The organism is Brevibacillus sp. NRRL NRS-603, assembly GCF_003013445.1.
GTDB classification, from domain to species: Bacteria; Bacillota; Bacilli; order Brevibacillales; family Brevibacillaceae; genus Brevibacillus; species Brevibacillus formosus.
Genome location: NZ_PXZN01000002.1, coordinates 57,672 through 110,490, shown reverse-complemented (window position 1 = coordinate 110,490; position 52,819 = coordinate 57,672). Strand labels below are relative to the sequence as shown.

Below are 52,819 nucleotides of genomic sequence, written 5' to 3'. Positions count from 1 at the left end.
TTTAAAAGAATGAAGGAATGTCCTCAGTAACGACAGAGAAGAATATTCCAGACGTAGCGACTTGTGGAGTCCTACCGAGTGGAGAAGGGATTCGCGGGCAACAGAAACGCAACCGTGCCCATACGGCGTAGCGGCTACCACTTTTGCGTTTCCCCGCGAATCCCTTCGGAGCGGACAGTCTTAACCCTCAGATGGACGGAGCCTGGAGCCTAGACTGGAAATATTCTTCTCTTCACTGCAGCCCCATTTCAAACGATCACTGGCACCAAGTCTGTAAAAAAAGACGCCCGTTACCGGGCGCCTCGTGATGTTTAGTGGTTTCTTATTTGTAAGTATCGTAAGCGTTGGTCAACAGGCCAGCGATTGTCGCCAGTTCGTTGTTCTCGATCTGATGACGCTCGATCATGGTCATGATTTTGCCATCTTTCATGATCGCGAAGGATGGGGAAGACGGCGCATAGCCTTCGAAATACTCACGTGCTTTTGCAGTTGCTTCCTTGTCTTGACCTGCGAATACGGTGAAGATGTTATCCGGCTTAGTAGCGTGATTCAAGGAATGTACAACTGCTGGACGAGCGAGTCCTGCTGCGCAGCCACAAACCGAGTTCACGACAACAAGTGTCAGGCCTTTTGCGTTTGGCAGTGCTTGCTCTACTTCTTCAGCAGTGCGAAGTTCTTGAAAACCGTTGCGAGTCAACTCATCGCGCATCGGTTGAATTACTTGGCTCATATATGCTTCATAAGACATCATTGGGCAACTCTCCTTTTTATCACGAAGTTCAACTTACTTATTATTATACCCCGACTGCCTCTACCCGAGAAAGCAGGAGCTACACTTCCATCAAAATGGTAAGAATCATTGGGTTACGGCCTGTTTTTTCATAAATGAACGGCTTGATCACTTCATTGATCTGTGACTTCAGCTCAGACCATTCCTTGATTTTCTTATCCAATGCTTCCTGTAGACGCCCACGAACGAGCTGTGTCGCTTCCTGAATCAAGGATTCTGAACCGCGTACATATACGAAGCCGCGGCTCACGATATCTGGGCCCGTCAAAATTTTGAAGTTCTTCATATCCAGGCTGACAACCACGACCATCAAGCCATCCTCAGCCAAATGCTTGCGGTCGCGCAGGACGATATTGCCGACATCGCCGATACCACTGCCATCAATGAGGACAATCCCTGCTTGTACTTTGCTGAGCCACGCTTTTTCGCGGTTGCAATTCAGCACTTCGCCGTTGTCCATAATAAAGATGTTGCTCTCCTCGATCCCAACCTGTTGGGCCAGCTTGGAGTGAGTCTTGAGCATCCGGTATTCCCCGTGGATCGGGATGAAATATTTCGGACGAATGAAGTTGAGCATGAGCTTCAGCTCTTCGCTGCTGCCATGACCTGATGCGTGAATATCAAATTCGTGACTCAATACTACGTTGGCACCTGCACGGTACAGCTTGTCTATCGTGCGGCTTACGTTGATTGTATTTCCTGGAATCGGGGATGCAGAAATGATCACCGTATCTTCTGGATAAATGGAAACGGTACGATGGGAACCGGATGCAATCCGAGTCAACGCTGCCATCGGCTCACCTTGACTGCCTGTGCAAATAATCAGCACTTGGTTGTCCGCGTAGTTGTCGATGTGCTTAATATCAATCAGCATGCCCTCTGGCATCTGGATATAGCCCAGCTCTTGTCCAATCAAGAAAACCTTTTCCATACTGCGGCCAATAACCGCCACTTTGCGATTGCACTGCTCCGCAGCATCTACCACCTGTTGCAGGCGATGCACGTTGGAAGCGAAGGTAGCCAGAATGATGCGTCCACGCGCTTTGCGTACCACATCAAGAATCCCTTCTCCTACCGATCTCTCTGACATCGTAAACCCAGGACGCTCACTGTTCGTACTATCGGACAAAAGCGCCAAAACGTCCCCGCTCGCACCAATGCGTGCAATTTTTCCGTACTCCGTTGTTTGCCCGACTGGTGTCATGTCAAACTTGAAGTCACCCGTGTGAATGACCATTCCCTCTGGTGTATGAAGCACAATTCCCAAAGAATCAGGAATACTGTGGTTCGTCCGGAAGAATGTCGCCTTCAGCTTCGCAAAAGGAATTTCCGTATCTTCCGAAATCGGAATCAGCTTCACTTCATTTTGCAAACGGTGCTCTTCCAGCTTCGCCTTGACCAAGCCCAGGGTCAGACGACCACCGTAAATAGGCACCTTGATTTGCCGTAAAATATAAGGAATCGCACCAATGTGATCCTCATGTCCGTGCGTTAACAAAAGTGCTTTGATCTTGTGCTGGTTGTCCACTAAATAGGAAACATCCGGGATAACCAGATCAATACCGAACATTTCATTCTCGGGGAATTTCACCCCGCAGTCAATGATGATGATTTCGTCCTCATACTCGACGCAGTACATATTTTTTCCGATCTCGCCGAGGCCGCCCATCGCGAAAATCTTAACGTCGCTCAAACTCTTTCCTCCTAACATCGTCGTGCATGATTATGGGAATCCGAACCAAGCATGCCATTCTTATTATATCACAACGTAAGACGTTCGTTTCATCCAGTCTTGTCTATTCCACACATTCATCTTCGGTCAATAATCGAATACTGATACTCCAAATCGGCAACTCGTTCATCGGTAACGACACTAGCTCTCGCCCAGAAGTCGTGCTTCGCATAAGAATCGCCCGTCCATACCTCCGTAATTTCTCCTGAAGAGAGCTTTAATGGTACGGCCTCGACTTCTTTTAATACCGTCCCGCTTTTGTTTTTCAATCGCAGCTTCAAATTGATCTCCAACGGCTGGTCAGACTGATTTCGCACCAGGATGAGACTTGAATACGGATACCCGGCACAATTTTTAGTACACTCTTGTCTGCTGTATACGAGAGCGAGATCAATGGGCTTCTCGTTATCCATCTTCGCCTCTTTCCACTGTTCTTTTGCTTTTTGTACGACGATGACGTACTCCGCTTTCTTCAAAAAGGGACCCATCCCTAAAAAAGCAGCGGCAAAAAAGCTAAACAAACCAAAGGCTGTGCACAGAAAAACGAGGTTCATTTTCCAAAACTGTTTTCTCATGGTGATCAAAAAGCCAATATACAGGAGGATACAAACAAACACCAACAGGATACAAAAGTATAAAAAGACCTCCAAATCAGACTCCGTGGGTAACACCGGAATGCCGTACTTCATTTGCCAATATACATTCGCGGCGAAGCAGCCTCCGTAAATCAGTACGGCTAAAGCAATCGTGAGCCCCCATTTTTTCCAAAGAGGAGGCTTTTGAAAAATCGCCGCAAGAACCCCTACCAAAACAGGAACGCCAAATAAGGGAATGAGCAAGTAATGCATCGAATACCTCCCGCACTTCATTGTCATTATTTTCTACGAATGATATTCCGAAAAGTCTTCAAAATACATGGCAAGCCATTTCGAAAAGGAGGCGGATAAGCAAGTGCAAGCCGCTCGTCGCCTATTTCGCTATCGGAACATGATGCCCCTTCTCTCTATCGTACTTTTCCTGCTCATCTTTCAGCCGTTTCCTACCTATGCCCAGCCTCCCTATGCAAAATGGGGCAGACTCGCGGTGCAGGAAACGATGAAGCGATATCCAAACGCTCAAATTGTGGACTACCTGCATGTCGGACGAAAACAAAAAACGCCCACCACGTCGGAAGAGACGTTTAAGCTCTTGCTTCAAGAAAGCAATCGCAGGTGGGCGTTACTCGTTCATATTGAATTCGTGAATCAATCAGAAGAAGTCGTAAACATCTCCTATGAGGAGACCCGCTAGTCAGCGAGCTGTACCATCTCTTTCATCATGACTTCCAGCTCCATGTTGGCTGCCATCCCGTACGCGCGGCGCATGTTTCCCTCTCCATCCACAAGGAACATGCGAGCCGTGTGGGAATAAGAACCATCTGGCTCCTTAATGACCATCAGACCAAAATCCTTCGTCACTTTCTCTACAGCCTGAGCATCCCCGCGCAGGAACTTCCAGCCACTCTGATCTGCCTTGAACTTGGCTGCATAGTCCTGCAAGACTTCCGGCGTATCGTTATCAGGGTCAAAAGAAATGGAAACAAACTCCACCTTGTCTCCGAACAGTCCCTTTTCTTTCAACTGATCTTGCAGCTTGGCCATGTTGAACGTAGTCGCCGGACAAATATCCGGGCACTTGGTAAACATAAACTCTACCAGTCGTACCTTGCCAGCACTTGAATTAAATGTATAGGTTGTTCCGTCACTGTTGTCTAAGGTGAAGTCCGCGATCGGCTTCAACACCTCGATCTTCTCTTTTGTCATGTAATTATAACCAAATACTCCGACGATAGCCAAAATGATAATACCAGCTAGCACAGGAAACCAATGCTTCTTCATTGCAGATTCCTGCTGCAATTGTGTTCCTTCACTCACGGGTTGCTACCTCCCTGCTTGTCCCATGCGTGATGCCTCCTGTTTAAACACGGGAGGCATTCACACTGTTTCTATCACAACAACGTCTTACTGTTCCACTTCACCTGGCCATGCGAGCATGCCGCCAACCATATTCGCCACGTCATACCCTTGTGCACTCAAATACTCTGTAGCTGTATTGCTTCTGGCACCACTGCGGCAAACCATCACAATCGGAATGTTCTTATCCAGTTCATCAATACGATGCGGCAAAAAGCCGAGTGGGATCAGCTTTGCCTCTTTAATGTGACCCGCATTCCACTCATCGACTTCGCGTACATCAATGACTTGCAGCTCCTCTTTGGCTTCCAGCTTTTCCAACAGCTCTTGTGGTGTAATTTCCTTTACTCCATGGCTCATCGTTATTTATCCTCCTATATGTACGATCAGATCAGTTGTAACCACCTCCATGATATCATACGCTATTTTACTTTTCTAACGCGAAGAGCACTTGGCTTCACCATGCATCTATGCTCCCCATTTTCTACCATTATCTCCTATTTCGATGCGGCAATAGCCACACGGGATGTGAACAGGTTGAGACAAAACCGTTACAAATTAATGGCATGAGTGAACACCTTTCATCCATATATACATAAAAACCTCCCCGATAACTGTATATTCCTCATTGACAGCAAGGTTTTATTTTCATACAATTACGACAACAATTATTTTCATCAAGAGCGGTGGAGGGACAGGCCCTACGAAACCCGGCAACCAGCAGACTAGCTGCATGGTGCCAATTCCTGCAGAATCCAGTGATTCTGAGAGATGAACAAAAGCCCGTGCATGTTCGGAGCCTTCTTCTTCTCAGGAGAATGCTCCGTTTTTTATTAGCCGATTCCCCATTAGCAAAAGGAGAGATGGACATGTCCGATCAACAACAATGGAAGCCAGAAACACTTGCGGTACACGGTGGGCAGGAGGTTGACCCTGTAACAGGCTCACGTGCTGTTCCGATCTATCAGACAACCTCCTATGTTTTCCGCGATACGGAGCATGCAGCCAACCTGTTTGGCTTAAAAGAGTTTGGGAACATCTATACACGCATCATGAATCCCACGCAGGATGTGTTTGAGAAGCGTGTTGCCCTGCTCGAAGGTGGTGTTGGTGCACTCGCGACCGCATCCGGGCAAGCTGCCATTACATTCGCCATCTTAAATATTGCGCATGCAGGAGACGAGATCGTCGCTTCCAGCAGCCTCTACGGCGGTACCTACAACCTGTTCGCCCACACTCTTCCCCGCCTCGGAATCAAGGTTCATTTTGCAGATCAATCCAATCCAGAAAACTTCCGTGCCTATATCAATGAAAAGACAAGAGCCGTGTTTTGCGAGACAATCGGCAACCCGCGCATTGATGTCGCTGATATCGAGGCGATCGCCCATATTGCACATGAAAATGGCGTGCCTTTGATCGTGGATAACACCTTCGCAACGCCGATTTTGTGCCGTCCTTTTGAGCACGGGGCTGATATCGTCGTGCACTCCACCACCAAATTCATCGGCGGCCACGGAACAGCAATTGGCGGTATCATCGTAGACTCTGGAAAATTCGACTGGAACAACGGAAAATTCCCAGGTCTGACTACACCAGACCCAAGCTACCATGGCGTCGTTTATACAGAGGCAGTCGGTCCGCTGGCCTATATTATCAAGGCACGTGTTCAGCTCCAGCGCGATATCGGAGCAGCAGTCGCTCCAATCAATTCCTTCTTGTTCCTGCAAGGATTAGAAACACTGCATCTGCGGATCGAGCGGCATAGCCAGAACGCCTTGGCAGTAGCCCAGTTCCTCGCCAATCACTCTGCGGTAGAGTGGGTGAGTTATCCGGGATTGGAGTCAGACTCCCAGCGTGAATTGGCCCGAAAATATTTGCCAAAAGGTGCTGGCGCGATCCTGACCTTTGGAATTCGCGGTGGCGTTGAGGCAGGAAAAACATTGATCGAGTCAGTGAAGCTGTTCTCCCATCTCGCAAATGTCGGGGACTCCAAGTCACTCATCATTCATCCAGCGAGCACAACACATCAGCAGATGACAGAAGAAGAGCAGGCAGCAGCCGGAGTGACCCCGGGACTTATCCGCCTCTCCGTCGGCACAGAATCGATCGACGATATCATCTCTGATTTGGAGCAAGCACTACAGCGTGCCTCGCAATTATCCACGGTAGGTTAACCCTACCTTTTCAGGAAGAAGAATCACGTCATCTCTTTGGACAGAGATCTGTGATTCTTCTTTTCCTTTTCTATTTCTGTTCGAAAAATATTGAATTTAAGATTCGGTATCTATAAAATACATAATTATGTACAAATTTTGGAAGGATGATCACATGAAGATTTTAAACATTGGCAGTGAACGAACGACCTATCGGGTTGAGCTCTCATATTCTCCTTTATTCGAAGCTGCCTTGGGAATCGCTGCCGCTACCTACGATCAATTGCATCACACGATGGAACACCCTCCTGCCTACTGGCGTCAACTGTTGGACGAGCTATCACCTCCTGTACGGCAAGAGGTCGACTATGCCAAGGAGCACAACACGTGGAAGACGCTTTTGCAACTGCTCGATCTTTGCCCTTTCGCTGATCTAGATTCCTTTCTCTCGTATGTCAGAGAGCTTTCAACCGAACAGCTCCGATACGAGGCCCTCCCTTATCTCGGTGAAAATATGCAGGAAGCACGACGGAAGGCTGCACTAGGAAGCAAGGATGATTGCGCCGCTTTGCAGAAAGCCTGCCGTACGCACCTCTTTTTTGAATCGTACATCGGACATATTGCTTCCGTTGATGCAGAAGAGCTGCGGGGCCATATTCTCCGATTGATGGAAGGCTGGTATACCACTCATATCAAGCCGCGTGAGCAAGAAATCGTTCGCATGCTAGAACGGGATTGGTCGCAAAAGCAAAACAAGCTAGGAAAGCTCCCCCCAGAAGCCTTGGTAGAGTATGCGACGGGATCGAGCTACCTCCCAGAGCCTGCCGTGACACGTGTACTGCTGATCCCGCAAGCGATCTATCGCCCGTGGACGGTACAGGCCGATGCTGTTGGGACGAAAATTTTTTATTACCCTGTGGCTGACGAAAATTTGCACGATGCTGTAGATCCTAATCAGCCACCGCCTTCACTGGTGCAGGCCTTGAAAGCACTCGGAGATGAGCACAGGCTGCGCATGGTCAAAATGCTGGCGGAAAAGGATCTGAGCCTGCAAGAGATAACAGATCAACTCTCCATGGCGAAATCGACAGTACATCATCATCTGTCCATGCTGCGGTCTGCCCATCTCGTTGAAACAGCAGGCTCCCGTTACAGACTCCGCCGTCATACGCTGGACAAGCTCCCCTTGTTATGGGATGAATTCCTGGACAGGAGCACCCCATGAACCAAACCGCTGTACAAGCCTCTGTCTGGCAGCAGCGTTCTTATCGTTGGATTCTTTTCGGTCAGCTCATTTCAGAACTCGGCGCCTCACTCGGTACCCTCGCCAATAGCTGGTTAATCTATCAGGCAACAGGCTCACAAGGTGCGGTCGGACAGATGTTGCTCTTGTATTTCTTGCCGTCGCTCGCTATTCAGCTGGTAGCCGGACCGTACATCGACCGATTCGATAAGAAGCGTGTCATGATTTTTTCTCAATGGATGCGAGCTGCTGCGTTTTGTTTGTCCTTTGCGGTCATTACTTCCGGGACTGAATCACTCTGGCCGCTGTATTTCACTGCCTTGATCAACGGTCTCGTTCAACCGCTGTATGTGCCAGCCAGTCAGTCGCTCCTCCCTGCTCTGGTCAAAAGAGAGCAGCTCCTCCAAGCCAATGCCTATTTGGATAGCGTCTTGCGGATTGCCTTGATTACAGGTCCGCCTTTGGCTGGGATTCTCGTGGCGAGTATCGGCGGAGAGTCCGTATTCGCATTGGTCGCGATCAGCTATGCGCTCAGCGGTTTCTTTCTGGTTCTTTGCCCAATCGCCTCAGCGGATACCGCCAACAAGAAGCAATCGTGGTTCGTCATGTTTAAGGCTGGTCTTGCGATTTTTTGGCAGAAACCCCTTCTGCTCTGGCTTGGCCTGTATTCAGCTCTCGTCCAATTTGCTGTCGGAGTCACACTCGTACTAAACCTGCCTTTTGTAGCTGGCGAGCTGCAAGGCACCTCGTTTCATGTAGGCTTGTTTTTAGCTGGCTACCCGTTGGGATATTTCTTCGGTTCCTTGCTCGTGCCTCGCTTCCGCAGCAGCTTCGGACAGCCCCTGATCATGTTAGGATCACTGGCACTAGGTGGCTTGAGCTTTGTTGCGATAGGCTTTACTCATGACATCTGGCTCGCTATCACCATCGAACTACTGGCTGGTCTGTTTGCTCCCTTTTTCCAGGTACACAGCACAAGCCTGTATCAGCTTCACGTTCCTTCCGAGCTAATGGGGCGTGTACTTTCTGTCCGCTTGCTCATCGTGCGTGCGACGATGCCCGTCGGTATTTGGCTTGGTGGACAACTGAGCGATCAGGTAGGGATTCGCCCTCTTTACATCTCTGTAGGTGCCGTCATCGTGTTCGCCGCGCTGGCAGGAATATTATTTCGAAAATTTGTAACTAACAGGATATTCCATATATAATAAAAACCGTATGACTCCTCAATTTTGAATGGGAAAAGGAGAATTTTCATGACTCATCCGACATTGGATAACCTTCAGCATGCTATCAGCAGCGTCATCGTGGGCAAGGAAAGTCAGATCCGCCTATTAGTCACAGCCTTGCTTGCCCGTGGTCATGTATTGCTGGAGGACTTGCCCGGAATGGGAAAAACCGTGCTTGCCAAAACATTGGCGCAAGCGATTGGCGGTTCTTACAACCGCCTGCAATTCACCGCAGATCTACTGCCATCTGATGTCGTCGGTCTACACGTATTCAATCAACGAACAAGTGAATTCGAACTGCGAAAGGGACCTGTTTTTGCGGATGTCTTGCTCGCAGATGAAATAAACCGGGCCACTCCCAGGACTCAATCCGGCTTGCTGGAATGCATGGAGGAACGCCAGGTTACGATTGAAGGTGTCACCCTGCCACTCCCATCGACCATGCTGGTTATTGCTACCCAAAATCCGATTGAATCGGAAGGGACCTATCCGCTGCCGGAAGCCCAGTTGGACCGCTTCCTTTTCAAGCTGTCTCTTGGCTACGGTACGCGAGAGGATGCCAAAGAAATTTTGCGTAGGTTCCGCAGCGGCTCCCCATTAGAAGCGGTCGAGCCAGTCATCACTGTCGAACAAATTGCGGCTCTGCAACGCGAGGTCACGACCGTTCACGTCAGCCAACCGGTGGAAGACTATATCATCGACCTGACGGAAGCGACTCGCCAGCATCGCTCGGTTGAAGTGGGCATCAGTCCGCGTGCCATGCTCTCCCTGTTGCGATCGGCCCAGGCTTACGCGTTCATTTCTGGACGTAGTTTTGTTTTGCCGGATGATGTAAAAGTGGTGTTTCCAAGCCTGGCAGCTCACCGCATCCGCCTCTCCATGGAAGCAGAGCTGCATGTGACGGAGCAGGAAGTCGTGGAGCAAATTTTGACCAGTGTCCCCGCTCCCGTCGAAGAAAGCGTGTAGCGCTATGATCACCAAGCAAACCTTTCACGTAATCGGTTTTGTCTTACTGCTCTTCGCCGTTTTTTCCGGTCACTGGTTTTTCTTTCTGTTTGGGGGCTTTTTCTTTTTTCTCCCCGCTGCACAAGACTGGTGGGCCAAGTCCATGTCCAAATGGGTATCGCTCGAATGGTCCAGTGATCAAACACGCGTCCTGTCAGGGACACCCGTGCACATTACAGTTCGCTTGCACAATCGTTCATGGCTGCCTTTGCCTGCTACCTGGCTTCGCTTCACACTGCCAGAGCATGTCGCGGTGGAAGGCGCAGACGAGGTGCGAAGCCTCAATCATCGGACGAGCGTTCGCCTGCGATTTGATCTGCCGATGCGGCAAATTGCCTCACGCACCTTGATTCTCATCCCGAACAAGCGAGGCACGGTCTGGCTGACGGATGTTCAATCGGAGACATTGCCATTATTGGGCGAGGAGCCTACTGCCATGACACTGTCGATTTCCTTTTCCTTGCTGGTCTATCCGTTGCCTCTTGCTCTTTCTCCCGTCGTACTCGCTGAATCGGAACCGGACGGGAATCGGCTTTCTCGTCAGCGCCAACAGGACGATCCCACTTTTCAGCGAGGTGTTCGGTCGTACATGCCAGGCGACCGTTTCAAGCATATCCATTGGAAGGCAACCGCCAAAACAGGCTCACTGGAGACGCGTCTTTTCGAGTATACAGCCCATCCGAACTGGCGAATCGTCGGGCATATCCTGCCCTCCTATGAACCGTTGATGCAAAAGTATAACGATACCGCCAATGAACGGACGATCTCCTGTCTTGCGGCTTTGGCTGGCCTGTGCAGGAGAAAATCGGTCGGATACGAGCTGTACCTTACCGTGAAGCAACGAGGACGTGAGCATTTTCATTTGCCTGCGGGAAGTGGCAAGGCACACCACCTGCACGTCATGACCCAACTGGCGCAAATTCACCATTTTGTGACGACGCCACTGGCACCTGTTCTTCGCCGGTTAGAGGGAGCTCATGGGAAGGAAGCCATTCTCATTGTGACACCACGAATGGACCCATCCGTACAAGCCTCAGCGGAGCGCCTTATTCAATGCGGTCATCAGGTTGCGGTGCTGGATGTTTCTTCTGACCCTGTCACCATCCAGCGCTTTGATCATGCTCGCTTGAAAAAAAGGAGCGTGATGATGGGATGACACTCTCGTTGATGGGCCGCTGGACGCTCGCGTTTTGGCTAGAGGCCATGCTGACAGGCATTGCCCTGATCTTGTTTGGGTATATGACGGCAGGCTTCGGTCAACTGCTCTCGTTTTGCCTAGTCGCAGCAATCCTGCTCATGGCTGGGAGCTGGTTGTACTATGGTGGTGGCGGTCGATTTACGCTCCATCTGTTGCTGTATCCCCTTGTGTTTTTCATAGGAATGGGCTGCTTCTATCTCTACGATTCGTGGCTGATCGCGCTTATACTGGCTGCTATTTATTTTTGGAGAGTGCAAAGCGCTGCATCGGAAGGTTATCGACATGACAGTCTGCAACGCAGATTTGTTCTGGCGCTGATGGTGGGCCTGATACAGCTCGTGATAGCTGTACTTTACACCTCCATCGTTGACCCAGGCTCCTATTCGCTTGCAGCCTCTTTTTCCATGCTTGTCCTCATTACTCTCAGCTATATGTTGGTGGCGATTATGGCGTTCGTACTGCGGGAAGGACCACTTTCTACGAGTCTGCCTGCTCGCATTAGCTTGCTACTCGGCAGTCAAGTGTTGGGCACTCGTTTTCTTTTGATCGCGGGTTATTTGGCTGTCGGTTCCATGGTATTTGGTCTCATCTATTGGATCTGGAGCTGGATAAAAGGACCTGTCAGCGCTGGACTGTATACCCTCTTTGAGCCTGTGCTTATTTTCATTGTGGAATGGTTTGAACATTTGTATGAGAGGGCGAACCAAAAACAGGCAAACATGCAGATACTCATGGAAAGTACAGGGCAAACAGCAGATCATCCTGTGGAACAGATACAGCTCGGAGAATCACTCTTTTCTGTTCTGCAGCCATACTTAATCATTGCCTTCATCCTCGCCTGTGTAATCCTGCTCAGCCGATACATATGGAAAAAGCGCTTCAAGGGGACGATTATGCTGGAAAAAGAAGTGGCGGCTGCACAAAACACCGTATTGACCACTGTTCCCTCCTCTTCCAGTGAAGAAAGCGCAGAAGATGGCTCTGCCAAATGGTTCAAACAGCCCGTTGGTCCAGAGGATGATCCCACCAGGTACGCCTACTATCAATTCCTCGTCCTCATGGAGAAGCAAGGAGTGCCAATCGAGCTGCATGAGACACCCCAAGAATTTTTCAATCGTCTGCGCGAACTGCCCTTGCTAGATGCAGGTCAGCTGGATGCAGTCGCTCGCATCACACGTTACTATCAGCAATATCGTTATCAGGAAAAGCCTCTTCCCGAAGCGGATTTGACAGCAATGCAGCAAGCCGTGCAGACGCTCGGCTCTCGTTTCTCTGAGACGTAATATCGTTCACAACCACGTGCTATACGTTAGACGTGGTTGTTTTCTTTTTCTCTTGACATCGAGATGCCCCTCCGGCATAATTTCTTCAATTTTGCCCGCTCCCAAAATGAATTCACCAAATGGTTAATTGAACAAGAAAGGAGGATGCTTGGTGCAAGATTTGCCTGACTGGCTGCGTAAGCATCTTCATGTCGCGTACATACCCGGCTATGAGTTTTTCTTAAGTCTTCATGTGCTTGCAAAGCCGGAGCATCACACCTCCCGCTTGCATTGGGCGGAGGAGTTGCTCACTGCTTTACCTGCCCCGCTCTTGAAACAGCTTCACTATTTTAGTTCCATGTCCAATCAGTTTCTCGATGCCATGGATTTCCTTGCGCCTTGGGAGGAGTGCTTTGAGCATTCTGTTGAGGCCGCATTGGAGCGTGTACAGGCGATGGATGCTGGCGAGTTTGCCCAACTCATGATCGGTCCCGTCTATCATCCCAGACAGCTTCAAGCTTGGATGCAAGGACGCACGGACGAGATTTTTGATGAGCTGAAACCGGAGCATCGGGAGCTTTTGCGCCATCCGCTATCGACCAAGCGAAGCTTTCTGGAGTTTTGCTACGACTACCTGCCTTTTTTCCAGACAGAAGAACGGCGGATTGAACCGTGGCTCGTCCGCGCAGTACATGAAGCACAAGAGCAGATCAAGCTTGATCCGCTTCCGTTTTTGTCGCAGGTACACCCGCGCTTGAAGGTGCACGAGGACTTCTTGCAATTTCATAAAGCAAAAACGTACACATTTGGCTATTCGGAGCTGGCGCGTATCCATTTGCGTGTCTCTACTTTTGTCTCGCCGCATTTGTTGCTCGGCGTTTACGACGACCATATCTCCGTGTGCTTATCCGTTGAAGTTCCTGGCACCAGAGCCACCTCGGTGATTCCCACCGACTTCATCAACAAAATGAAGGTATTCAGTGATCCGACGCGGACAGCGATTCTCAAATCGTTATTGAATCATCCTTACTGCACGCAGCAGTTGGCTGACCTGCATAACATCAGTGAACCTGCTGTCAACAAGCATTTGAATCTGTTGGTAGACACCGGCTTTATCTGGAGTGAACGACGGGGACGGTATGTATTTTACCGCGCGATTGCATCACGGCTGGAACAGCTCGCCGTCGATCTGCATGAGTTCATCGATATGCCTGTTCCCGGACTTGTCTCCCCACCTGCTTCATCACATCCCCCAGAACGGAGGAAATAACGTGTTTCATGTCGCTAAAGCTACCTTTATCCGCAATACCCGCGTAATGATTCGTGCCTATCCGTGGTCGTTTGTCATCGGCCACATTTTTTCCGGGGTGTATACGGTGCTGTTTGCCTTTTTCGCCTATCACTATGTATTTGCCGGGCAGTTGGACGAGAATTTCGCACATCTCACCGGCTCGTCCGATTACTTGTCGTACGCCATCCTCGGCGGAGCTTTTTATGCGTTTGCCGTCTCGACCTTGATGAATGTCAGCCGCTCACTGATTACAGAACTACGGGAAGGAACCTTGGAGGCGGTTTTGCTTACCCCTTCCTTGCGCAGAGGGTACTTTTTGGGGAATGTCGCTCAACAGCTCATGCGTACTTTGTTCGAATTTTCGGTAATTGTGCTTGTTGGGGCGGTGCTTGGACCCACGCTCTCTCATACAAACGTATGGAGCGCCGTCCTTGTCTGGATATTGTCTACAGGGGCTTTCTTTTGCCAGGCACTCGTTTTGGGTAGTCTCATGCTTTGGTTCCGCGATACGTACATCACACAAAACACGCTGTTTGCCGTGATGGCCTTTGTCAGTGGGGTGACGTTCCCGATTCCGTATTTGCCTGAATGGGTGCAGCCACTTGGTCTCATCATGCCGCTTGCGCCTGCGTTGGATGCTTTTCGGCAATGCGTGATTCAAGGAGCGCCGCTGTACGCCGTTTCACCACAGCTGTTTCATATGGCAGCTCTGTCCCTCGTCTATCTCGCCATTGGCGTGTGGGGCATTCGTCGGATGGAAAAACGCGTCATGGAATCGATTTTTGGATAATGAGGAGGTCAACAATCATGCTGATTGCAGAAAATGTACGGAAGGTATACCGGGTGAAGGAGAAAAAGGGATGGCTTCGCCAGCAATGGACAGAGGTAGAGGCAGTTGCTGATCTGTCCTTTCGCATGGTACCCGGCAAAATTATTGGATTGTTAGGCATTAACGGTGCAGGCAAAACAACAACGATCAAAATGTGCTCCACACTGCTCACCCCGACCAGCGGCACGATCACGGTAGACGGATATGACGCGGTAAAGGACGATCGGTTCGTCAAAGCCAAGGTTAACATGATCGCAGGTGGCGAGCGCATGTTGTACTGGCGTCTGACAGGGCGGGAAAACCTGCAATATTTCGGCAGTCTGTACGGTTTGCAAGGGCAGGCCTTGCGCAATCGGATCGATTCGTTGCTCTTGCAGGTTGGTCTGTATGAGGCTGCCAACACCCCTGTCGAGCGTTATTCCAAAGGCATGAAGCAACGACTGCAAATCGCCCGCGGCCTGATCAATGACCCGCGTTACCTGTTCCTTGACGAACCGACTCTCGGCTTGGATGCTCCTATCGCCCGGCAGCTTCGCAAGCATGTGAGTGAGCTCGCTACTCAGCATGGAAAAGCCATTCTGTTGACCAGCCACTACATTCATGAGGTAGAAGAGCTTTGCGACGAGGTATACATCATCGATAAAGGAAGGCTCGTGGTGCATGATACACCGGAGCACCTGACCAAATCGCTCCACCTAGATACAGCCTTGCAGGTAGTGATCCCCTCTCTTTCCGACTCGCTCGATCACGATCTGCGCCAGCTGGCTCAAGCTTACGGCGGCTCGCGTGAAATCGCAGAAACAGATGAGCAGACCTGGGAAGTGACATTACGGGGAAAAACGGATATGACGACTCCGCTGCTTTCCCTCTTGGCTGCTCACCAGTCCCCTGTCTTGCGTCTCTCTACCCAACAGCCATCACTGGAGGACGTCATCCTGCACATGGCAGATCGGAGGGGCGCATGAAACAGCTGGGCAGCCTGCTTTTGGCGGAAATCATCAAGGAGCATCGCCATTCGTTTCACAGCAAAATGATCTACTTCTCGCTCTTGGTCTGGCCCCTCATCAATTTCGTGACCGCGTATTATTCGTTTGCCCCGTTCCGGATGGGAGCTGATTCCCCTCTTGCCCGGTTCATCAGCTACGAGCAGCTGCCGCTGTTCCTGTTGACTGGCTATTTAGGCTACATCTTTTATTGGTGCCTGGTGCAGTCATCCTGGCAAATGAGCTTTGAACGGCAAGCAGGAACCATGGAGATGATCTTCATCAGCCCGGTCAACCGGCTCGCTTTTCTGTATGGGCGTTCGCTTTCCTCGCTGATCGAGGGGGTCTGGCTGTTCTTTTGCTTTGTCCTGTTAGCCTTATTTTTTGTGGATGGCATTCAGCTGAGCGGCTGGTGGGCGCCTCCACTTGCCTTCCTCATTTTGCTGGTATCGGCCATCGTCTGGGGCGGCTTTCTCTGTGTGCTCTTTCTGTTTTCACGCGACGCGAGCTTTCTGTACACCGTTTTGGATGAGCCGATGCTGATCTTTTCCGGTGTCCGTCTGCCCCCGATGGCCTTTCCGGTTTGGGCCAAGGTCATTTCCTTTTGCTTTCCCCTGACCTACGCGCTTCAGTTGATTCGCGAGCTGCTGATGGAGGGAGCGTCGTTGCAAACCATGCTGCCGAGTATAGGACTTCTCGCCGCTGTTCTGCTGGTGCTCGTGACAGCGACTGTCGTGTTGTTGAAGCAAGCGGAGAAGCATATGAAAAAGACCGGGAACATGGTGATGTATTAAATGCTAGCAGGGTTTCGGGTAGAAATAGGAGAGAATTCCTCGGGACGCAAAGTCGCCGAAACATTCGACAAAGTCAGGGGCAGCCAAAGCTGTGCATACCCGCGGGATTGACGAGGTAGCCTTGTGGAGCCAATTCTTTTGCCTTGGCTCCTCCTTGCTGCCATTCTCGGATGTCATTTCAGGTCATGGTAGACGGAGGTAATTGTATGGCCTAATCCAGATTGACTTGGGTGTCCAACCACTGCTTACCTTAAATTCAGCAGTCTTCCCAATCTTTGTTCCACCTGCACCTACAAGACCGTAAGCCTCCAGCTGGATTGAATTTTGATAATGCGTTGGTGTTCCTTTCTGCACGTAAGTTGTCAGGTCTGCTCTGAAATTATTTTCCCATAAGTTCAAGCCAACATATACAGTCCCCGACATAAAAGTAAAAGCATTAAAAGCTGTGTTTGAATTACTTCCAGTTACTGTCCAGTTATCTGGTTGAGCTTCTGCTAAGGTTTTAACCTGATTTCGTTGAAAGGCATATTTTTTAACTAACTCTGCATCTTTATCGCTAAGAACTTCTCCAACCTGATATTTATCCCCAATTAGTCTCATTATTTGTTGAGGGCTCTGTTGTACGGACGTTGCAAATACAGGACTCATGCCACCCCCAGTAACCGAAACACCCAGTAGAAGAGCAGTAGCTACAGCAGATAGTAAAGATTTTTTAGCAAACATCACAATACCTCCTACAAACAGCGGATGTCATACCCGTGAAAATAAAAAAGAGAATCCGACGAACAAATCGGAATCTCCAGTAATTCACCAAGGGCAAGGAATATACCCTACTCCACCGTCAACAGCTTCTCCACAAATCCCCCAATTTCCCGTTCCCGATCAATAAAATGAACCTCCAAGATCCAGTCGCGCGGCTGACCGTGCTGATCCGGTTCCCTCATCGGCTTGTGGTTGTCTGGGTGAATGTAGTTATCGATGTCATCCCCTTGAATTTTTTCATGCGGGAATTCGCCGATGAGATGCCCTGCGTGCGGACCACCGTACTCCCAGCCGTATGCTTTGGCGAGCTCGCACATGTAGGCAAACAGCTCGCTGCTTGTAATATCCGGCTTGGACAAAAAGTAAACCTTGCCCTCGTCCCACGCTTTTTCAATATCGTCGCGCAGCTTTTGTTTTACCGGATCATTTCCAAGCACATACGTCCGCCCGAGATCAGCTTCCCAGTCCTTAAAAATGGGCCCGAAATCAAGAAAGACAATATCTTCGGGAGCGACAGTCAAATTCGGTGGATTTTCTCGGTATGGATACAGCGTGTTTCTGCCCGCTCGCACAATTCGCTTATGCCAATATTTTTTGATCCCGAACAATTGAAAGGCCAGCTCGTAAATCTCCTTGTTGATCTCTTTTTCCGTCACACCGCTGCGAATGATGCCCTTCTCTTCGATGGTAGCAAATAAAAACTCGGCTTTGGTCTCTGCTTCACGCAGTGCCTGATGTCTCTTCTCCACTAATGGATTCATATTTAACGGCCTCCTTTTCCGTTTACGAAAGAGCTAACTCATACTTCTCGCCCAGCTCTCGCAATTTTGCGATAATAGATTGCTCTACATAATCATCCATGGCGATTTTTTCCTTCGCTAATGCAAGCAGCGGTTCATACTCGCCAATCAATACGGAATGATGCGCTTTTTCAAACAGCGGCAAATCATTCATGTCATTGCCAAAGCAGATGAACGGCTCCCCTGCCACATCGAACCGATTCAGGGCAGCCCATTTATTCACTCCCCGATACGTGAGGTCGAGAATGCCTTCTGCGGAATGATAATGCAGCGTAACGTCGAGTTCCTTGATTCTCGCCATCACTTCTTCATAACGGTCACACGATAAAATCAGGATTTTCAGCACGGCATTCAGTTGATCCACGTCCACGCGACTGGCAGTCCGATTGGGATCGATATAGCTCAAAAAAGGATGAGTCGACACACAATTATGTGCATAATTCCACGAGTCATCGATGAAATACTGCGCGCGATAATCCTCGAGAATGCTAATGATTTCATGCGCCAAACGATCCGGGATCGGCACGCAGCCCTGCAAGCTCCCTTGGTGATGTGTCATCGCTCCATTCGCGCCAATGAGGAGATGGTTGCCAAACCGCTCATCGAGGACAGGAAGCATGTCACGGCACGGTCTTGCGGAGGCGAAACCCACGGTATGTCCCGCTTGTTCGAGTGCAAGCAGGGTATCCAAAATGTTCGTTGAGATCGGTTGACCCTTGAAGCAGATCGTCCCGTCCAGATCAAAAATGAATTTCATTTTTCCCACCCTTTCTAATCGCTGTCCTGTCCATCTTAATGGATGGCTGACCGAGGCCAAAGGGACAGATTGTTCAAGATGAGTGGGACAGAAAGCTGATCTGTTACTCGAACCAGGCGCTAGCCAACAAGTGAATGCCCTCCTGAATATCCTCTGGAGTCAATGCTCCGTACCCTAGCAGTACCGTCGGGTGCTCCCTTGTATCATGGAGCCAGTATCGGGCAGTTCCATAGACTTTTACACCCTTTTGATAGGCACGCTCCATCAGTTCGGCTTCCGTGCGCTGACTTTTTACGGTCAAAAATACATGCAGTCCCGTATCCTTCCCTTCCATTTCCACACGTCCGTCCATGAAACGTGCGATTGCCTGAAGAAACACCTCTCGCTTTTCCACGTAGTTTTTTCGCATGTGCTGCAAGTGTCTATGCCAATAGCCATCGGACAAATACGCCGCTAGCGTCAACTGATCCAAACGGGAAACAGGTTGGTCGTATTCAGGCAAGCGCTGGTGAAAACGCGATAATAGCTCGTAAGGAAGGACGACGTAGCTGACGTTTACAAGCGGCAGCAATGCTTTGGAGAGCCGCCCAATGTAGACAACCTTTTGGGGAGACAGACTCTGGATCGAAGGGATGTAGCTCTCTTGATATTTGAACTCCCATTCGTAGTCATCCTCTACCAGATAAGAATGCGATAAGGACTCCGACCACACGATCAATTGGTTTCGCTTCTCCAGAGGCATCGTCATTTTGTTGATGAATTGCTGGGAAGGACTCACGTACATAATGCTTGCCCCGCTTTGCCTCAGCTCTTCGATAGATACACCGTCTGCCTCCAAGGAAATGCCGTGTACCCGGTAGCCACCGTTGAGAAACGTATTTCTCGCACCATCATAGCCCGGATTTTCTACGCCAATCGCATGCTTCTCTCTGTCCAGAAGCTGAACGACAATCGACACCAACTGTTGCGGGGTGGCTCCAATAATAATCTGCTCCGGCGTGGCGAGGACTCCTCTCGTTTCATGCAGCAATTTCGAGAGTTCCTTTCGCAAGACGTATTCGCCTTGAGCCAGCCCCTCCACCATATACGTGCGCTGATGTTTGGAAATGAGCTTGTTGCGCAGCTTATTCCACGGATGAAAAGGGAATGCCCCCAGCTCGATGTTGCCGTAGCGAAAATCATAGCGAATCGGCGGTATACGAGAGTCTTCTCGTACCGCTGCGTGCTGCCCGGAAGGAGGCCCTGCCTTGTACGTCACCTGATACCCTTTTTTCGGAATGCTAGTGACATACCCTTCCGATACCAGTAGCTGATATGCAACTTCCACCGTGTTTTTGCTGACAGCAAGCGATTGGGCACAGCTTCTTATCGAGGGGAGAAATTCTTCATACGCAATTTGGTTACGCAATATTTCGGCTTTGATAAAGTGATAGATTTGGATGAACAATGGCTCTCCCTCTGTAAAACGAATGGCAGATAGCTCTCGCAACGAACAGGAACCCCCTTCCTTTTTTGTTTTAGTCTACCACATATTATATTAAGCCTGAGTGAACAAAAGATCAGATATCCGCCAGAAGGTTTTGTTTCTTTGCCCTACCGAACTGAAAGTAGTAGAAGACCATAAGACACACATGCATCAGGGCCATCATCCAATAAATATTGCTGTAAATAATGCCGCTCGTATAAGGATTCACCGGGTTCCAATTGGTAGTCGCGCCAACATCGATCACCTTGCTATATACCGCAGACGCGATCCCCATGGAAATGAAGCTCAGCATCGAAAAGATTCCCATGCCTACTCCCGCCTGCTCCTTCGTCAACGTCCTCGAGATCGAGTTCGCCATCGAGATTTGCATAAAAGACTGCCCCACGTTGCCCAGGATCAGGAAGAGTGCAATGCCTAAAACCGCGGCGCTTGTAAAAGTAGACAGCAACCCAAAGCAGCCAATCAGTAAGCTAGACGCAACGAAATACAGAAAAGCATTCCCCCGCCTGTCCGCGAGCCTTCCTCCCACACGACCAAGCAATGCCGAAGCGATCGCCGCTGGAACCATCACAAAGCCGATCCAGCTCGTCGATAGCTGCTGCACCTGGGCCAAGAGCAGCGGACTGAGATAGTAAAGCGATATCCCCATTCCATTTATGAGAAATGCCATCAGAATCCCGATTGTATACTGCTTGTTGGCAAAAACCTTCGGCTGTACAAACGGATCAGCTACCGAACGAATTCGTACGACGAACAGGAGCAATGTAACCAAACTGCCCAATGCAAACCACCACGATCCATTCGTAACTCCCAAAAGCAGTGACGTCACGCTGATCGCAAGTAAGGAGCCACCCACCCAATCAAACTTCCCACTAGCCGCGATCTCTTCATCCTCCAAATATTTGCGGTAGAACGGCAGCGTAAGCAAGATCAGGAGCGGTATGGAAAACAGCCAGCGCCAATGGGCAAAGCTGACGATTAACGCCGCGATCACAGGACCGAGTGCACCGCCAAGAGCCAATCCTACTGCCGTTCTTCCTAAAACAGAACCCCTGCTCTCCGGCGGGAAGTATCGCAAAGGAATAAGCATCGCAGTAGCCGGAATGACAGCCGCCCCTACTGCCTGCAAGCACCTTCCGAAAAGGGCCATCCCAAAGGAATCGGAGACCAACCCGAAAAACGAACCAGCCGTAAATACCAAGAGTCCAAACGTCAACAAATTCTTGAGCTTGTATCGATCCGCCAGCTTGCCATACGTCACGGTTCCAATCGCGTATAACAATCCATATGCAGTCGATAGCCAGCTCACCTGCGCTATGCTCAAACCAAACTCCTTGCTAATTTCGGGGAGTGCAATGTTAAACACCAAAGCACTCATGGAGGATATAACCAAGGTAAACATCAAGATTCGGATTAGTATTTCACTGTTTTGCTGCGTTTTTGTCGCTTCCATGCCGTATCTTCCCCTTCACTTTGTTATTCGCACCTTGACTGTCAGTACTGACTGACATAGGAGTGATAAAAAAACTAGGGAGTCAAACCCCTAGCGAAAACCTCTACACTCTCTTTGATAAATGCATCTAGGGATATCCCTGAAAAATTGCTAGTGCCATCCAGATCGTTCAAAAACGCCCCGAAATTCATAACCATAAAGGCAGTCGCCTGTGCCTCCGGGTTCGTTTGGATCATCTTTCCCTTTTTGCCCATCTCTTTGAAGTAATCTGTAAAAAGTACCATCAACTGTCGCGGGTGCTTTTGTGTCCGTTCGCGGAATCCGGGTAAATGGGCCTCATCCTTAATGCTAATCAAAACCATTTTCCGATTGCGGTTCATCATTTCGTGATACGTTCGGCTGATTAAAAGCAAATCCTCGCGCAAATCCCACGTAAGCTTCTCCGTGAAAAGCTTTGTCAGTCCTTCCGTGTAATGAAAACGGTCAAAGGCGCTCTCCAGCAAATTCCGCTTGCTGCCGAAGTGACGAAACAACGTCTTCTCGCTCAATCCTGCCGCATTGGCAATTTCTTGCGTGGTTACGCCGTTGTAGCCTCTTTCCGCGATGAGATCGATTGCGGCTATCATCAGTTTTTCGCTGCTTGTAAGACTTTTGCTGCTACTCATTGCTATCCTCATTCCCGGAAGTGATTGTCAGTACTGACTGACATTTATCTTAAATCTACTGCCAAAAAGTGTCAAGGGGCTCAAAGTAAAAAAGGCTCTCCCCCGACCATTCAGTCGAGAGGAAAGCCCATCGCTCTTTTACCTGATTAAAACGCTCTTGAATATTGCTTCGGTGGCTGCAGATCATCCGCCGACAGCTCATGAATTGCATGCAGGGCCCAATAAGGATCACGCAGCATGCCGCGCCCGACTGCTACCAAATCCGTATCACCATTGCCAATGGATGCTTCCGCCACTTTTGGATCATCGAGGTTGCCGACTGCAATAACCGGAACATCCAGTGCCTGCTTGATCGCTCGTGCCAATGGTACTTGATAGCCAGGATGAACACCTGGACGGCCTGCTGAACCAATCGGTCCTTCCCCACCGCTGGATATATGGAAAATATCCACGCCAGCTTCCTTGTAACGGCGGCACAGCTCCGTGCTGTAATCCAGCCCATATCCACCATCCACATACTCTACAGCTGAGACGCGCATGATCAGCGGCATGTCAGCTGGAATGACCTCTTTGATCGCCTGAATAATTTCCACGCCAAACAGCGCTTTATCCCGCCCGTACTCATCGTCTCGCTGATTCGTCAAAGGGGAGTGGAACTGGTGAATCAAGTATCCGTGTGCACCATGGATTTCAATGGTATCAAACCCTGCTTCCACCGCACGTCTCGCTGAGTCCTGGAACTTGACGACCATTTGCTTGACCTCTTCTGTCGTCAACGCCCGTGGCGTTTTGTATCGCGCCCCTGGGAAAGCAATCGCGGATGCGGATACAGGCACTTCTGCGTCTTCCGCTTTGCGGCCCGCATGAGCAATCTGTATGCCGATTTTGGCCCCATACTTATGAACCTCGGAGACGATCCGCGCATACGCCGGAATCTGTTCGTCAGACCACAAGCCCAAATCGCCGTTGGAAATTCTGCCATCTGGCTCGACATCGGTCATTTCCACGATGATCAGACCGGTTCCGCCTACTGCACGAGAAACGTAATGAACAAAATGCCAATCCGTTGGTGTTCCATCGTGTGCATCCACAGAGTACTGGCACATCGGCGGCATGACAATCCGATTTTTCAAGCTAAGTCCTTTAAACTGAAACGGGGTAGACAACAACGCCATTTGATCCACTCCTTACTTTTTTTTATTATCATGCCAAAAGTAAGCATCTTCTGCAATCCCAAGTTGCACTTTTGTCCAGCTGCTGTGGTGGGGAGGAAACAGGAGAAAACGCTCAGCTTCTAGGCCCACCCGCTGAGGAATTCACTGCCCGCCTCCATTCAAAAAGCGAAACCGCGTCCAAAGTAGTTCTTTCAAGATGTTTTTCAGAGGTGGACGCTTAAGTGCGTGTTTCGCTTTTTGCATTCCGTCTTGGTCGGTGTAACAAAGATCTTCGCTTTTTTCTCCTGTTTGCTCTACGAGCTTTCCGTGCTTAAACGGGTTTTTAAAGACTTAAAGATTGAAGAACATCATCAGTTACGCCAGAGAAGAATATTTCCAGACGTAGCGACTTGTGGAGTCCTACCAAGCGGAGAAGGGATTCGCGGGCAAAAGAAACGCAACCGTGCCCTCGCGACGAAGCGGCTACCACTTTTGCGTTTCCCCGCGAATCCCTTCGGAGCGGACAGTCTCAGCCCTCAGCGGGACGGAGCCTGGAGCGTAGACTGGAAATATTCTTCTCTTCACCACAGCGATTTTCTATGTAAAAAAGCCATCCGCATAACGGATAGCTTTTATAATTAACGTCTTTATTATTCTGGCATCGTGCCAATGTAATTGGATTGCGGGCGAATAATGCGGTTTTTGCCTGCCTGCTCCAGAATGTGCGCACTCCAACCGACCACACGGCTCACGGCAAATGTCGGCGTAAACAAATTGTCGTCCAAACCAACTGCGCGCATGACAGCTGCGGCAAAAAACTCTACGTTTGTATTCAGCTTGCGGCCTGGTTTGTACTCTTCCAGCAGCTGCAAGCCTACTTTTTCTACATGTGTCGCCAGATCGAACCACGGATCGTTGGACGACAGCTCGGATGCAACGACGCGCAGAGCAGTTGCACGCGGATCAATCGTTTTATAGACACGGTGTCCGAAGCCCATCAAACGTCCGCCGCTCTCCAGCTTGTTGCGCAACCACGGCTCTGCATTTTCCTTCGTGCCGATCGCCTCGATCATCTCCGTCACTTCAGATGGTGCTCCACCATGCAATGGCCCTTTCAAGGTTCCAATTGCTGCCGTAATGGAAGAAATCAGATCGGATTCAGTCGAGCTGACGACACGACCGGAGAATGTGGATGCATTCATGCCATGCTCCTGCGTCAAAATCAGGTACGCATCCAGTGCACGTACGTGTGCCGCTTTCGGCTTTTCGCCCTTGAGCATATACAGATAGTTCGCTGTATGATCCAACTCCGGATTTGGTGCCAGAGGCTCGCGGCCCTCCAGACAAGCGAAGCGATACGCAACGATTGTCGGCATCTTGGCAGCCAGCGCAATCACCTCATCGATGGTTGGCGGGAAGCCGTGCGAGGAACTGCCCAGCGCCGAAACACCTGTACGCAGGACACTCATCATATCTACATCTGCCGGGATCAGCTTCAGGATTCCTTTTACGTGCTCCGGCAGCTCACGGTTTGCTTTGAGCTTATCTTTTAAATCCGTCAACTCCTGCTCGCTTGGCAAATGTCCGAACCAGAGCAGGTGTGCCACTTCCTCAAATGTGTGGTGAATAGCCAAATCACGCGCCCAATGACCGCGGTACACCAGCAGTCCATTAATCCCATCCACCAAACTGAGGTCTGTTTCTGCTACGGCGATACCATCCAAGCCGATAGCCAAAGGATGTTGTTTTGTCATGAACACCACTCCCTTTTCATCTCTTTTCTCTTCAGTATATCGATTCATAATCGTGAAGGGAAATAGAAGAAAAACGGGGTTTTGATCACATTTTACAATCAGTTAGCAGGAGCTGGAACTGCCTTTTTTTTACGTCCGTACGTCAGGAAGCGCCACAGCTTTTCCATCGGCCCTCGATTAAATCGCTTCAGCCACAGCCAGCTTGCGAGTAATTGAAACGCATAGATCGGCAGCGCGAGCAAAAACCAAGAAGAGAGCGGCATGGCTGTAATACCGAACAAAGGAATCAAAATGGTCATGATGACTGTCTGACCCAAATAAGTCGATAACCCCATTTGTCCCGTGTAGGCAAATGGCTGGAGAACTTTCCGTACCGGCTCACGATCCAGCAACAGAAACAAGCTGGCAATCAAGCACAGCGCCATAGGCAGCGTACTCAGATCAACCAGTATTTTATTCACCTGTTCAAGCTTTGAACCAAAGACGACACCGCTAGCCCACACAATCCCTGCTGCGATCGGAAGACTGATTGCCAGAGTAGTAACAGCGACTCGTTTCAACAACGGTTTATGCTCGCGAATTTGAGCAATCAAACCGCGTTTTCCCGCATACAAACCAAACAGGAACATCACAAAGATCGGTATCAATGTCGTCTGGAGTGATGCTACAAACGGATAGACTTCTTGACCATTGATCGTCTGTACAAGTGCCACGCCTTGAGTGAGCATGTACACTCCTCCCAGACTGGCTGCCCATGCTAGAATCGTAGATGACTTTCTTCGATAAAATGGCATCAGTAAAAAGCCGAGAAGCGCGTACACTGTCAAAATATCACCAAACCAAAGAACCACGTGAATGACACCAATAGCAAACATCGCGAACAACCGTCTGCTGAAGAGACGAAATACTTTTTGTCCACGCTGTTCAGCACGTGACATAAAAATGTAAAAACCTAAGCCAAACAGAAACGAAAAGATCCCGAAAAATTTCGTCTGAATGAATAAATCATAGCTCAAGCGAATCCACGCATCGATCCCGGCCTCTATTGGCATAGAAACGTCTTCCGAATACATGATAAAGCTTGGCAAGTTCACCAGCAAAATCCCGAACAATGCCAATCCCCTTACAATATCAATAGAATAAATCCGATCCTTCTGTGTGATTGGTTCAGCCTGCATATTCGTCATTCCCTCCTGCTGTCTTTAAGCAGGGTTCAGTGTAGCATACATATACTCATCAAAACTATCGATCCACCTTACCTCTACCTTACAGGCTTGTTATCTTTTATGTCCGACCACCCGACTGAACAAGCGGCATCGGTGGGTACAAGGAATGCAAGATTTCCATAAAATGCTGCGCTGGCTCGCTAATCCCTGCTTTCGGTACGAGCAAATAAGAAGCAACCTTCGGTAACACGAGGCCAGGTGTGGGCAGTTCAATAAAGCGGTTTTCAAACAAATCCCGATCGACAGCCGTCCGAGGCAAAAAAGAAACGCCCAACCCATCCTCGATGAATCGCTTTGTAATGTCTACCTGCGAAACAGCCATCGTACGCAAGGAAAGCCCCCTCTGACGCAAAAGCAACAGCAACTCATCCCAGTAGCCCGGGTGATTATGGGTCAGCAGACGATTCGATTGCACCTCTTGCTCCCAATCAGGCAAGGGTGCCTCCATATCTCCGCCGCTATGAGGAACGGCAAAAACAATAGGATCTTCGTACAAAAGATAAGTAGACAACTGGAATTCTCCCGGCACCATCCGGGTTAAGCCCAGATCAGCCTGTCCATTTTGAACCAGCGGGCCAATTTCCACGGAGTCAACAATTTTAATCGAGATATCTACATCGGGATAGAGCTTGGTGTAACGGTGCAGCAAATGGGAAAAACGAGCACGGGCGATAATCGGGGAAACAGCCAGTTGAAGCTTTTCCCGATATCCTTGTCTCCAAGCCTGCAAGTCCTCCATACTGTTATGCCACTGTTGGAGGAGTCCTTTTGCATGTGGCAAGTAGCGTTTACCCGCAGCCGTTAACCGAACGCGCTTGCCGACCCGTTCAAACAGCTTGATCCCCAATTCCTTTTCCAATTGTCGTATATGTTGGCTGACAGTAGGCTGCGCAATGAACAACGCTTCTGCTGTCTGGTGAAAATTTTCTGTCGTGGCCGCCACCATAAACGTTTGCAGCACGCGAAAATCCACATGATCTCCCCCCTGCTGTCGCTTTTTCTTTGTTCTATATGCATACAAAAGGAGGAAGAATGCAACTTTTTGGGTCTTTCTTCCTCATTTTTGAAGAAATTTACTGGAAACCGTTCCCCTTCTTACTCCTTATGGTACAATACAAAATCGAGTGCGCAAAATCATTACGCACATTGGATTCAGCGAAGAGAGAGAGCAAAAGGGGAGAGAAAAGATGGAAACTGCAACAAACGTGAACCCACCGCGCAAGAGCAAGAAAAAAGCATGGCTGATCGCGGGGGCAGCGGCTGTCGTTGTGCTGGGTGGTTTAGGAACCGCTTATGCCAAGTACGATTTGTTTAAGAGTGCAAAAACGATTTACCTGCAAGCGGAAGCGGAGAGCATGATGAAGTTTTCTAGCGACGCATCCAAAGCTTACGGGGAATACCAAGACTACATGAAGCCGTACCTGGAAAAACCAGTTCACTCCACCACTGAGTTGAGTGAAATTGCCCTAGACGCAACTATCCCAGACCCGCAAGCACAAAAAATTCTCGACATGCTGGGCAAAGCGAAGTTCGTGATGCAAAGCAACATCGATGAACAGAAAAATCAACAATCGGGGAACCTGGAAGTTCACCTGCAAGATAAAAAGCTGGCAACTCTTGAGTACTTCATGAATGATTCTGTTATGGGCTTCAAGCTGCCAGAGTTTTACTCTAAATACGCTTATATGGACCTGAAAGATCGCGATGCACTTAAGGAAAAGCTGGGCGGCGAGGAACTGCCGAAGCGCTTCGTAAGCTATAGCGATTTAAATGAAGCGATCAATTTTAACCAAGATGAACTCAAAACGGTCATGACTCCGTATGCCTTGCTGTATGCTGACAGCATCAAAGACAGCCAGGTAAGCATCAAAAAAGACGTTTCCTTCTCTGAAGAAGGACTCAAGGCTGATGCACGAGAGATCACCGTTACTTTCAGCGATCAAGAAGGCGCGGCTCTGGCGAAGCAAATTGCAGAAAAAGCAAAAGCAGACCAGAAGCTGTTTGACCTGATTTACAGCCGCTACCACAATGTAGCTACCCTGATGCTCGACAGCGGCTACAAAGTAGAAGAAATCAGCAAAGAAGAATTCAAGAAAAATTACGAGCAAGCCTTCGATGATATCATCAAGGATACAGAAGATACTGACGCCAAATCAACTGATCAATTGAGAATGGTCGTGCTCGTGGATGGCGATCATCAAATCTTGTCCCGCAAGCTCTTGCTCGATGAGAAAGAGCAAAAAGATCAACTGGTCTACAGCAGTGTTTCTTACGATAAAGGCGCTGAAACGTACTACCGTTACTCCCTGCACAACCCGTCTGATCAGCAAAGTGGTGAAATGTCCTTCACTTACAGAGCGACAGAAGAAAAAGACAAGACAAAGGGCAAGTTCAGCATCCTGATGAAAGAGACCGACCAGCCAATTCTGGACCTCTCGACTACTTTCGAGACAACCAAGCAAGACAAGAAAACAACCGGAAACTATGACTTTGCACTCGTCGTGGCAGACGAATACTCCTCCGACCCTGTTGCTCTTACCGGTAATGTTACCGTGAACGAGACGAAGACGGACAATGGTGTAGATTCTGATGGCACGGTAAAAGTGAACTTCTCGAACCCTACTCCAGATATGCCAAAAGGCTTTAGCTTCAAGCTGAAGTCTAAAGCAGAATTCGGCAAGGCACTGGAAATTCCAGCTATGACTGCTGACAACTCCATCAATTTCGCTAAGGCAACCGACCAGCAAATGATGGAAGCGCAACAAGAAGTCATGCAAAACGCAGACAAATTCATGAATGAAAACGCTGAGCTCGTACAACAGTTCATGATGCCTTAATTGTTTCGCGATAAGAAAAATCTGCTCATAATAGCTACTAGCAAGCTGGCATCGGTTCTAAATCGATGTCAGCTTTTTTATTTAAATTACGGTTTGATCTAAATATTCTGACTGCATTTAATAGAGAGACCTCCTGAGGGAGGTCCATTCTGCTTACTGATAACCTTTGATCACAATATACACAATCGCTACATAAAACACGATTCGATCCACAGTCCGATACATCGACTTGGACACCGGAATGCCGAGCCAGCCCACTCGCAACGGCCACAATAACTGAATACGTCCCACCAGCATATCGCTGATCAGATGGGACAAAATTCCCCAAAGTCCTGCCATGGCAGCCAAAGAATCGCCGAACAGCAGGAACGGAAGGAATAAAATCACCCAGGAATGTGTAACCGTACGATGGCCGAATCCTTTTTGCAGCATTTTGGACAAAGGTCCCATCAAGTTTCCGAGCTTGCTATTTGCTTGATCGATATCGGGTACAAGTGCCATCGTTGCACCAATGACACTGCCCTTCCACGAAGGATAGGCGCAGTAGCCTGCAATGGCACCGAGTACCATATGTGTTTTCCATGTCATTTGCCTTTCACACCGTCTTTCTTGGGTAATCTGGGGAGCTTATGTACGGTTGGTGGAATGGCAAACCAATACCATCATACATACAGGCGTTACGTCTCCAACAAGGACATGAAGCTCTCCGGATCGAGCCCATCTCCTTCGATTACAATGGCTGTCATTCCGGTTTCACTGCCTGATTCGTGCCCTTCACCCGTGATCCAGAATGCCGCCTGACCACTCTGGATCGGGATACGCTCTGTACCTTCACCGCGTACCCAGCCCTCACCGTTCACGACAAGAAAAAGCTGAGAGCAAGTGGCCGGATGATAACCGACAATCCCGCCTGCTTCCAAATGGATACATCCTATCGAAACGGAATCAGGTGTGCGGATAACACGAGAAATCGTCGCCTGGACGGAATGATAGCGATCAATCGTTTTGCCTACTTGCTGATCAAATCGAAATCGTTTCATACTTTCCCCTCCACCTTTTGACGCGTAAGCCTTATCATAGCGCAACTAGAGAGGCTGTGACAGACTCATCTTCCACGATTACTGCCGAAACCAAATATTTTTGTAGTCGACAAATACCAAGCGCATTCAACGAAACACCAGTCAGAAACGAATGGTGCATCGGCGAGGTTTGGGAGGGAGGATTGACATGGCGATTCACCTCCCCACAGGAAGAGTTTACCACAACAGGAACGTATGTTCTATAAATTATTGAGAAATTTAACAGCGGAAGTGGGGAATCTCGTAAAAACACCCCTCAGAATCATTGTATCGATTCTAAGGGGTGTTTCCTGTGACGAAGCTTTATACCTTGAAATGACCTATCAGCTTTTCCAAATCATCCGCGAGACTCGCCAGCGAAGCAGCGGAGGAGTAAATTTCCTCCATCGAGGCAAGCTGTTCTTCTGTAGCAGACGAGACTCCCACCGACAGAGAGACAGCCGATTGCGCGACAGTGGCGATCATCTGCATCGATTGTCCGACCTTGCCTGTACTTTCCGTAAGGGTATGTGCAGAAGTCGATACTTCTTGAATCTCATTCGTCACGCCCACTACAGCATCACGAATCTGAGAGAACGCTTCTCCTGCTCTTGCGACGCCCCCCATCCCGTCTGCTACTTCTTGAGAGCCTTTTTCCATCGTGAGAACCGCTTCGTTTGTCTCCATCTGGATCGACGCTACCAATTGGGAAATTTCTTGTGCCGATGCAGATGCCTGCTCTGCCAGCTTTCGCACTTCATCCGCCACGACAGCAAAGCCTCTGCCATGCTCGCCCGCCCTCGCCGCTTCGATGGCGGCATTCAATGCCAAGAGATTCGTCTGACTTGAAATTTGCGTAATGACTTCAACGATTTGACCGATTTGCTCGGAGCGTTTTCCCAAGCCACCTACCAGTGCAGTCAAATGCTCCATCGTTTCTCCAATCCCGTTCATCTGGGATACCGACTGCTGGATGGTTCGATCCCCCTCTGTCGCCAGCTCTGAGGTACTGGCAGCCGCAGCAGACACGCTTTGCGCACGTGCCGCAATTTTTTCAATGCCTGCGGATATTTCTTCGACTTCCTGCTGACTCTCCTCTACGTTTTGGGATTGCCTATCCGTTCCTTCCGTCATTTCCTGGATCGTGATGGCGATCTGTTCCGTAGCTTGGCTCGTTTGCTTCGAGCTCGCTGTCAGTTGTTCAGCCGCGGCTGCAACCTGCTGGGCATGCCCGCGAACCTGAGAAATCAGCTCTCGTAAATTGGCTAGCATCCGGTTGAATGAGCCTGCCAACTGTCCAATCTCGTCTTTGGTAAAGACGGTCAACTCTTGCGTCAAATCTCCTTTTCCGTCAGCGATATCATGAAACTGTTTGTTCACCCGATGCAGGGGTACCACAATGGAGCGAATCAGAAGACCGCCAACCACAATCGCGACGAGAATCCCCACTACATTAAAAAACAACTGGATCATGGCCGTAATTTCTTCGTTCTTCGCCATCTCCTGTTGATCTGCTTCAATTTCATTACGCACCTCTTCGACCAATCGACTCACAACCGAATCCAGTTCTTTTCTCGATTGCCGCTCCTGGCCGAAATGCTGAGCGATGGCTTCTTCACGCAGTCCATTATCCTGTGCCTCTACCACTTTATGACTCGACTCCAGAAAGGACTTGTATAGTCTCTTTGCCTCCTCCATTTCTTCACGATGGTGAGAAGACTCAAGAGAACTGTTCATTTTGGCAAACAGGCTGTCCACCTTCGCTGCCTTTTCCTTCAATTCCATCCGAAATTCTTCATCGCCCGTTAACAAGTAGGCTCGTTCGTCATTATTTCGACCTGTCATGATAAACTGCATTTCACGCAGGTCCGTCAATAATTTTTCCTCTTCGATGATTTCTTTGTAGGATGCCTTCATTGCTAGCATTTGCAGGTGCATATACGTACCTGAACCGAACATGACTGCCAATATGACACCAAAAGCCAGGATGATTTTTGTTCTGATTTTCACAAGATGTGCCTCCCGTCATCTGATACTTTTGTTCATACCCGGCTCCTCCTTCATTCAAACAATTTGATGTGCAAACAAAAACCCGCCAGATTAAATTGAAGTTATTTTTGTATTTTTCAAAAAATCTTGAACAAACAATCAAGTAATAGTAGAATACAAAACGATGTATATACCATAATTAGGGAGGTGAGTTAATGTTAGGTAATTTATCTAAAATAATTACACCTCTTGCACTTTCAATGTCATTGCTCACTGTTCCAAGTATGGCTTTTGCTGAAAAAGTTGATGCAAAATACGAGAAAGCAGTAAAACAAGAAAAACTTGAAAAACTTAACGAAAAATTAGATTACTTACGAGAGCAAGTAAGAAAAACGAAAGATTTTGATAAGGCAAGGCAATGAAAATAACAATAGAAAAATACAATAATTTGAAGGTAGTAAATTCAGATGGTGAAGATGGAACACCGATCAATGCATTATCTAACGAGGAAGGATGGATAACATTTACTGATAGAATTGTTTACGATGATGAAAGTGATCAATATGTGTTTGTTGGATATTGGGAGTGGGATGAAAATGAAGGTTTTGTCGGACGTGAACCATACGATTTCGTAGGTGTTTATACAGATAATAAAAGAAGTATGCCAATCGACGTTGATGGGGTTGTCATCCAAGGGTGGAATGGTTTGGGTGATGAAGAAGCTTTCTTCGATACAAGAACTGATAAAAAACGTGGTAAGGTGGCGTTAGCAAAACGCGCTACGGACGCAGGTGTTGGCTTTTGGATTAATGATCGATATGTTACAAATGGCACGATAACCGCTGTACTTGAAAAAGTTACAACAAACAAAAAAGAGCGAGTCTATTTACAATATGACCATTCTTGGACAAGCACTTCAATTACTGGGATAGGTGGTAACGTATCAGGTGGCGGTGGAGGTTTTAATATAACATGGAACACGGGTGTGAAGTATTTAAATACACTCACCTCTACAGGTGAATATTGGAAAGGGTAATGTTAAAATTTGGGTGTCCCCCTTTATGGTGGACACCTGTTTTCTTAATTAAGTAGGAAGATTCAGTCTTTAATATATAATTAAATAAAGGGGCGGTAATAATGAAAAAGATACTAATCATGCTATCCTTGATGCTAGTGTTGGTGACCTCCGGATGCAATAAAGGTGCAGCCGACATCAGTGAAGATGAAATCCGAATGGTTGCATACACCTACTCAGAAAATGTATTCAATAACTATAGATACGTAGGATCTATCAGTGATTTTTTAGGTAATGCCAATGGAGAAGAAATCACATTGGAATCACTTCAAATGTATGTTAGTGGATATAAACAAGGAAATGGCAGGAAAAAAATTTATGAAAGTGTAGAAAATATCATCTCGCTCTACTTTGCAAAACACTACAATGAACAAACCATCGCAAAATTATTTGACACGAATCGCAAATTAACCCAACTAACAAGGCAGCTTAATGATTTATTGACAGAAGAACATATAGCAACTGAACTTACCGCAAATGAAATCATTGAGCTAAGAGAGCGAATTGACGATCTACTCATCTATGTATACCCTGAGCAAGAGCAAGATGAGACAGGTATAAATCTATACACATTAATTACGAAACCTGAAACATTACTTGAAAAGCATACCGTTGCGGATATAGATATCTTTTTTATGAATGTTAACAACGCTATGGAGCAATTGAACAATTCCATAGAACAAATAGATAAAACTTAATCCACTAAACACGTTCGTGTGCAGAAAAAACCGCCAGGCAAATTCCTGACGGTTCAAACATTCGGTACGCTAAACTCCGAGCTTCGCAGCCACTTTATCCTCAATGCTGTATTCAATTCCTTGCAAAACGTTCTCAGGAGGATGATCAATCTCCCATGCAATCGTACGTCGCATAGACTCCTCTGCGGTTGTTTGTTCTGTATACCCCAGCTCTCGCCTGATTTTTGCAGTATCCAGTTGAACATGCTGCCTCGTTTCGATTTGTGGGACCCACTCATTTGGCAACTCAGTAGAAAGCGCTGTAACCACTTTGCCATTCCAACCATAAACGCTGCCGATTCGTTCAATCCACTCTCGCATCGACAAGCATGGCTCTTCTGCTACGTGGTAAATCTGATTCCTCGCTCGTTCGTCAGTAGCCACCAGGCAAATGGCATGCGCGATGTCTTCTACGTAGCTGCGTGCACAGCGCCAAGAAGCAAAGCCTTCTTCGAGCAAAATAAACGGACGTCCGTCACGCATCTGCTGAAGGTACGGATGGACGCGATGCTGGTAATCATGTGGGCCATACACCATCGGCAGGCGCAAAATCGTGCCTGGCAGACTCTGCTGCCCCATCACGACTCGCTCCACGAGTACCTTGTCATAAAATTCGCGGTCTGGTCTGGCCCCTCGGAACGGATAGCGCCTCTCGCAAAGCGGAGACTGCTCCGTAAGCGGCTCAGTCGTAATCGGACCGGATTCGATCTTGTTCACCCGCCCGAACGCCTGATACACATCACAGCTGCTGATCGCTACGACACGGCCTGCTATATCCTGAAACGTTTCTATCAGCAGACGGGCATCTGCTTCTGAGTAAGGAAACAGATCAATGACGGCATCGGGAGCAAAAGAACGAAAGGCCTCCCGGTATTCACCGAGCCGGGCACGATCTCCCGTGATAGAAACGACACCCTGTGGAAGAGAGGCTGCGCCGAGGGTAATCCCCCTATTAAATACAGCAACCTCATGACCTGCTTCTGCCAAGCGCTTCACTGCATGTGGACCGATAAAACGCGTTCCCCCCAAAAATAGGATCTTCACCCCGGCACCCCCATCTCTACAATTTTTCGATCACTTTATCAATCAAGCCGTATTCAAGCGCCTCTGTGGCTGTAAGGAAATAGTCGCGGTCTGCATCTTTTTCGATTTGCTCGACTGTCTTTCCCGTACGCTCTGCGATGATCGTATACAGCATGTTACGATGTCGTATAATACGGTCTGCTGCAATCTTGATATCGCTCGCCTGTCCTTGACTGCCTCCCCACGGCTGGTGGAGCATGACTTCTGCATTGGGCAGCGCGTACCTTTTGCCCGGCGCTCCTGCTACGAGAAGCATCGCGCCCATGGACGCTGCCATCCCTGTGCAGATCGTGGACACATCAGGCGCAATGAAACTCATTGTATCAATAATCGCCATCCCTGCTGTGACAGAGCCTCCGGGCGAATTGATATAAAGGTGAATGTCTTTTTTCGGGTCTTCTGCTGCCAGAAACAGCAACTGAGCTACAACTGCATTGGCTACCTGATCATCGATGGCACTCCCGAGAAAAATGATGCGATCCTTCAACAACCGGGAGTAAATGTCATAGGACCTCTCTCCATAACTCGTTTGCTCGACTACTACCGGAATGAGATTCATGAAAAACCCTCCTTCGCTTGTTTACGCTCCGTTTTTTACGCGGCCATCCGCATGCTGATTGCTTGTGGAACTGCCACTGATTTTTTGTTAAATCCAGATGAAACCTGCGTCACCACTGTCGGATTACTCTCCGGACCCACTGACCATGTCTGAACAGCCGCTTCTCTTTCGACAGCAACCCCATTTCCGTTTCGGACAGGCATGGCAATGACCTGATCGGTTTGAGGCTGGACTCGACTTTCCCAAACGATTACAGGTTTGGACTTGGTTGACTCCATAGCTTGTGCCTTCATGCCTCGTCTCCTCCTTGTTTTGGATATACAGCGAGAACCACCTGATACGTCTCTTGTCCCTTTTCTTTTGGCTGATACTTCGCCACAAGCTGATTCACCAGTTGGACGTATTCCTCTACAAAAGCACTGCGCTGTTCCGCACTGGCTAGCTGAATGCTCGCATTCAATGAGGCGCTCGGAACCTCCACCTCTTGATCGGAGCGCTCCAGCAAGAGCATGGCATCTCGCTTGATTCGTTCTGCTGTCTGGACCAGATGAGACAACGACCCTTGATCCTTCATTTGCTGAACGGTATCATTGCCCCAGTTCAGTCCTTCCGAGAGCACATATGTCCGCGCAATCGCCAAATAAAGCACCTCGACGAGATTGCGCACCTGTCGACTCCCTACCCGCCGGACCAATCCGACTTTTTCCAAGGCCTTCAAGTGATAATTGACACGCTGCGGGATTTCATTGATACCACGTGCGACTTCTGCTGCCGAAGCAGGCTCTGCCAAACGGCTTAAAATCTCGGCACGGAGCGGGTTCAATAGCGCCATCGCCTGTTCCGGCTTCTCGACTACATATGTTTCCAGTTGTTCGTGCGCCACAACAACACCTCATGACATTAATCATTTACGTAAAAATAGTTTATTACGTTCGTTTTTGTTTGTCAAATGATGGTTAAGCCTATTTTTCGACAACGTCAAAAGCCCCGCTATGACTGCGGAGCTTTGTTTTTCATTACTATTCGGTTCGCTCAATGAAAAGAGATGATTTCGCCATCCTGCGGAGCATGTACGCGGCCTGACAGCTGTTTTTCCTGCAAGCATTCATTCAATTCCTGGCGGCTGAGCAAGCAATGGTTCCACGTCTCCATGTGGGCAACGAGGATACGGCTGTCGGGCGCGGCATTTGCGACATGGACGATATCCTCCTTCGTCATCGTGATCGTGTCTCCCGTCAAGAACTGGGCTGCACCTGCGAAAACAACGATCGCATCCGGACGATACTCAACAATGGCCTGCTCTACTTCCTCACACCAAATCGTATCCCCCGCCACATACAGCGTCGGCTCACCACCCCGCTCCAAGACAAAGCCAGATACTGGCCCCATCTGCTGTCCAATTTCCCCTGTTCCGTGTTGACCACCTGTTCGATGCAAGTGAACACCTTGCCATGTATACTCCTCTTCGATGGCAATGACTTGTTCGAAGCCATGCTGCACCAGCTTATCCAGATCTGGTGGCTGGCAAAATACAGGCAAATGCTTCGGGAGAAGGCGGATGGCCGCCTCATCGAGATGATCGAAATGGGTATGCGTCACCAAGAGGGCGTCCACCCCAGCGAGTACCTCCTTCACGGATATGGGCAATTCTACTCCTGGATTTGGGCGCTGATTCGGCGTATTTGGTACTGCTGGCATTTCGCCCTTGGAGCTAAACATCGGATCGACCAAAAATGTCAGCCCTGCATATTCCAAGCGCAAGGTAGCATGTCGTATAAGCTGAATCTGCATGTCATTTCTTCCTTTCCTCGCTATCGTTATAATGGATGTACGTTTATTGTATAGGACCGTAAACAGTTGCCGCGAAACGATTGCTGGCTACCCACTTTCGCCGTGAAAGGAGATACGCATGCTAGATCAAATTGATCTCTCCATCCTTGCCTTGCTACGAAAAAACAGCCGCTTGCAGTGGAAGGACATCGGTGAACAGGTCCATCTAAGCGGTCAAGCCGTCGGCAACCGCATTAGACGAATGGAGGAGCAAGGGATTATTCAAGGCTACACAACGCTCATTGATGAAGCCAAAATCGCCCCTTTCCTCACTGCTCTGGTCACTATGTTCATGACCACTACCGATCATTCTCTCTTTACTCGTTTTATCAAAAGTCGCAGCGAGATCGTCGAAGCGCATCGCATTAGCGGAGAAGGCTGCTATACCTTGGTGGTGCATGTCCCAGATCAAGAGGCCCTCAATCATTTTTTAGATGCCCTGCTTCCTTTTGGGAACTACCGTGTCAATCTATCGATTAACAAATTGAAATAGTTGGTAGTTTGACACTTTATCCGCTCTCATGATTTTTCAAGATTGCACGATTTTGTGAACAAGAGTAGAATGATGAATACGAAAGGAGGAGAATCGCCATGGAAGATATGCTGTTGCTGCTGCTTTCGCTGGAAGAATTCTTCGCCTTGGTCGCGCTTTTTGTAGGATGCTTCACTTCTGCTTTTTGTCTCAGACAGTGTTGCCTGCAAAACCGGGCCCTACCTCAGAACGTCACGGATATGTACCGACCTTCCATTAACACGTTGTTGGTTGAGACTTATCCAATGGCGGCAAGGCAACCGCAGCGCCTTCGCTTATTCAGGCGCATACAGCATACAGACAGCGAAATGGATACATATGGTTCCTTCGTTTTGGATCGCGTAGCGTAACGAACATCCAAAAGGAGGTTGATCATATGATCGCCAAATATATCGGAGAAGCTTTGTTGTTTGTAGTAGGTCTGCCAATTTTCGCTTATCAGACATTCGAAGGAATACACGCATTGGCAGATTTCTTCGCGCAAGTTTCCGATTTTACCAATTTCAAATAAGCATGACGCATAGAAAAGCCTGACCGCTTCCTTTGACGGTCAGGCTTTCTTTAATCTGCCTGGATGCGGTCTCCTCTTGTGGTCGGCTGCGAGATCACAAGAAATTCCACATCCTCTGCTCCCTCGTTTTTCATCTGGTGTTTGACTCCCGGAGGCACTTCTACCCCTTCCTTCCTGCCTGCCCAGCACATGCCGAACGCCATCCACTTCCAGCATAGCCTGTCCTGCCAGCACGAAGAAAAACTGTCGCGACCGCTCGTGATAATGACGCACTTCTGCTGTATTTCCGGGCATTCGCTCATGTATGACGCTGAGCTCTTGGCCTTTGACCAGATGCCAGCCATCGCATTGATCTCCCCAATGATAGTGCTCTGCATTCTCCTTGCTGATTTTCGCCATGCCTGCTCCTCCTCCAGTTTTTGCTCTATCTTCACACGCTGAGGAGCATTTGTCACCAAGTGTTTACTTTTTCTGCTGGCTATGTTAAAATATTTGTGTATTGCAAGTGAATATTTGATTCGTTACTGGAGGAGCCTGTCATCATAGGGTTCTTTTTGTCTTTTTTAGCTGACAAAAAGAAAGCTGTGATTGCGGGCTCTTTTTTATTTCGTAAAAAGGGGGAAACCAGATGCTTATTTTTCAGCTGGCTGTCATTTTGATCGCCTCCAAAATCGCCGGTGACATCAGTGTGAGGCTGGGACAGCCATCCGTTTTGGGGAAACTGCTCATCGGTATCGTTCTAGGTCCTACCGTTCTCGGGCTGGTCACGGACACAGAAATCCTCAAGGAAATTAGCCAAATCGGGGTTATCCTGCTCATGTTTATCGCGGGCTTGGAGACCGATATTGATGAGTTCAAACGAACCGCCAAGTCTTCAACCAGCGTAGGTGTCGCAGGGATTGTCGTGCCTCTTGCACTCGGTTATGGTGCCGGGATTGCGATTGGTCTCTCCAACATTGAAGCGATCTTCCTGGGCCTGTTGCTCTCTGCTACCAGTGTGAGTATTTCCGTACAAACATTGAAGGAATTGGGCAAGCTAAAATCAAGAGAAGGCGCAACGATCATGGGAGCTGCTGTGATTGATGACGTTTTGGTCATCCTGGCACTCGCTTTCTTGATGAGCTTTGCTGGCGGGGACGTAAATCTCGGCATGGTGATTTTGAAAAAGGTCGCGTTTTTTGCCATCGTCATCGTTCTTTCCTGGAAGGTTGTCCCTTGGGTTTTGAAAAAATTTGCTCCGTTGCAGGTTACAGAATCGGTCATTTCCGCAGCTCTCATCATCTGTTTCCTGTTCGCTTATTTTGCTGAATATACAGGGGTTGCCGCCATCATCGGTTCCTACATCGCCGGTGTTGCCATCAGCTTGACCAATTACAAGCAAGAAGTAACGCACAAGGTCGAAACCATCAGCTACGCGGTTTTCGTACCAGTGTTCTTCACCTCGATCGGGGTAACGGCACAGTTCTCTGGCATCTTGGAAAATCTCGGACTGATTGTGCTCCTGAGTGTCATCGCGATTGTTTCCAAGCTCATCGGTGGTGCTTTTGGCGCAAAAATCACAGGCTTCCCGTGGAAAAACTCGATGGCCATTGGTGCTGCCATGGTATCGCGTGGAGAAGTGGCACTCATTATCGCCGCCATTGGTTTGGAGAACAATTTGCTCACGCAAGACATGTTTGCCGTCCTGATTGTCGTCGTACTCTTGACGACCATCGTCACTCCGCCAATGATGAAAATGTTCTTCTCGAAAACATCGCAGCCAGAAGGAATGGCGTTGAAAAAGAACGCCTAAAACAACGAAGACTGTTTCTCGCCATAGACGCGGGAGACAGTCTTTTTTTACTATGGAAAAAATACCCTCTCTTCTGATAGGAGGAACACCGTCATGAAAATTGTAATCGCCCCAGATTCCTTTAAAGGCTGCCTGACTGCCAAACAAGTGGGCGAAGCCATTCGCTCAGGGATTCAACGCGCACTCCCGCAAAGTGAACTCATCGTGAAACCGATGGCTGACGGCGGTGAAGGTACTATGCAATGCTTGGTCGATGCCACAGATGGCAGAATACTGACCGCCACCGTAAAAAACCCGCTCGGACAGGACATTTGTGCTGAATTCGGCATTTTGGGTGACGGTGTAACCTGTGTGATCGAAATGGCTGCTGCATCTGGCCTTTACTTGATTTCTACCGAGGAACGCAACCCGTTTGTCACGACGACCTATGGCTTTGGTCAGTTGATTACGGCCGGGCTGGATAAAGGCTGCCGCAAGTTCATCCTGGGATTGGGTGGCAGTGCTACCAATGACGGAGGCGCTGGCATGCTCCAAGCCCTCGGGTATGTGCTTCTCGATCAAGACGATCAGCCACTCTCTTTTGGAGGTGGTGAATTATCACGACTGAGCCGGATTGATACGAGTCAGGTTGATAAGCGGCTGGCTGACTGTCACTTCGTCATCGCGTGTGATGTCACCAATCCTTTTGTTGGACCTAATGGCGCTTCTCACGTTTTCGGCCCGCAAAAGGGAGCTACACCGGAAATGGTCCTGCAATTAGATGATCATTTGCGCCATTTCGCTGATTTGCTCGAAAAGACCCGCGGCATTGCCATTCACGATTTGCCTGGGACTGGTGCTGCGGGTGGTGTCGCTGGTGCCCTTCTCGCTTTTCTGAATGGCCAGCTGCGCTCCGGGATTGAGATTGTGATCGAGACGACCGGACTCGCGGAAGCCATGGACAAAGCCAATCTAGTGATCACAGGCGAGGGACAAGTCGATTTCCAGACTGCCCAAGGAAAGACGCCATGCGGAGTTGCCCAAGTCGCGCAACGATACGGCATTCCCGTCATCGTCCTCGCTGGTTCCATTGGAAATGGCATCGACACCCTTTATGAAAAAGGAGTTTCTGCCGTTGTCAGCATCACCAACAAGCCGATGACCCTAGATCAATCGATGCGCGAAGCCGCCTCGCTCTTGGAGCAGACAGCCGAACAGGTTATGCGGATTTATAGCTTGAAATCCTGATAGCCCTCTTGTTAACCGTATATGAGTGCATCGACAAGCCTCTGATAGCCGATATCGGAAAAGAAATCGAAAGTGGCTTCGGCGGAGTCATTACTCCCATCGGACTCGTCATCATTTTCTGTATACAGATCAGCAAAATTTTGGAAAACCCCGCTACTGGTGATGCTTTGGGTGTCATCATCAAAGGAACTCCAATCGTGGACGATGTCAAATGGTTGCGGGATGGCAGGCTCCTCTTTCATTTGCTCCGGCTGGACGCCTTGCTCGGTACCATGGCAATCAGCAGTGGTGCAATGATATTCATTTTGGGGCTCATCCTGTTGTATAGCTTTTTCAGATTCATAAATGTGGTTGAGTCTATCGGCTGTTGCACGCCAACTGAATTTCTCCAAGGCAATTTGACGAGCTTCTTGCTTCATTTTCATATACAGTGGCTTATTCATGATTAGCGAACAGATCGCATCGGCGAAGGCTTGCGGATCTTTATATTGCTTGATCAGCAAGCCAGAACGGCCATGCTGAATCACTTCTTTTATTCCCCCGTTTTTGGAGGCAACGACTGGCAATCCAGAAGACATCGCTTCGACGTTAACAAGGCCGAACGATTCATGCTTTTGGGAAGGACAAATGAACAAATCGGCTTTTCTGAAAACGCGATGGATACGACAATGGGGGACCGTGCCTAGAAATTCCGCATGTACGCCAAATTTACGAGAGAGTGCCTGCAATTGCCTTGCATATTTACTTGTTGATGATCCTCCTGCAATCATTACTTTGACAGGTTGGGGTACCTGTTTATTCACGAGCTTGACTGCTTGAAGCAATACGGGAACGCCTTTGCGCGGAATAAGCCTGCCTGCGAACAATAAGGTGAAGGCACGGGGGTGAGAGGTTTTTTGAATAGGGGAAAAACGAGATGTATCAACGCCAAGCCATGCAACCCGAATTTTTTTCGACACACTGGGAAACCGAGCAGAAAGCCGACTTTCAAGCGAGGAGCTGTTTGTGATAATCAAGTCTGCTTTTCGCAACCCGGCCAAAGTCTCTGCCCGGCTGGTTTGGGGAAAGTTTACAAAGGTCAGCGAGTGAAGATATAAGGACACAGTAGCTTTCGGAAACATCGCTTTAATCGAACTGACGAACTCCGGACGGTTATCAATTTGCAAAACGTCAAATCGGCGTTTGTTCAGGATTTTTATCACATGGGTCAAATATTTCGCAGGACTGCCGGTAGGAACTCGATAGATGCGCACCCCGTCGATAACAGAAAACTTCGGATAACGAGGATGCGCTCTGCTGATGATCGAGACCGAGTGCCACTTACTCAATTCTTTGGCGATCGCCAGAATCGTTATTTCGACGGACCCCCCAAGAATGGGGGGAACGGGAATTTGCTCGGGGGCGATGATCACGATTTTCATACCGATCCCTCTCCTGTTTAAGAGCTAGGACTTGCAGAGAATTCTTCATTCAATAGACACAAGTACATTTTATGTTTTGGTGATAAGAAGGTGTTGGGCACGGAGCCTATGGCCTTCAAACATTTTTTGGAATCACTTTGTTTCCCTATGAAGGGTATAGCGCTTTAAACGCGGGGAGTATTTTTTTAGTTCCAATCGCTCGGGATGATTCCGCTTGTTTTTGGTTGTGATATAGTTGCGGTCTCCTGTTTCAGTGCATTGCAGGGTTACATTCACTCGCATAGATGTCAGCCTCCTCTTTTTTGGTTACAATGTCGTCTCAATAACAGCATCTGCTGTCGGGAGGGGGTCGGGCAGCTTACTCCAGTCCGCCTCGTATTCCTCATCGTTCAGGAGACATGCATCGAGATGCTTCACGATTTGCTCCTGATTCAGATCGATCCCGATAAAGACGAGCTCTGTGGTTCGATCTCCATGTACGGGATGCCATGTTTGCTGCCAGTCCGGCTCCTCTACCAGAATGGCTTGTTGCTCATCTGCCGATAATGCTGCTGTCCAATAGCCTGCCGTTCCGATTTCGATAGATGGTCCCGCCTGACTGAGCGTCATCGCCACGTCATTTCGTGTCGCCAACCAGAAAAAGCCTTTGGCACGCACGACTTCCTCTGGCCAATCCTCCAGCCACTTCTCAAAACGGGCTGGATGAAACGGCCTGCGACTGCGATAAACGAAGGAGGAAATTCCGTACTCGTCCGTCTCAGGTGTATGCACTTCCTTTTGCAGCTCAGCAATCCATCCCGCTGATTGACTGGCAGTCTCGAAGTCGAACAGATGGGTATTCAAAATTTCTTGCGGGTCCACCTGCCCACGAACAGCGCGGATAAAGCGAGCATTTGGCTGTAGCCTGCGCAGAACCGCTTCCAGCTGGATTAAATCGTCTGGAGCGACGCGATCGCATTTGTTCAGAATCAACACATCACAGAATTCAATTTGGTCGATCAAAAGATCCGCGACCTCACGGGAATCCTCTTCGCCAACTGCCTGCCCTCTGTCCAAAAGGTTTTCGCCAGACGAAAAGTCATGCCAGAAACGGTACGCATCCACTACGGTCACCATCGTGTCCAAGCGGCACAGGGATGATAAATTGATTCCATTTTCTTCGTCTACGTATGTGAAAGTCTGGGCGACAGGAACCGGCTCGCCTACTCCGGTTGATTCAATCAGTATGTAGTCATACCGTCCCTCCAAAGCCAGACGCTCTACCTCCGTCAGCAAATCCTCTCGCAAGGTGCAGCAAATGCAGCCATTTGACAGCTCCACAACCTTTTCGTCCACGCGTGAAAGACCACCGCCCGAGAGAATAAGAGAGGCGTCTACGTTCACTTCGCTCAAATCGTTAACAATCACGGCGACTCGTAGTCCGTCCCGATTGTTCAGGACATGGTTCAGTAGCGTCGTTTTGCCCGCTCCCAAGTACCCGCTCAGGACTGTGACGGGGATTTTATTTTCAATCATGTTCATGCTAGGTTCTCCTTTTCAGCTTTCTCAAAACGTAATAATTACGATTTGTTGGTTATCATAACGCATCAAAATATCCAAAGTCAATACAAAGCGTAATTATTACGATTTAATAAACCGACGACTAATGCCTGCAAATTACTCATAAAAAAATCAGCCAGATTTCACTCTGACTGATTTCCTCCACGCCTACTCCACTATTGTTTTTTCGCCTTATTCATCCCAACTGCTTCACCATAAACCCCAATGATTGGCTGGTACGCCTGACGATCATTCAATTTCTCCTGCTCGACGACTGGCTGCAGGCGATTTTCTTTCCACGTAAGCTGACTGTACACATGACCTGTCGCAGTCGGCATCGTGACGAGGATGTCTTTTACCTGATCTGCATTGCCATCTGTGATGGTGAGCTTCGGAAGAATACCACTGTCACGTTTTCCTACAGGGGTAGACATCTGCTGATTGTTCTTCCCTTCACGAACCACGAGACGCAGGTTATGGGCCGTCTGATTCATCGATACGCCCATCTTATCCCCTATAAGAAAAATGTGATCCTTGATGTTGTCTCCGGTCACGTCTGCATACTTCGTATCAAGGACAAAGGTACTATCGCTGCCCATATTGAAGCCGCTATTAATCCTCACATCTGGCGACGGCACATTGTCCCAGTCTGCTTTTTGAACCGTTACCTGTAAAAGCTGCGGCTTTTTGTCGACGATGTTCCACACACTGGTCACCACTGCCAATCGATCCTCCGTGTTCAGCCCATACAAGGTTTGCTTGCCCATGTAACGCAGGTTGCCTTTCGTATCCCGGAACGGCACCAGCTCCGCAAGCTTTTGCGTATATCCATTGGTTTCCTTTTGCAGCTTTCCATTGGCATGATAAATCCCTTGCTTCACGTACGTAGCCTTATTGTCCGATATATCTACTGTACTCGTCGCTTTTGTTTTTGTGTTCGTTACCTTTGCTACAAATCCATCGACAAATTGTATGGTGAACGGGATATTTTGCTCTGGTTGCAATAAGACTACTGGCGCGAACGCTTGCGATTGGGTGCCGCTCGCTTGAACCGGGTCAGCCCCAACGCCCGATGCCATGAGAACCGCGCCGCTGCAAAGAACTGCCGCCATCGTTTTGTGCCATGGTTTCATCCTATTCTCCTCCTTCGTATAGATAACACCCAACTCCTATCCTACATTTTTAAACGAATTTGCTAGGTAAATTGTTGCTAGTAAAATGTTCCCTGTTCTCTCGCACTTTTTTCCTGTATAAGGTAGCTTAGAGCATGTTCGCTCGTTCTTGAAAAGCTCGAAAACGGGTTTTTTTACCGTTTTGCAACAATTTTGCGGGATGGGCAAGCTACAATATAGTCAAATGGATGCAGCAACAGAAAGGAACATTTGAAATGAAAAAGGCTTGGCTCGTAACGACAGCACTCTGCGCTTCGCTTGTTAGCGGTTGCGGACTCACAGATACACCCAATGAATTGATGCGCGCCCCGTCAGCAGACGGCGATCAGAAGTCGATCAATCAGGCCGTCATGCAATTTTTGCCGGCTGGGTCACAATTATCTGTTCCTCTTCATCCCGCAGAAGCCAGTGCCGTCTCCCTACAGGATCTAAACGGGGATGGGGTTGCAGAGGTCGTCGCTTTTTACAAAACCGAAAAAACCGATTATGAAATCGGTGTGCTTGTGCTTACCCAAAAGCAGGGAAACTGGGAAAAGCTCTCCTCCTTTACTGGCGTCGGCAGCGAATTGGATTACGTCTCTTTTCAAGATCTCACAGGGGACAAAATTCCGGAAATGCTGATTGGAATGGGAGGCGGCGAAGATTTGAACAAAGAGCTCTCCGTTTATTCGCTAGCGAATAATATGACTCAGGAATTGATGAAGCAGCCCTATTCCATTATGGCCGTAGGCGATTTGACAGGAGATGATCATGCGGATCTCGCTCTCGTTGTTCTCGATAAAAATAACTTCACATCCAAAGCCGAGCTGTATGGGGCGGCGAACGGCACAATCGCAAAAAAGACGGAGCTAGCCCTTGACGGATATGTGAATGGTTACTATCAGGCTATCATCGGAAAAGCATCGCCAACCCGAAACGGACTATTTATTGATGCCGGTTTAGGTGCTCACTCTGCTTCCACTGAACTACTCCTCTGGGACAATGGACAACTGTTCAACCCTTTGGCCAAAATAGAAGGAGAGATGGACCTGACCTTCAAGCCTTATTCTTTGGAAAGTGAAGATATCAACGATGATGGCATCATCGAGATCGGCACGAAAATACAACCTGCTGGGACAGAGGATTTGGCCATGGCAGAAATCCCTTGGGTCTCCTCCTACTTCCAATGGGACGGGAAAACGGGCTTGAAACACATCGAGGACCATTATCAAAATTATACACAGGGCTTTGACCTCAAGATTCCGGCAAACTGGGGCGAAAAGTACACCATCTCCATCAACCATGATACGAATCCACTTCTCGTCCGATTCCAATATTACGGTGCAAATGGAAAAAATAAGGCAGAATTACTAACACTGCAAAGCATTCCACAAAACGAATGGATCAAATTTGAAAGCGGATTGAAGCAAAAGCAAGTTCCCTACATTTTGCTGAAGGAAGAGGGAAAACAAGTCTTGATCGCCATTTTACCGCAAACGACACCTACCCTTGGAAAGGCTGCTCTCGCAGAATATCGATCGATGCAGCTTACCGCAGAGGAGGTTCGTCAGCTCTACAAACCGGTGACGAACCGGGAATAAAGTGAAATAGTAAATCCTTATCAAGGAGATTTGCCCTATGAAGGTTCTATTACTGGAAGACGAGAAATCCATCCGCGATTTTGTGCGCATCAATCTCAAGCGCGAGGGCTATGAGGTAATCGAGGCTGGGACCGGAGAAGAGGCACTTGATCTCGCCGATCAACAATCGAACATCGTCATTGCAATTCTCGACGTCATGCTCCCCGGCATTGATGGCTTCGAAGTATGCGGGCAGCTGCGAAAAAAATATCCGCGCCTTGGGATCATTATGCTCACGGCCAAAAGCCAAGAGCTGGACAAAGTCATGGGTCTTGAATTCGGGGCGGATGATTACGTCTCCAAGCCATTTAGCCCTGCGGAATTGCTGGCCCGTGTCAAAGCGTTGCACCGCAGATTGACACCGATTCCTGAGGCTGAGGACAAAAATGAAATTAACATTGCCCCCTTCACGCTGCTGCTCGATGAACGCAAGCTGACTCGGGCGGAACAAGAAATTGACCTCACGCCAAAAGAATTTGCCATCATCAAATTACTTGCAGAAAATGCGAACAAAGCCATCAGTCGCGACGAGATTTTGACAGCAGTTTGGGGTCAATTTTTTGTCGGGGACTTAAAAATCGTTGATGTGAATATCCGCCGAATCCGGCAAAAAATCGAGGATGATCCGGCTCATCCAGCTTTTCTGGAGACAGTCTGGGGGTATGGCTACCTGTGGCGAAAGGACGTCCCAGATGAAAGGCATTAAGAGTAGGCTGGTTCTTCATTTCGGCCTGATCCTCCTTCTGATCGTACTGCTCCTGGAAGGACTGTTTTACTGGGCCGTTCATACGTATTACATCGGGACTGCGACCGAAGCATTAGTGACCCGCAGCACGACCTTCACCAATTTTATTAACAAGTACGCCACTGGCTATCGGCTAAAAGACAAAGCACGCTACATTTTGGAGAATGTTTCGAATCAGGAATACGCCAAAATTGAGGTCTTGGACCCAGGAGGAAAAGTCATTCTCAATTCCTACGGCTTTCAGACCAGCGAGATCATCAATACTCCTGACGTCATGGATGCCCTCAAGGGGCAAAGTGGTCTGTACATTGGGAAAAGTCCACAGTCCCGAGAGCGTGTCATCGCGGTGTCCAATCCGCTTACGTACAGCGGAGAATTTGTAGGCGTTCTGCGGTATACCATCTCCGCTGAACCGCTCTATCAAGCAGTAAATCGCATTGCCTTGTACGGCGCTGGCGTTGGGGCAAGCGTAGTCGTCCTCGCTTTTGCACTCAGCCTGCTCATGGCAAAACGAATCGTCGACCCTATCGAAGAATTAACGAATGCGGCCAAACAAATGGCGGAAGGAAATTTCGCTGTCCGCGCGCCAAAACGATTCGATGATGAGGTAGGAACCCTTGCAGATACTTTCAATTACATGGCAATGGAGATCGGGAAAAACGAAAAGCTGAAAAATGACTTCATCTCTTCTGTCTCCCATGAGCTGCGAACCCCACTTACGTCGATTAAAGGGTGGGGTGAAACACTCATCTCAGGTGGTTTGGAAGAGCCTGAAGAGACGATGCTCGGTTTGGAAGTCATCTCCAAGGAGACAGATCGTTTGATCGGGCTCGTCGAGGAATTGCTCGATTTCTCGAAGTTTCAATCCGGTGAAATGAAATTGTCTCGTGAAGGTATGGATATCCGGGAGCTTCTCCAAGATTTGCATCTTCAATTTTCAGTCCGTGCCAACGCGAAACAAATCGAGTTGAAACTGGAGACTCCCCCTACCCCACTTATGGTTATGGGAGACCCGAATCGGCTGAAGCAAGTATTTGTGAATCTATTGGACAACGCGTTGAAATTCACGCCACAAAAAGGTTCGATCGTCATCGCAGCTTCCTTGTCAGGCGATAGGCTCCTTGTCACCGTCACGGATACTGGTGAAGGCATTAACTCGGAAGACCTGCCGCATGTTACAGAAAAGTTTTTCAAGGGACGCTCCAAGCTCTCTGGCAGTGGTCTGGGATTGGCGATCTGCAAAGAGATCATTCAACTCCATGCCGGACGGTTTTCGGTCAGCAGCGCACTTGGTCAAGGAACATCGATTATGGTGGATTTACCGTTGCTGGCGAATCAATAAGGCAGGAAGAACGGGTAGCTCTCCTGGGGAAGATATGAAAAAAACTCACCCTGCCCTCATTAGCATGAGGCGTGGATGAGTTTTTTGCTGTTTGTATACGCTATTAGAAGCTGTTTTGAATGACCAATTCTTCCAGGCCAAAACGGGAAGTTGGATAAGCTTGCACACTTGCTTTCCCCAAAGTCAGCATGAGCGTTGGCAAATAGCGGGATGGGATATTCAGCTCTTTAATGAGCGCATCGCGGTTGTAGCCACCCATTGGGCACGTGTCGTATCCTTTTGCTTTTGCCGCCAGCATGAGCTGCATGGCTGCATAGGACGAATTACGGATTGCTTCATCACGCGCGATTTCCGGGTTGTTATTGTACGCCCCTTCGATTTGTGCGATCATGCTCTCCCGTACCTGCTCTGTAACGTAACCTTTTGCCAATGCTTCATCATATACAGGGCGAGCAGACTTGTAAGCCTCCAGATCGCCGAGAATGATGATCGTAGCGTAAGCATCCACTACCTGCTGCTGATTGTATGCGATTGGGAGCAGTTTTTCTTTGATAGCAGGATCGGTCACGACGAGAAAACGCCAATGCTGCAAGTTCCAGGACGATGGCGCACTTGCTGCTAGACGCAGGATTTCGTTCAGCTCGCCTTGTGGAATTTTTTCATTCGGATCGTATTTACGTACGCTGTGACGGGCTTCCATTACCTGTTCAGCGGAAATTTTCACTTCTGTACTCATGGTTGAATCTCCTCCATACTGTATAGTACGCTGTTAAAAATATACTACTTACTTTATTATCGTTACAAACATTTTGCAATTACTTTTTACAGTTCGCTTTATACCCTATTGTTTGGAGGCACTCTCGATGAAATACACGGATAACATTGTCATCGTCACTGGCGGTGGCCAAGGCATCGGACGGGCTGTCGCCACGATGTATGCTGCCGAAGGTGCACACGTCGTCATCGCTGAGTATAATCGCGCTGCGGGAGAGGAAACGGCCTCGCTTATCAACACAACTGAAGCAGTGAAAGGCACAGCCCACTTCGAGCATATCGACGTCAGCGTGCCAGCGCAGATCGAACAATTGATGAGGACCGTCGATGAACGCTGGGGGCGACTCGATGTCTTGATCAACAACGCGGGCTTGTCTGTATGGGAATCCCCCTATGAACTGACCGTCGAAGCGTGGGACCATATCTTGAACACGAATTTGCGCAGTGTTTTTCTCGCATCGAGGGAAGCAGCCAAAATCATGCGTCGCCATGGTGGAGGAGCCATTCTTAATCTTTGTTCGACGCGGGCACACATGTCCGAGCCTCACTCGGAGGCATACGCGGCTTCCAAAGGAGGCATTTTATCCTTAACACATGCGCTTGGTGTTTCACTCGGCCCCGATGGGATTCGTGTCAATGCGATCTCTCCCGGTTGGATTGAACACCGCGATTATGCCGCTCTTCGTCCCGGTGATCATGCCCAGCATCCGGCGGGTCGCGTAGGTACACCCGACGATATTGCCCGTGCCTGCCTGTTTTTAACACAAAAGGACAACGACTTCATTACGGGTACTGAGCTGATTATAGATGGCGGTATGACCCGCAAAATGATATACGAGCCATAAGCTAAACCAATGTCCTCCCTCTTGAATATGTTGTGCTAACAAGAGAAAAAGGAGGAGTTGTATGCCATTTGAAGAGGAAGACCTCAGAATTCTCGCCCTATGGCTTTTGGCAATCGGTTATCTGATTCTTGCCTTTACCGAATTGGCAGCGCTAGAGTTTTTTTAAAAAAGGAGAGCCGCTCGCTTCCAAAGGGAATGAGCGGCTTTTTCGTACGTATTGTCTTACCAAGTGACAAAAGGCGGCGAGCCTGGTGCCTGGTGCTGAATTTGTTGCAAAATCGGATAACCGTAGGCGAGAATAATCAGGAAGGCGACCAATCCGATCCAAACTGGCCAGCGTTCCAAAATTTTTGGAACTTCTTGGGTCGTTTCTGTCTCGGCAATCGGATATTCTGTACTCCCTTTTGGTGCGTAGAACGTCAGGTACAGCAAGATCAGGATCAAGAGAATCGCAGATACGAACAACAGTCCTCCACCAAAAGCCATCACGCGCTGGTAATCCATCCAGCCCAGAGCTAACGGATGATCCATATAGGTTGTGTAGTCTGTGCGGCGTGGCGCTCCTTGCAGGCCCATCGTGTGCATGGCGAGCGACATCAAGAACATTCCTACTGCCCAGAATACCGTTTGCACCATTCCCATCCGATTCGCAGTCTTGGTCAACTGCCGTCCGGTCAATGCTGGAATCAGCCAAAAGGTGACACCGAAGAAGGTGAGCGCAACAGCTGCTCCTACCGTGATATGGAAGTGACCCGTAACCCAAATCGTATTGTGCACGACCGCATTAATTTGGTTACTTGCATTAATAATTCCCCCAGCTCCGCCAGGAATGAAGAACAGCATCCCTACAAATGGAGCAAAGAAACGTACGTCTGTCCAAGGCAGTTTTTTGAACCAACCGAAAAGTCCAACTCCGCCTTTTTTACGTCCAGTCGTTTCAAAGATGGCAAACATCGAAAATGCTGTCATCAAAGATGGGATTACAACAATCAGCGTCAGTGTAACGTGGATCATTTTCCATGCTGGTGAGATTCCCGGCTCCATCAATTGGTGGTGGAACCCGACAGGAATCGAGAACAACAGCAGGCAGATAAAAGCGAGTCGGCTGAGCGAATCACTGAAGATGTGACCGCCAATGATTCTTGGTAAGCATACATACCACGCCATATAAGCAGGCAATAGCCAAAAATAAACGAGCGGATGACCGAAAAACCAGAACAGCGTACGACTGAGCATGACATTAATCGTTGGGACCAGCCCGAGTGACCACGGGATGAGTTGGAACAGAACCTCCACCGCTACAGGAATCGTCGCAGTAATCCACAGGATGTAAGTAGTGACCCCCATGTAGAGGAAAAGCGGAGACGTTTTCCCTTTATTTTCGCGTTTCCATTTGCGATAGCTGGCAAAAACTCCGAATCCCGCTAGCCAGCTTCCTACTACGAGCAAGGCAGAACCAATGTAAAAGTACGGAGATGCTTTGAGTGGTGCGTAGAACGTATAAAGGACAGAGGCTTCATTCAACAAAATAGTGACAACCGCCATCAACGTCCCTAGCGTCATGAGAATCCAGCCTGCCCATCCAAATTTCAGAGCGGCTCCGTGCAGGGAACCACC

Annotated in this window: 53 protein-coding genes, 1 pseudogene and 1 riboswitch (1 of these 55 running past the window's edge); of the genes and pseudogenes, 24 read left to right on the top strand and 30 right to left on the bottom strand. The window is 48.8% G+C overall.

Annotated elements, in window-relative coordinates:
• Positions 1-322 precede the first annotated feature (322 nt).
• From C7R94_RS00845 to C7R94_RS00835, 3 genes are all read right to left on the bottom strand, one after another.
• Positions 323-751, bottom strand: a complete 429-nt coding sequence (locus C7R94_RS00845; protein WP_012684201.1) for a BrxA/BrxB family bacilliredoxin — start codon at positions 749-751, stop codon at positions 323-325.
• A 79-nt stretch (positions 752-830) separates the two neighbouring features.
• A complete protein-coding gene (gene rnjA, locus C7R94_RS00840) occupies positions 831-2,501 on the bottom strand; it encodes a ribonuclease J1 (RefSeq protein WP_047073943.1) in 1,671 nt (556 codons plus the stop codon).
• Between the two features lie 98 nt (positions 2,502-2,599).
• Complete coding sequence (locus tag C7R94_RS00835; RefSeq protein WP_106778065.1) at positions 2,600-3,370, bottom strand: hypothetical protein; 771 nt, start codon at positions 3,368-3,370, stop codon at positions 2,600-2,602.
• 103 nt (positions 3,371-3,473) lie between these two features.
• On the opposite strand from C7R94_RS00835, the gene C7R94_RS00830 reads away from it, so the two are divergent.
• Positions 3,474-3,812: a YqzG/YhdC family protein gene (locus C7R94_RS00830; protein ID WP_106778064.1), complete on the top strand. Its 339-nt coding sequence runs from the start codon at positions 3,474-3,476 to the stop codon at positions 3,810-3,812.
• Here the strand turns inward: C7R94_RS00830 and C7R94_RS00825 are convergent.
• Entirely contained in the window at positions 3,809-4,435 is a 627-nt protein-coding gene (locus C7R94_RS00825; protein WP_106778063.1) for an SCO family protein, read from the bottom strand. The two genes, C7R94_RS00830 and C7R94_RS00825, sit on opposite strands and share 4 nt — an antisense overlap.
• 87 nt (positions 4,436-4,522) lie before the next feature.
• Positions 4,523-4,834, bottom strand: coding sequence for a rhodanese-like domain-containing protein (locus tag C7R94_RS00820; RefSeq protein WP_047073938.1), 312 nt, complete (start codon positions 4,832-4,834; stop codon positions 4,523-4,525).
• A gap of 311 nt (positions 4,835-5,145) precedes the next feature.
• Positions 5,146-5,252, top strand: a riboswitch (SAM riboswitch).
• 91 nt (positions 5,253-5,343) lie between these two features.
• Between C7R94_RS00820 and C7R94_RS00815 the strand changes: the two genes are divergently transcribed.
• The 10 genes from C7R94_RS00815 (at position 5,344) to C7R94_RS00770 (ending at position 16,458) form a co-directional block, all read left to right on the top strand.
• Positions 5,344-6,648 carry a homocysteine synthase gene (locus C7R94_RS00815; protein WP_106778062.1) on the top strand — a complete coding sequence of 435 codons (1,305 nt, stop codon included), beginning with the start codon at positions 5,344-5,346 and terminating at the stop codon, positions 6,646-6,648.
• Positions 6,649-6,802: 154 nt separating this feature from the next.
• Complete coding sequence (locus C7R94_RS00810) at positions 6,803-7,852, top strand: ArsR/SmtB family transcription factor (protein WP_106778061.1); 1,050 nt, start codon at positions 6,803-6,805, stop codon at positions 7,850-7,852.
• A complete protein-coding gene (locus tag C7R94_RS00805) occupies positions 7,849-9,075 on the top strand; it encodes an MFS transporter (RefSeq protein ID WP_106778060.1) in 1,227 nt (408 codons plus the stop codon). Before C7R94_RS00810 ends, C7R94_RS00805 begins: the two co-directional genes overlap by 4 nt.
• Positions 9,076-9,123: 48 nt before the next feature.
• On the top strand, positions 9,124-10,062 hold the full coding sequence (locus tag C7R94_RS00800; RefSeq protein ID WP_106778059.1) for an AAA family ATPase: 939 nt from the start codon (positions 9,124-9,126) through the stop codon (positions 10,060-10,062).
• A gap of 4 nt (positions 10,063-10,066) precedes the next feature.
• On the top strand, positions 10,067-11,257 hold the full coding sequence (locus C7R94_RS00795) for a DUF58 domain-containing protein (protein WP_106778058.1): 1,191 nt from the start codon (positions 10,067-10,069) through the stop codon (positions 11,255-11,257).
• Complete coding sequence (locus C7R94_RS00790; RefSeq protein WP_106778057.1) at positions 11,254-12,582, top strand: DUF4129 domain-containing protein; 1,329 nt, start codon at positions 11,254-11,256, stop codon at positions 12,580-12,582. Before C7R94_RS00795 ends, C7R94_RS00790 begins: the two co-directional genes overlap by 4 nt.
• Before the next feature lie 151 nt (positions 12,583-12,733).
• Positions 12,734-13,831 (top strand): ArsR/SmtB family transcription factor, encoded by a 1,098-nt coding sequence (locus C7R94_RS00785; RefSeq protein WP_106778056.1) that lies wholly within the window; start codon positions 12,734-12,736, stop codon positions 13,829-13,831.
• A 1-nt stretch (position 13,832) separates the two neighbouring features.
• The gene (locus C7R94_RS00780; protein WP_106778055.1) at positions 13,833-14,642 is read left to right on the top strand and encodes an ABC transporter permease; all 810 of its coding nucleotides are present in this window, start codon (positions 13,833-13,835) and stop codon (positions 14,640-14,642) included.
• Positions 14,643-14,659: 17 nt separating this feature from the next.
• Positions 14,660-15,646, top strand: a complete 987-nt coding sequence (locus C7R94_RS00775) for an ABC transporter ATP-binding protein (RefSeq protein ID WP_106778054.1) — start codon at positions 14,660-14,662, stop codon at positions 15,644-15,646.
• Positions 15,643-16,458: an ABC transporter permease gene (locus C7R94_RS00770; RefSeq protein WP_106778053.1), complete on the top strand. Its 816-nt coding sequence runs from the start codon at positions 15,643-15,645 to the stop codon at positions 16,456-16,458. The genes C7R94_RS00775 and C7R94_RS00770 overlap by 4 nt, the downstream gene beginning before the upstream one ends.
• 183 nt (positions 16,459-16,641) lie before the next feature.
• Here C7R94_RS00770 and C7R94_RS00765 read toward each other — a convergent pair whose 3' ends face one another.
• The 10 genes from C7R94_RS00765 to C7R94_RS00710 all read right to left on the bottom strand — a co-directional run bounded on the left by C7R94_RS00765 (position 16,642) and on the right by C7R94_RS00710 (position 27,488).
• The gene (locus C7R94_RS00765) at positions 16,642-17,181 is read right to left on the bottom strand and encodes a hypothetical protein (RefSeq protein WP_106778052.1); all 540 of its coding nucleotides are present in this window, start codon (positions 17,179-17,181) and stop codon (positions 16,642-16,644) included.
• A 107-nt stretch (positions 17,182-17,288) separates the two neighbouring features.
• Entirely contained in the window at positions 17,289-17,981 is a 693-nt protein-coding gene (locus C7R94_RS00760; RefSeq protein ID WP_106778051.1) for a M24 family metallopeptidase, read from the bottom strand.
• Positions 17,982-18,003: 22 nt separating this feature from the next.
• Positions 18,004-18,777, bottom strand: coding sequence for an HAD-IIB family hydrolase (locus C7R94_RS00755; RefSeq protein ID WP_106778050.1), 774 nt, complete (start codon positions 18,775-18,777; stop codon positions 18,004-18,006).
• Between the two features lie 103 nt (positions 18,778-18,880).
• Positions 18,881-20,266, bottom strand: coding sequence for a MocR-like pyridoxine biosynthesis transcription factor PdxR (gene pdxR, locus C7R94_RS00750; protein ID WP_106778049.1), 1,386 nt, complete (start codon positions 20,264-20,266; stop codon positions 18,881-18,883).
• A 70-nt stretch (positions 20,267-20,336) separates the two neighbouring features.
• Positions 20,337-21,716, bottom strand: a complete 1,380-nt coding sequence (locus tag C7R94_RS00745; RefSeq protein ID WP_106778048.1) for an MFS transporter — start codon at positions 21,714-21,716, stop codon at positions 20,337-20,339.
• Positions 21,717-21,790: 74 nt separating this feature from the next.
• Positions 21,791-22,381, bottom strand: a complete 591-nt coding sequence (locus C7R94_RS00740; RefSeq protein WP_233220436.1) for a TetR/AcrR family transcriptional regulator — start codon at positions 22,379-22,381, stop codon at positions 21,791-21,793.
• Positions 22,382-22,527: 146 nt separating this feature from the next.
• Positions 22,528-23,556, bottom strand: coding sequence for an NADH:flavin oxidoreductase/NADH oxidase (locus C7R94_RS00735; RefSeq protein ID WP_106778046.1), 1,029 nt, complete (start codon positions 23,554-23,556; stop codon positions 22,528-22,530).
• A 629-nt stretch (positions 23,557-24,185) separates the two neighbouring features.
• Positions 24,186-25,289: a citrate synthase/methylcitrate synthase gene (locus tag C7R94_RS00720; protein WP_047073898.1), complete on the bottom strand. Its 1,104-nt coding sequence runs from the start codon at positions 25,287-25,289 to the stop codon at positions 24,186-24,188.
• 98 nt (positions 25,290-25,387) lie between these two features.
• Positions 25,388-26,476 carry a DUF418 domain-containing protein gene (locus C7R94_RS00715; protein WP_233220435.1) on the bottom strand — a complete coding sequence of 363 codons (1,089 nt, stop codon included), beginning with the start codon at positions 26,474-26,476 and terminating at the stop codon, positions 25,388-25,390.
• 97 nt (positions 26,477-26,573) lie between these two features.
• Positions 26,574-27,488, bottom strand: a complete 915-nt coding sequence (locus tag C7R94_RS00710) for a LysR family transcriptional regulator (RefSeq protein WP_106778043.1) — start codon at positions 27,486-27,488, stop codon at positions 26,574-26,576.
• A 214-nt stretch (positions 27,489-27,702) separates the two neighbouring features.
• Here C7R94_RS00710 and C7R94_RS00705 point away from each other — a divergent pair, with 214 nt between their 5' ends.
• Positions 27,703-29,352, top strand: coding sequence for a DUF6583 family protein (locus C7R94_RS00705; protein ID WP_106778042.1), 1,650 nt, complete (start codon positions 27,703-27,705; stop codon positions 29,350-29,352).
• 153 nt (positions 29,353-29,505) lie between these two features.
• On the opposite strand, the gene C7R94_RS00700 is transcribed toward C7R94_RS00705, so the two are convergent.
• The 3 genes from C7R94_RS00700 to C7R94_RS00690 form a co-directional block, all read right to left on the bottom strand.
• Positions 29,506-29,940 (bottom strand): metal-dependent hydrolase, encoded by a 435-nt coding sequence (locus tag C7R94_RS00700; protein ID WP_047073891.1) that lies wholly within the window; start codon positions 29,938-29,940, stop codon positions 29,506-29,508.
• Positions 29,941-30,029: 89 nt separating this feature from the next.
• Positions 30,030-30,392 (bottom strand): cupin, encoded by a 363-nt coding sequence (locus C7R94_RS00695; RefSeq protein ID WP_106778041.1) that lies wholly within the window; start codon positions 30,390-30,392, stop codon positions 30,030-30,032.
• A gap of 342 nt (positions 30,393-30,734) precedes the next feature.
• On the bottom strand, positions 30,735-32,420 hold the full coding sequence (locus C7R94_RS00690) for a methyl-accepting chemotaxis protein (protein ID WP_106778040.1): 1,686 nt from the start codon (positions 32,418-32,420) through the stop codon (positions 30,735-30,737).
• Positions 32,421-32,614: 194 nt separating this feature from the next.
• On the opposite strand from C7R94_RS00690, the gene C7R94_RS00685 reads away from it, so the two are divergent.
• The 3 genes from C7R94_RS00685 to C7R94_RS00675 all read left to right on the top strand — a co-directional run bounded on the left by C7R94_RS00685 (position 32,615) and on the right by C7R94_RS00675 (position 34,172).
• A complete protein-coding gene (locus C7R94_RS00685) occupies positions 32,615-32,821 on the top strand; it encodes a hypothetical protein (RefSeq protein WP_106778039.1) in 207 nt (68 codons plus the stop codon).
• Entirely contained in the window at positions 32,818-33,435 is a 618-nt protein-coding gene (locus C7R94_RS00680) for a hypothetical protein (protein WP_106778038.1), read from the top strand. The genes C7R94_RS00685 and C7R94_RS00680 overlap by 4 nt, the downstream gene beginning before the upstream one ends.
• A 101-nt stretch (positions 33,436-33,536) precedes the next feature.
• Entirely contained in the window at positions 33,537-34,172 is a 636-nt protein-coding gene (locus C7R94_RS00675; RefSeq protein ID WP_106778037.1) for a hypothetical protein, read from the top strand.
• 69 nt (positions 34,173-34,241) lie between these two features.
• On the opposite strand, the gene C7R94_RS00670 is transcribed toward C7R94_RS00675, so the two are convergent.
• The 5 genes from C7R94_RS00670 to C7R94_RS00650 all read right to left on the bottom strand — a co-directional run bounded on the left by C7R94_RS00670 (position 34,242) and on the right by C7R94_RS00650 (position 37,644).
• Entirely contained in the window at positions 34,242-35,255 is a 1,014-nt protein-coding gene (locus tag C7R94_RS00670) for an NAD-dependent epimerase/dehydratase family protein (RefSeq protein ID WP_106778036.1), read from the bottom strand.
• A 16-nt stretch (positions 35,256-35,271) separates the two neighbouring features.
• Positions 35,272-35,853, bottom strand: coding sequence for an ATP-dependent Clp endopeptidase proteolytic subunit ClpP (gene clpP, locus C7R94_RS00665; RefSeq protein ID WP_106778035.1), 582 nt, complete (start codon positions 35,851-35,853; stop codon positions 35,272-35,274).
• A gap of 35 nt (positions 35,854-35,888) precedes the next feature.
• Positions 35,889-36,146, bottom strand: a complete 258-nt coding sequence (locus C7R94_RS00660; protein ID WP_106778034.1) for a hypothetical protein — start codon at positions 36,144-36,146, stop codon at positions 35,889-35,891.
• Entirely contained in the window at positions 36,143-36,736 is a 594-nt protein-coding gene (locus tag C7R94_RS00655) for a winged helix-turn-helix domain-containing protein (protein WP_007726169.1), read from the bottom strand. The genes C7R94_RS00660 and C7R94_RS00655 overlap by 4 nt, the downstream gene beginning before the upstream one ends.
• 149 nt (positions 36,737-36,885) lie before the next feature.
• Positions 36,886-37,644, bottom strand: coding sequence for an MBL fold metallo-hydrolase (locus tag C7R94_RS00650; protein ID WP_106778033.1), 759 nt, complete (start codon positions 37,642-37,644; stop codon positions 36,886-36,888).
• 118 nt (positions 37,645-37,762) lie between these two features.
• On the opposite strand from C7R94_RS00650, the gene C7R94_RS00645 reads away from it, so the two are divergent.
• From C7R94_RS00645 to C7R94_RS30795, 3 genes are all read left to right on the top strand, one after another.
• The gene (locus C7R94_RS00645) at positions 37,763-38,176 is read left to right on the top strand and encodes an Lrp/AsnC family transcriptional regulator (RefSeq protein WP_047073880.1); all 414 of its coding nucleotides are present in this window, start codon (positions 37,763-37,765) and stop codon (positions 38,174-38,176) included.
• A gap of 98 nt (positions 38,177-38,274) precedes the next feature.
• On the top strand, positions 38,275-38,565 hold the full coding sequence (locus C7R94_RS00640; protein WP_106778032.1) for a hypothetical protein: 291 nt from the start codon (positions 38,275-38,277) through the stop codon (positions 38,563-38,565).
• A gap of 26 nt (positions 38,566-38,591) precedes the next feature.
• Positions 38,592-38,726: a hypothetical protein gene (locus C7R94_RS30795; RefSeq protein WP_255322514.1), complete on the top strand. Its 135-nt coding sequence runs from the start codon at positions 38,592-38,594 to the stop codon at positions 38,724-38,726.
• A 50-nt stretch (positions 38,727-38,776) separates the two neighbouring features.
• Here the strand turns inward: C7R94_RS30795 and C7R94_RS00635 are convergent.
• Positions 38,777-39,125 (bottom strand): annotated as a pseudogene (locus C7R94_RS00635) (cupin domain-containing protein).
• A 229-nt stretch (positions 39,126-39,354) separates the two neighbouring features.
• Between C7R94_RS00635 and C7R94_RS00630 the strand changes: the two are divergent.
• Together C7R94_RS00630 and C7R94_RS00625 are read left to right on the top strand one after the other, a co-directional pair.
• Entirely contained in the window at positions 39,355-40,518 is a 1,164-nt protein-coding gene (locus C7R94_RS00630; RefSeq protein ID WP_047073876.1) for a cation:proton antiporter, read from the top strand.
• A gap of 93 nt (positions 40,519-40,611) precedes the next feature.
• A complete protein-coding gene (locus C7R94_RS00625; RefSeq protein ID WP_106778031.1) occupies positions 40,612-41,745 on the top strand; it encodes a glycerate kinase in 1,134 nt (377 codons plus the stop codon).
• A gap of 11 nt (positions 41,746-41,756) precedes the next feature.
• Here C7R94_RS00625 and C7R94_RS00620 read toward each other — a convergent pair whose 3' ends face one another.
• From C7R94_RS00620 to C7R94_RS00605, 4 genes are all read right to left on the bottom strand, one after another.
• Positions 41,757-43,166 (bottom strand): glycosyltransferase family 4 protein, encoded by a 1,410-nt coding sequence (locus C7R94_RS00620; RefSeq protein WP_106778030.1) that lies wholly within the window; start codon positions 43,164-43,166, stop codon positions 41,757-41,759.
• 132 nt (positions 43,167-43,298) lie between these two features.
• On the bottom strand, positions 43,299-43,448 hold the full coding sequence (gene rpmG / locus C7R94_RS00615; protein ID WP_047073870.1) for a 50S ribosomal protein L33: 150 nt from the start codon (positions 43,446-43,448) through the stop codon (positions 43,299-43,301).
• A gap of 24 nt (positions 43,449-43,472) precedes the next feature.
• The gene (locus tag C7R94_RS00610) at positions 43,473-44,687 is read right to left on the bottom strand and encodes a GTP-binding protein (protein ID WP_106778029.1); all 1,215 of its coding nucleotides are present in this window, start codon (positions 44,685-44,687) and stop codon (positions 43,473-43,475) included.
• A gap of 194 nt (positions 44,688-44,881) precedes the next feature.
• Positions 44,882-45,838, bottom strand: coding sequence for a hypothetical protein (locus C7R94_RS00605; protein ID WP_106778028.1), 957 nt, complete (start codon positions 45,836-45,838; stop codon positions 44,882-44,884).
• Positions 45,839-46,092: 254 nt separating this feature from the next.
• Here C7R94_RS00605 and C7R94_RS00600 point away from each other — a divergent pair, with 254 nt between their 5' ends.
• Genes C7R94_RS00600 through C7R94_RS00590 form a run of 3 tightly spaced genes read left to right on the top strand, consistent with a single transcriptional unit; the run spans position 46,093 to position 49,583 of the window.
• Positions 46,093-47,457 (top strand): hypothetical protein, encoded by a 1,365-nt coding sequence (locus C7R94_RS00600; RefSeq protein WP_106778070.1) that lies wholly within the window; start codon positions 46,093-46,095, stop codon positions 47,455-47,457.
• Positions 47,458-47,494: 37 nt separating this feature from the next.
• Entirely contained in the window at positions 47,495-48,202 is a 708-nt protein-coding gene (locus tag C7R94_RS00595) for a response regulator transcription factor (RefSeq protein ID WP_106778027.1), read from the top strand.
• A complete protein-coding gene (locus C7R94_RS00590) occupies positions 48,189-49,583 on the top strand; it encodes a sensor histidine kinase (RefSeq protein ID WP_233220434.1) in 1,395 nt (464 codons plus the stop codon). The genes C7R94_RS00595 and C7R94_RS00590 overlap by 14 nt, the downstream gene beginning before the upstream one ends.
• Before the next feature lie 103 nt (positions 49,584-49,686).
• On the opposite strand, the gene C7R94_RS00585 is transcribed toward C7R94_RS00590, so the two are convergent.
• Positions 49,687-50,319, bottom strand: a complete 633-nt coding sequence (locus tag C7R94_RS00585; protein WP_106778025.1) for a nitroreductase family protein — start codon at positions 50,317-50,319, stop codon at positions 49,687-49,689.
• 127 nt (positions 50,320-50,446) lie between these two features.
• On the opposite strand from C7R94_RS00585, the gene C7R94_RS00580 reads away from it, so the two are divergent.
• Positions 50,447-51,202: an SDR family NAD(P)-dependent oxidoreductase gene (locus C7R94_RS00580; protein ID WP_106778024.1), complete on the top strand. Its 756-nt coding sequence runs from the start codon at positions 50,447-50,449 to the stop codon at positions 51,200-51,202.
• Between the two features lie 222 nt (positions 51,203-51,424).
• On the opposite strand, the gene C7R94_RS00575 is transcribed toward C7R94_RS00580, so the two are convergent.
• Positions 51,425-52,819: the 3' portion of a b(o/a)3-type cytochrome-c oxidase subunit 1 gene (locus C7R94_RS00575; protein ID WP_106778023.1), read on the bottom strand. The gene runs 279 nt beyond the window's last position; 1,395 of the gene's 1,674 nt are visible here — the last part of the coding sequence; the start codon falls outside the window, past its right edge — the gene reads right to left on this strand; its stop codon occupies positions 51,425-51,427.

Excerpts from the sequence above, each read along its gene's own strand:
- C7R94_RS00845 (WP_012684201.1), bottom strand. The coding sequence starts at position 751 with ATGATGTCTTATGAAGCATATATGAGCCAAGTAATTCAACCGATGCGC.
- rnjA (WP_047073943.1), bottom strand. The coding sequence starts at position 2,501 with ATGTTAGGAGGAAAGAGTTTGAGCGACGTTAAGATTTTCGCGATGGGC.
- C7R94_RS00835 (WP_106778065.1), bottom strand. The coding sequence starts at position 3,370 with ATGCATTACTTGCTCATTCCCTTATTTGGCGTTCCTGTTTTGGTAGGG.
- C7R94_RS00820 (WP_047073938.1), bottom strand. The coding sequence starts at position 4,834 with ATGAGCCATGGAGTAAAGGAAATTACACCACAAGAGCTGTTGGAAAAG.
- C7R94_RS00815 (WP_106778062.1), top strand. The coding sequence starts at position 5,344 with ATGTCCGATCAACAACAATGGAAGCCAGAAACACTTGCGGTACACGGT.
- C7R94_RS00810 (WP_106778061.1), top strand. The coding sequence starts at position 6,803 with ATGAAGATTTTAAACATTGGCAGTGAACGAACGACCTATCGGGTTGAG.
- C7R94_RS00805 (WP_106778060.1), top strand. The coding sequence starts at position 7,849 with ATGAACCAAACCGCTGTACAAGCCTCTGTCTGGCAGCAGCGTTCTTAT.
- C7R94_RS00800 (WP_106778059.1), top strand. The coding sequence starts at position 9,124 with ATGACTCATCCGACATTGGATAACCTTCAGCATGCTATCAGCAGCGTC.
- C7R94_RS00795 (WP_106778058.1), top strand. The coding sequence starts at position 10,067 with ATGATCACCAAGCAAACCTTTCACGTAATCGGTTTTGTCTTACTGCTC.
- C7R94_RS00790 (WP_106778057.1), top strand. The coding sequence starts at position 11,254 with ATGACACTCTCGTTGATGGGCCGCTGGACGCTCGCGTTTTGGCTAGAG.
- C7R94_RS00775 (WP_106778054.1), top strand. The coding sequence starts at position 14,660 with ATGCTGATTGCAGAAAATGTACGGAAGGTATACCGGGTGAAGGAGAAA.
- C7R94_RS00770 (WP_106778053.1), top strand. The coding sequence starts at position 15,643 with ATGAAACAGCTGGGCAGCCTGCTTTTGGCGGAAATCATCAAGGAGCAT.
- C7R94_RS00765 (WP_106778052.1), bottom strand. The coding sequence starts at position 17,181 with ATGTTTGCTAAAAAATCTTTACTATCTGCTGTAGCTACTGCTCTTCTA.
- C7R94_RS00760 (WP_106778051.1), bottom strand. The coding sequence starts at position 17,981 with ATGAATCCATTAGTGGAGAAGAGACATCAGGCACTGCGTGAAGCAGAG.
- C7R94_RS00755 (WP_106778050.1), bottom strand. The coding sequence starts at position 18,777 with ATGAAATTCATTTTTGATCTGGACGGGACGATCTGCTTCAAGGGTCAA.
- C7R94_RS00745 (WP_106778048.1), bottom strand. The coding sequence starts at position 21,716 with ATGGAAGCGACAAAAACGCAGCAAAACAGTGAAATACTAATCCGAATC.
- C7R94_RS00740 (WP_233220436.1), bottom strand. The coding sequence starts at position 22,381 with ATGAGTAGCAGCAAAAGTCTTACAAGCAGCGAAAAACTGATGATAGCC.
- C7R94_RS00735 (WP_106778046.1), bottom strand. The coding sequence starts at position 23,556 with ATGGCGTTGTTGTCTACCCCGTTTCAGTTTAAAGGACTTAGCTTGAAA.
- C7R94_RS00720 (WP_047073898.1), bottom strand. The coding sequence starts at position 25,289 with ATGACAAAACAACATCCTTTGGCTATCGGCTTGGATGGTATCGCCGTA.
- C7R94_RS00715 (WP_233220435.1), bottom strand. The coding sequence starts at position 26,476 with ATGACGAATATGCAGGCTGAACCAATCACACAGAAGGATCGGATTTAT.
- C7R94_RS00705 (WP_106778042.1), top strand. The coding sequence starts at position 27,703 with ATGGAAACTGCAACAAACGTGAACCCACCGCGCAAGAGCAAGAAAAAA.
- C7R94_RS00700 (WP_047073891.1), bottom strand. The coding sequence starts at position 29,940 with ATGACATGGAAAACACATATGGTACTCGGTGCCATTGCAGGCTACTGC.
- C7R94_RS00695 (WP_106778041.1), bottom strand. The coding sequence starts at position 30,392 with ATGAAACGATTTCGATTTGATCAGCAAGTAGGCAAAACGATTGATCGC.
- C7R94_RS00685 (WP_106778039.1), top strand. The coding sequence starts at position 32,615 with ATGTTAGGTAATTTATCTAAAATAATTACACCTCTTGCACTTTCAATG.
- C7R94_RS00680 (WP_106778038.1), top strand. The coding sequence starts at position 32,818 with ATGAAAATAACAATAGAAAAATACAATAATTTGAAGGTAGTAAATTCA.
- C7R94_RS00675 (WP_106778037.1), top strand. The coding sequence starts at position 33,537 with ATGAAAAAGATACTAATCATGCTATCCTTGATGCTAGTGTTGGTGACC.
- clpP (WP_106778035.1), bottom strand. The coding sequence starts at position 35,853 with ATGAATCTCATTCCGGTAGTAGTCGAGCAAACGAGTTATGGAGAGAGG.
- C7R94_RS00660 (WP_106778034.1), bottom strand. The coding sequence starts at position 36,146 with ATGAAGGCACAAGCTATGGAGTCAACCAAGTCCAAACCTGTAATCGTT.
- C7R94_RS00650 (WP_106778033.1), bottom strand. The coding sequence starts at position 37,644 with ATGCAGATTCAGCTTATACGACATGCTACCTTGCGCTTGGAATATGCA.
- C7R94_RS00645 (WP_047073880.1), top strand. The coding sequence starts at position 37,763 with ATGCTAGATCAAATTGATCTCTCCATCCTTGCCTTGCTACGAAAAAAC.
- C7R94_RS00640 (WP_106778032.1), top strand. The coding sequence starts at position 38,275 with ATGGAAGATATGCTGTTGCTGCTGCTTTCGCTGGAAGAATTCTTCGCC.
- C7R94_RS30795 (WP_255322514.1), top strand. The coding sequence starts at position 38,592 with ATGATCGCCAAATATATCGGAGAAGCTTTGTTGTTTGTAGTAGGTCTG.
- C7R94_RS00630 (WP_047073876.1), top strand. The coding sequence starts at position 39,355 with ATGCTTATTTTTCAGCTGGCTGTCATTTTGATCGCCTCCAAAATCGCC.
- C7R94_RS00625 (WP_106778031.1), top strand. The coding sequence starts at position 40,612 with ATGAAAATTGTAATCGCCCCAGATTCCTTTAAAGGCTGCCTGACTGCC.
- C7R94_RS00620 (WP_106778030.1), bottom strand. The coding sequence starts at position 43,166 with ATGAAAATCGTGATCATCGCCCCCGAGCAAATTCCCGTTCCCCCCATT.
- rpmG (WP_047073870.1), bottom strand. The coding sequence starts at position 43,448 with ATGCGAGTGAATGTAACCCTGCAATGCACTGAAACAGGAGACCGCAAC.
- C7R94_RS00610 (WP_106778029.1), bottom strand. The coding sequence starts at position 44,687 with ATGAACATGATTGAAAATAAAATCCCCGTCACAGTCCTGAGCGGGTAC.
- C7R94_RS00605 (WP_106778028.1), bottom strand. The coding sequence starts at position 45,838 with ATGAAACCATGGCACAAAACGATGGCGGCAGTTCTTTGCAGCGGCGCG.
- C7R94_RS00600 (WP_106778070.1), top strand. The coding sequence starts at position 46,093 with ATGAAAAAGGCTTGGCTCGTAACGACAGCACTCTGCGCTTCGCTTGTT.
- C7R94_RS00595 (WP_106778027.1), top strand. The coding sequence starts at position 47,495 with ATGAAGGTTCTATTACTGGAAGACGAGAAATCCATCCGCGATTTTGTG.
- C7R94_RS00590 (WP_233220434.1), top strand. The coding sequence starts at position 48,189 with ATGAAAGGCATTAAGAGTAGGCTGGTTCTTCATTTCGGCCTGATCCTC.
- C7R94_RS00585 (WP_106778025.1), bottom strand. The coding sequence starts at position 50,319 with ATGAGTACAGAAGTGAAAATTTCCGCTGAACAGGTAATGGAAGCCCGT.
- C7R94_RS00580 (WP_106778024.1), top strand. The coding sequence starts at position 50,447 with ATGAAATACACGGATAACATTGTCATCGTCACTGGCGGTGGCCAAGGC.